The organism is Variovorax sp. BGA-UO-ETr-C22 (assembly GCF_059567965.1).
In genome coordinates this window covers 56,621-114,291 of the sequence record NZ_JCAQPA010000003.1, presented here as the reverse complement: position 1 = coordinate 114,291, position 57,671 = coordinate 56,621, and the positions used below count along the sequence as shown (strand labels likewise).

The window sequence follows — 57,671 nt, the reverse complement described above, 5'->3', positions numbered from 1 at the left end:
GATAGCCAGCCTCTCCGACGGTCGGAACCTCGGGCAAGGCGGAAAGCCTGGTCTTTCCGTTGATGGCGAGGGCACGCAGACGACCACCCTCCACATGCTGCAGCACGCTCTCCGCATAGCTGAAGGACAAATCCACGTTGCCCGCCAGCAGGTCGGTCATGGAGGACTGGTTGTTGTAAGGCACATGGGTGAAGTTCACCTTCGTGGCCTCCTGGAATTTGGCAGCTGCCAGGTGCGTCTGCGTTCCGACGCCGGACGACGCGTAGGTCAAGCGCCCCGGGGCGATGCGTGCGGCCTCCACCATTTCCTTCAACGTACGCCACGGCTTATTCGCCGGCGTCACCAGCACCGTCGATTGGCGGAACAGCGAATGAACCCCCCGCAGATCCTGGGCTGGATTGATGCGTCCGTTGGGATAAAGAGCAGAGTTGGCCGCCTGTGTTCCGTGAGTTCCGTACAGGAGCGTATAGCCGTCTGCGGGGGCTCGCGCCACCTGTTCCGTGCCGATGCTTCCTCCCGCCCCCGGCTTGTTTTCGACCACCACAGGCTGGCCCAGCACCGTCGCTAGATGGCGAGCGATCATTCGGGCTTGGTTGTCCGCGATATTGCCTGTGCCGAACGGGACCACCAAGATGATCGGCTTCTGTGGATACTGCTGTGCCTGCGCCGTGCCGACACAGAGAGTCAGAGCCGCAGCCCACCCGACAGCGCAATTGACAAGATTTCTGCGTTGCAATTCGGTCTCCTTGATTTTCAGTACGAATGGCGACCCGCCGTGGCACCTGCGTCCACGGGAAGAACCGAGCCGGTCACCCAGCCGGATTCGTCACTGGCAAGGTATCGAATCGCGTGCCCCACGTCCCAACCACTGCCCTCCGTCTGGAGGAAGGAGCGCTTGCGGCGAACCTCTCGCGTCTCTTCGCTCATGCCGCGGGCATAGACCATGGGGGTATGCACCATGCCTGGAGCGACACAATTGACGCGGATTCCTTGGGCACCGTGATGCGCGGCCATCGCCCGGGTCATGTTGACGACCGCCCCCTTCGAGGTGGGATACAGAAGACTGGGGTGACCGCCGATCAAGCCGGCGACTGAAGCGATGTTGACGATCGAGCCCTTCCCAGCTGAAATCATGTGGGGAATCGAATGGCGTGCCATCAGCATCATGGACGTGACGTTCACCCGCAGAGCCTGATCCCAAGCCTCCAGATCGAGATCGACAGCCGTGCCTTGCGGCCCACCGATGCCCACGTTGTTCACCAGAATATCGACACGCCCCCATTGCTCCACAGCCCGCGCCACCGCGGCCTGGCAGTCCTCGTTGCGGCTGACATCGCACGCGCAGACTGTCGCTTCGCCGCCCTCTTCGACGATCATCTCGCGGGTTTTTTGTGCCCAAGCCTCGACGGCATCGATGAGTAGCACCCGTGCCCCATCACGTGCCAGGAGAATGGCTGCGGCACGGCCATTTCCAATGCCTTCAGCGCGTGATCCCGCGCCGGTCACGATGGCAACGCGTCCCTTGAGGGAGCGGTCGAATGAACGTTGATTGGGTTGCATAGTTGGAATACTCAAAGTTGGAATACTCAAAGGCACTGTCTTTAGTGAATTGATCTGGCCAGGCCGCCCCAGTAGCGTTCGCGCAGCGCCTTCTTGTCGGGTTTCCCGAGCGTTGTCAGCGGCAGGGCCTCCACAAACTCCACGGTCTTGGGTGTGCACACGGCACCTTTTGCCTGGCGCACGAGCTCGCGGAGTTCTTCCGGGCTGACTCGTACGTCGGGCCGCACGACGACGACGGCTTTGACAGCTTCACCCCAGCGTTCGTCAGGTACGCCAATGACGGCCACCGCTGCGACTGATGGATGCTGGGCGATGACGTCCTCGACCTCCTTCGGATAGACGTTGAAGCCACCAGAAATAACCATGTCCTTGCGTCGATCTACAAGGTAGTAGTAGCCGTGGGCATCGCGACGGGCCATGTCGCCCGTGTGCAGCCAGCCATTGCGCAACGCGTCCGCCGTCAGTTCCGGCTGTTGCCAGTAGCCATCCATGACCAAGGGACTGCGCACGCAGAGCTCGCCCACCTCGCCAGGTTCGACAGGTTGATCGTTTGCGTCCAATAGCGCCACCGTGACACCTGGATAAGGCATACCTGCGGATGCGAGCGTATCCACATCCATTCGACAATGATCCTCGCTCGTCAGGTGCAGGATGTTGCTCGGGCACTCCGTCTGACCGTAACTTTGCGCCAAGACCGGTCCGATGCGGGAGATTGCTTCGCGAATGCGCGCCGGCGTCATGGGCGATGCGCCATACGACAACAGCTCCAATGACGAGAAATCGGCCGTACTGCATCTCGGGTGATCGAGCAGCTTGTAGATCATCGTCGGCACCAGAAACACCGACCCAATCCGATGCGTCTCGACTGCATCGATAAAGCGGTCTGGATCGAATCCGCGCTGCAGAACGAACGTACCCCCCAGCGACAGCGTCGGCACGATCATGGCGCCCGCACCATGCGAAATCGGTGTGGGACACAGGACGCGCGTTCCCGGCCGAAGGCCGCGTGCAGCCATGAGCAACACCGCCTGCATCCATACCGAGCGATTGGCGAGCATCACCCCCTTGGGCTTGCCTGTCGTACCGCCTGTATAGGCCAAGCGAATGATGTCGGTGCTTTTTGCATGCGAGATCAAAGGGGCTGGCTCCATGCTGTTTGCCAGGTCCCAAAAGTTGTCCAGGCCCTTGCATTCACCGTGCGCGAACCAGTGAAGCACACCAGAGCAACCCGCACGCAATGCCGCCGTGCGCTGCTGGTACGCCTCCTCCGAGATGAACACAGATGGGGCGGCGTCATGCACTATGTGGACGTGGTCGTCCAAGCCGCCCATGGCATGCAATGTGACAGAGCGCAGGCCGAGCAGGTACGCTGCAGCCATCACAATGAAGACCTCTACCCGGTTGCCGGACAGTTGCATGACGCCATCGCCGCGCTGCAAGCCCAATGACCTGAAGGCCGCCATGGCCTTGCCGATGAGCTGACCCAGTTCTGCATAGCTGATGGATCGATCACCATCGATGAAAGCCACTCGATTGGGATATCGACCGACGGCTGAGATGATCATCTCGCCGATGCTGCCCCCTTCGTGAGCCAGCGCTGCAACATTGGACTTCGACGTCGTTTCAAAGATATTCATTGCTTCGGCACTCCAGCTGCTGCCACGGCGAGCTTCCATGTCGCCAATTCTTGGCGGATGAAATCGCCAAATTCCTTCGGGGTTCCTCCCTTCAACTCACTCCCGGTTGCGGCCGCGCGCGAGACGACTTCGGGAGATCGGATCGCCTGATTCCCGGCGGAGTTGAGTGTGCGGATGATTGACGCTGGCGTGTCCTTGGGCACGAGGAACCCACCCCAGGCGGCAACGTTGTAGCCTGACACACCCGCAGCATCAATGGTCGGCAGGTCCGGGAGGACTGGAGAGCGCTCCAGTCCGCTGGTGGCAAGCCCGCGCAGCTTTCCGCCGCGAACGAAGGCCAAGGAGGCCGACAAGGTGTCGATCATGAAGTCCACTTGGCCAGACATGAGGTCGGTCAATGCCTGCGAGCTTCCCTTGTAGGGCACATGCAATGCGTCGACACCGGCTTTGCTGCAAAAGAGTGCCCCCGCCAGATGCTGCGTACTTCCCAGTCCAGCCGATGCATAGGTGAGCTTGCCCGGCTTTGATTTGGCCAGTTGGACCAGTTCTCGAGTGGACGTCACACCCAGGTCGCTGCGCACCAGCAACACCATGAGCGTACGGCTCACATTCAGCACCGGCTCGAAGTCCGCCACTGGATCGTAGGGAAGCTTGGCGAACACATTGGGGTTGATGCCGTGAATGGTGCTGGTCGTATAGAACAGCGTGTAGCCGTCCGGCGCACTGCGTGCGACAGCTTCCGCAGCAATGTTTCCCGAAGCACCGGGCCGGTTCTCAACAACGATCGGTTGCCCCAAGACATCGGCCATCTTCTGGGCAACCATGCGAGCCGAGTTGTCTGTGGCTCCGCCGGGAGGAAAGCCCAGGACCAAGCGTATTGGTCGCTGCGGGAATTCATTCCCCCGCGCCGCTGCCAGTGCGGGCGCACAGCCCAAGGCCGCGAGGAGGAGCGAGCGGCGCGAAAACTGCGAAGCCACGCAGAGATCGGGGACACCCAAGTTAGGAAGAGGATGCTTGGTGAATCGATTCATCATGGCCGCCATCGTAGAATATGAATCGATTCACCGAATCAGGGTTTTCACGGAATCGCGTACTCGACGGGCTGTCCCTCTGTGCTGAAATGGGCACTCCGGCGAAGAGGAAGGCGCCGTTTCTCGTATGAATGACAAGAAAATTCGAATTCAGGACGTCGCCGCAATGGCCGGCGTTTCCGTGGGCAGCGCTTCGCGGGTGCTCAACCAGGCACCCAATGTCTCGCCAGATGTGCGCAAGAAGGTCGAGCACGCGATGGCACAGCTGCAGTATCAGCCGAGCCATACCGCGCGGGCTTTGCGTTCAAAGAGCAGCAGGACGATCGGATGCATGTTCTCCGACATCACGAACCCTCTCTACGCGCGTGCCTTTCGCGCTCTTGAGGACGCTTTCCGCGCCGAGGGCTACATGCTGTTGCTGGCGCATGGATTGAACGATGTCCAGCGTGAACTCGAGAGTCTTCGCACTTTCCAGATGCGCGGCATGGATGGCGTGATTTGTGCGCCCGGGCATGAGCGCGACCCGCAGCTCGTGGCCTTGATGAACTCGATGTCGATGCCGATCGTCCTGTATGACCGCGAAATGCCCGGCACGCACGCGGACGCGCTCTTGTTCGACCATGTTCGTGGCATGAAAAGCGCTTGTGCTCAGTTGTTTGAGCTAGGGCACGAACGCATCGCGCTGGCGTTGTGGAATGCGGGAAGCCGGCCGGTTCGAAAACGTATCGAAGGCTACAGGGCAGCATATCGAACCGCCGGAATGGAGCCTCCAGATCTCATACTGCGCCAGCCGACTCCGACCAGCTCCGTCTACGAAGACCTGCTGCGCCTGCTCGAAGGTCCTGCACCACCGACTGCCCTGATCGCCCAGGGCACTCACATTCTCGTCAGCGCATTGAGAGCGGTCACACGAACGGGGCGCCGAATTCCACAAGATTTCTCAGTCGTGAGCATCGGCGACAGCGACTTCACTCAAACACACGAACCTCCCATCGGTGTGCTGCGCACCGACGCGGAGGTGGTTGCAGCTCACGCCAAAACATTGCTGCTGGACCGTCTCTCCGGACGCACACAGCTCACATACCCACCTCGCACAGTCGCAATCCCTTACGATCTGATTGAACGCGCTTCGTGGGCGCCGAAGCGGTGAGGACCGAGAACGTAAGCGACGTTGAGACTGGCTCGAACAGTGCAAATCGCGCCCATCGATAACCAGCGCACCGATATCGTCGTTGACCACGGTAGCGCTGGAAGTACCTACAGCAGGATCAGGGTGAACGCGAAGGGCTGCCGTACACTTCAATGACAGTCACCTCCGATGTACACGTCGGAGGAAACGACAAGCGACGGCTTTTTTGCAGAGCAGGCCAGCTCGCTTGGAATGGCTGCAAAATGTCTATCACCAACCGGCAAGCAGCCCTCATCGGGAAGCCGCCGGGTGCTCCGGGCACCATGGTGTAGATCTCCAGTGGGGCGAACTGCACACTTTTACTGTAGTTCTCAAGCGATGGGCTGGGTGCAGTAAGCCCCGCGAGCGCAAGGGCCAACGCTGGCAAGAAACGGATACACCGACTCAATGCTGGCGTTCCGTGCTGTTTCTTGGCGCTCTTGATTTTGGAGATTTGGAACAAGTTCTTGGATATGAATGCGCTGAATATGGTTGACGCCGACGGCGAACTCGCCACAAATGGCAACGCAAATCGTGGGAGTGAGGTCGAGCCTGCGTTGCATTGGTATTTCCATCCGATCACCAACAGCCGCGCTCACGAGGAAGTCGTGGAGCAGCTCGTCTACGCCATCCTGTCGGGCGCATATTTGGTGGGCGAACGCATGCCGAGCGTCGAACAATTGGCGCAGGCAATGAATGTCAGCAAGCCCGTCATCGGCGAGGCACTGAAGGTTTTGACCAAATCCAAGACGCTTCGCGTGCAGCGCGGCAGCAGCGGAGGCCTGTTTGTCCTGACCAACCGGATCAGGGAGAGTCTTGTCTCCCTAGGCGGACAGATGAACCGCCTCAGCTTGACTGAAATCGTCGAGGCGCGTCATCCGATTGAACTGCAACTCGCGCTGCTGGCTGGCGAACGCGCGACGGACGCCGATTTTGCAGCGATGCAATCGTGCATCGACAATCTACGCAAGCACCGCGACGGTGACCTGATGCTGCGCATGCGCTTCGACCACCTGTTCCACTACAGCATCGGGCGTGCGGCCCGCAGCCGCGCGCTGGCTCACTATCAATATCAGCTTCTTGAGCAGCTGTTTATCTTGATGCAGGATTATTTCTTGTATGGCGAAGATCCCAACTTGGTTGTCGATCTCCACGAGCGCACGCTGACGGCAATCCGCAGCCGCCAGCCGCATGCGATCCGGCAAATTATCGCGGAGCATATGCAGCCGCTTGAAGAAGCGGCTGCGGCCCTCGCATCCCGTCAGACAAACTTCATATCTGCCTGAGTCCACCCCTCTGCGAGCTACTTCGTAGCCGCAGCCAAGGCAGCGGCCAGCAAGATGTCAGCACCGGCGGCAATGTCCTCGTCCGTGGCAAATTCACTTTCGTTGTGGCTGATGCCCTTCAGACAGGGGATGAAGATCATCGCCGTTGGAGCCACCTTGGCGATATTGAGCGCGTCATGTCCGGCGCGACTGGGCAGATCCAGGCTGGAATAGCCGTGCAAGTTGGCGGCCGTGCGGATGTACTCACGTACCTTGGGATCGAAGACGATGGGCGCGTAGTTCCAATACGGCTCGAACTCCACCGACAGCCCATGCTCGGCCGCGATCTCTCGGAACCGGCCCTCCAGTTTCGCTTGCAATGCATCCAGACTGGCTGCGTCGGGATGGCGTACATCGAGCACCAGGTCCACCCTGCCCGGCACGATGCTGTGCGAATCTGAGGGCACCGACAGCCGGCCGACGGTCACGCGCGCATCGGGAGTATGTGCAAGGCCAATTTCCTGCGCCGCCAGCACCATCTTTGCAGCTCCCACCAGCGCATCCTTGCGCAGGTGCATTGGCAGCGGACCCGCATGCACATTCTCACCGAGCACACTGACACGCGTGTCGCGAATGCCGACGAAACCGCTGACCACGCCGATGGTGGTGTTGGCTTGCTCGAGCACGACGCCCTGCTCGATGTGCAGCTCAATGTAGCTGCTGATCGGGAAGCCCGCCGCATGCGTCCCGGCATAGCCGATCCGCTCGAGTTCGCTCGCGACACTCACACCCTCGCTGTCCTGCCGGGACAGGGCGTAATCGAGTTCATACGCCCCAGCAAAAACGCCGGAGGCAAGCAAGGGCGGCTGAAACCGTGCGCCCTCTTCATTGGTCCAGTTGACCAAGTCGATCGGACGATCCGTGGCAATACCGTGATCGTCCAGGGTCTTCATCACCTCGAGCGCGGCAATCACACCCACCGGCCCATCAAAACGCCCCGCCATGGGCTGACTGTCCAGATGGCTACCGATCAAGACGGGCAGTGCGCTCTCGTCACGGCCAGCGCGGCGAGCGTACATGTTGCCGATGCGATCCACCCGCATCGGGTAGCCCGCCTGCTCGCACCAGTCGCGCAGCATATCGCGTGCCTCCTTGTCCTTGTCGCCAAGCGCCAGCCGGTGAAGGCCGCCACGCGGGGTCGCGCCCACTGCGGAAATATTGTCCATGGCTTCTTTGAGGCGAGCACGATTGACTTTGATAGGCTGCATGGGATTTCTCTCGATGGTTGCTGAAATGGGGGCACTGACGGCTGACCAGCGCCTGTCGTTCGCCGCGTCTGCCTTCTTGGCCTGCATTGCGGACGTCACGCGCCGAGCAGATCGGCAATGTGAGGCATCAGGTCCGGCTTTTCTTCCAGCCCGAAACCGGGCGCCTGCGTAGGCGACACCGTCCCGCCGACAACTCGGCATCCAGGGGTATAGCCGCCGAATGGCGAAAATACGCCGGGGTAGGCCTCAGAGCCGCCCAACCCAAGTCCGACGACGATATGCAGGGCAAGCATGTGACCGCCGTGTGGATGGACTTCCTTGCGCGAGTAGCCGTGCTTTTCCATCACCGCGATCATTCGGGCAAATTCAGTCACCCCGTAACTCAGGCCTGGATCCATCTGGAAGTAATCCAATCCCTTGCGCATGCCACCGAAGCGCACCAGGTTTTCCACATCGGCGACAGAGAACAGGTTTTCTCCCGTCGCAAGGCGATGCGGATAGACGGCGCTGAGCTCGGCCATCAGCGCATAGTCGAGCGGATTTCCAGGCTCCTCGTACCAGCGCAATCCGAAATCCTGCATCGCGCGACCGTAGGCAACGGCCGTTTCTGTATCGAAGCGACCGTTGGCATCCACCGCCAGGTGTTGAGGTTCGCCCACCACCTTGAGGGCAGCCTCGATGCGGGCGATGTCTTCCTTCAGCGCGGCACCGCCGATCTTCATCTTGAAGCGCACATAGCCGAGATCCTGGTAGTGCCGCATCTCGTCCTGCAGACGACCGAGGTTGTCTTCGGGGTAGTAGTAGCCGCCAGCCGCGTAGACCGGCATGGCATCCACTGGCTGCACGCCGAAATGGTGCGCGATCAGTTTCCAGGCGGGGATACCTAGCAGCTTGGCATTGAGATCCCAGACTGCAAGCTCAATGGCCGCCGCTGCATGCGCCCGATCCCCATGCCCCCCCGGTTTCTCGTTGCGCAGGATGGTCGCCAACACCTTCTCGGGAGAAAACAAGGTGCCATCCTCCGTCAGCAGGCTGGCGGGATCGGCCGCCTGTAGGCGCGGGATGAAACGGCTTCTGAGCAGGCCGCTCTGGTCAAATCGGCCAATGGAGTCAAACGCAAGGCCGACCACCGGCTTGCCATCGCGGATGACATCAGTGACGAGGGCAACCAAGGAAACCGTATGTTCGGCGAAATTAACCACCGAATTCTTGATGTTGGCTTGCAGCGGGATGGCCCGCTCACGTACTTCGACGATGCGCATGTGGTGAGCTCTCTCGGTTAGATGGCCTTCAACGCCTGCTCCAGTGCCTTGACCCCGTCGACGATGTCGGCCTCGGTCACGACGAGCGCTGGGTAGAAATGGGCGGCGAGCAGATTGCCATCGCGAGAAAAGCGCGCAAGCAAACCGTGGTCGTAGGCCACCTTGCGCACCTTGCGCAGCGTGGCATCGGGATCGACCTGATCCGCGATGTCGGTCATCGTGCTGGACAGCAGGCCGATGACGGACACATGGCGCACGCGCGGCACGGCGGCCTTCACCCGCTCCAGTTCGCGACGCAGCACGGCCTCCATGTTGGCGGCATGCTCAACCATGCCCTCGCGCTCCATGATGTCGATGACCGCCATGGCCGATTCGCAAGCCACCGGATGGCCCGCATAAGTGTTCAGATGCAGCAGCGGTGCATCCTTGAAGACTTCCTCGACGCGTCGCGAAACCGCCACCGCGCCCATGGGCACATAGCCCGAGGTCAGCCCCTTGGCGAAGGTGACGATATCGCCACGCACGCCGAAATGCTCGGCGCCGAACATCTTGCCGGTACGACCGAAGCCGCACACCACCTCGTCGATGATGAGCAGGATGCCGTGGTGGTCGCAGAACTTGCGCAGCTTTGCGAAGTACTCCGGATGCGGCACCTTGACCGCCTGCGGGATGGCCACCGGCTCGGCGATGATCGCCGCCACCGTGTCGGGCCCCTCGTTTTCCACCGTGCGGGTGAAGTCGTCGAAGCAGGCCATGGAGCAGGCATCGCCAGCCCCGCAATGTCCGCAGCGCCCTGGCGAGGGCTGGGCCCCCTGGATGAAGCCCTCAGGCAGGGGACCGAAGCCCTCCTTGAAGGCGGCCACTCCGGTCGCGGCCGACGTCGCATAGGTGGAGCCATGGTAGGAGCCCACACGAGACAGGATCTTCATGCGCTCGGGCTGACCGCGGCGGCGATGGTACTGACGCGCGATCTTGAACGCGAGCTCGTTCGATTCGCTGCCGCTGCTGGTGAACGAGAAGACGGGGTCGTCGCACAGGACCATATCTGCCAGCCGTTCCGCCAGGGCCACGGCATAGGGGTGCGAGATGCCGGCATCGAGCGAAATGAACTCGAGCTGCTTGACCTGCGCGGCAATGCGCTCGGCCACTTCGGCGCTGCCGTGGCCGATCTGGCAGGCGCCCAGATGCGTGCCCGCGTCCAGCAGCTTGTGGCCGTCCTCGTCATACACATAGGCGCCATCGCCGCGGACGATGGCCTTCGGGTAGGTGTGCGGGTATTCGCGCTCCAGCTTGGTGAAGTCGGCCAAGAAATGCCGAAGGCGATGCTTGGCGCGGTCTTGGGAGCTGAGCTGGGAATCGGTTGCCGACGTTGTCATGGGGGTGTTCACTCTTGATCTTTCAAAGGTTGTAAGGAAGCGGCGCCAGCCACTACGAGCGCATGACGAAGGGATCCTGAACTTCTTCAGAGAGCTCGCACCAGACACTCTTGGTCTGCAGATAGGCGTCCATCGCTTCGATGCCGTTTTGACGACCAATGCCGCTCGCCTTGTAGCCGCCGAACGGCGAATTGAAGGTCATGGCGCGGTACATGTTCACCCAGACAGTGCCCGCTTCCAGGCGATGAGCGACGCGGTGCGCACGGCGAATATTCAGCGACCACACGCCGGCGGCGAGGCCAAATCCGGTGCCGTTGGCCAGTGCAATGACCTCTTCTTCGTCGTCGAAGGGGATCACCGACAGCACCGGGCCGAAAACCTCGTTTTGCGCAATGAAGCTCTGCGGCTTGACGTCGGTCAGGATGGTCGGCGTGTAGAAGTAACCGCCGGGCAAACCGGGCACCGAGGCGCGACAACCGCCGTGAACCAAGGAAGCGCCTTCATCCAGCGCGCGGCGCACCATGTACTCGTTTTTCTCCAACTGCGCCTTGGTCGCCACCGGGCCCATTTGCGTGCTTGCCTCCAGCGGATTGCCAATGCGAATGCCGCGAGCGCGCTCGGCCAACTCGTTGAGCATCCGGTCGTGCAGGCTGCGATGGATGAAAGCGCGCGAGCCTGCAACGCAGGTTTGACCGGCCGCGGCAAAAATGCCGGCCAGAAGGCCTGCCTTGGCCTGCTCCAGGTCGGCATCATCGAAGACGATATTGGCTGACTTGCCGCCCAGCTCAAGAGTGACATGAGCAAAGCGCTGTGCCGCACGAATGCCGACCGAACGCCCGGCCTCCACCCCACCAGTGAAGGAGATCTTGGCAATGTCGGGGTGATCGATCAGTGCTTCGGCGGTGGCGCGCTCGCCGGTGATCACATTGAGCACGCCCGGCGGGAAGCCGACCTCTTCGGCCAACCTGACCGCCTCGATGATCGACGCCGATGTCACCTCAGAGGGCTTGATCACCACGCAGTTGCCCGCAGCAAGGGCCGGGGCGACGGCCATGATGGTGAGGAACAACGGGGAGTTCCACGGCATGATCACCCCGACCACACCCAACGGCTCGCGCCGGGTGTAATTGAGGACGGAAGAGCGCTCAACGGGGATCACCCGGCCCTCAATCTTGTCAGCGAGCCCGCCGTAGTAGTACAGCCAGTCCGGCACGATGCGCGCCTGCAGCACCATTTCGTTGAGCAGCTTGCCGTTTTGCGCCGTCTCAAGCTGCCCGATTTTCTCGGCATTGTTCTTGATGGCGTCTGCCCACAGCATCATCAACCGCCCGCGCCGGGTCGGCGACAGACTGCGCCAAGCCTTCCCCTCGAAGGCATCCTTGGCGGCAGTGACGGCCTGTGCAACGGCGTCGGTGTCGCCGTTGGCAAACGTGGCCCATTCCTCACCAGTGGTCGGGTTGTAGGACGTGAACCTGGCACCCGACTGCACGCTCTGGCCGGCAATCCAGTGACCGTATTCAGTGATCTGATTGGTGTTCATGGCTAATAGATTAAAGATTAATGTATTTGATGATTTTATCCCGGCCAACCCACGCGGCAGACAAGTCATGTCGGGAAATACGCGCTCTCGTGGTTCGCGAATGCGCGGAAAACCGACTGCGAATCAGCAACCATGCGAGGTTGCCCGGGCCCGCTCACTCCTGGCGCAACGCAGAAAGATGGCCAGCTTTGGCGGATGGGGCCAAGAAGAGTGTGATAGCAGCGCCGGCGGCAGCCGCCATCAGATAGAAGCTGGGTGCCAGCGGATTGCCCGTACTGTCGATCAGGTAGGTGGCGATATAGGGCGCCGTGCCACCGAACATCATCACAGAGGCGTTGTAGCCGATGGAGATTGAACTGGCACGCACGGTCGTCGGGAACATCTCTGCCATATAAGCGAACAGCGGCGCGGCGCACGCTGCAATGATCGCTGAGAGCACTGCTCCACTGGCCATGGCCGTGCCAAGGCTGCCGCTTCCCGCAATCATGCGGAAGATCGGGTAGGTCAGAGCGACCAGCAAGAGGCTCGCGACGATGATGACGGGGCGACGGCCAACGCGGTCCGATACAGCCCCCCAAATCGGCAACGCGACGATGTGCGCAAGCAGGATGACCGCGGTCACGGAGAAGACTTGGTCAGGCTTGAATCCAACCACAGTCTTCAGGTACGAGGGCATGTAGCTCAGCACCGTGTAAAAACCCACGCCATACGACAGAGTGGCACCAAAGGCTACCGCGATCCATTTGAACTGCTTTTTCAGGCTCGACTTGAGCGGCGACGGATCCGCCCCCTTCTTTTCCAGGAGCTCGCGAAACAGCGGCGTGTCCTCCACTTTGGTGCGAAGGTACAACCCGACGATCCCCAGTGGCAAGGCAATAAAGAATGGAATCCGCCAGCCCCAGGTGCTCATGAATTCCTTGGAGTAATTCGAGCTCAGATACAGCATCAGCACGGAGCCGAACAGCAGTCCGACAGCGGAAGCTGCGGGTAGCAGGCTGGACAGCAGGCCCCGCTTGCCATCGGGCGCGTATTCATTGACGAACGAGGAAGCCCCGGCGATCTCGCCGCCGGCCGACAGCCCCTGGAGAACCCGACACAGAAGAAGCAGCACTGGAGCCAGCAGACCGACCTGCTCAAACGTCGGCAAGATTCCGATGATGAAAGTCGACAAGGACATCAGCACCACGACCGCTGCAAGGCAACGCTGTCGCCCGATGCGATCTCCGATGTAACCAAAGATCAGGCCGCCAAAGGGGCGCGCAAAGAACGCCACGGCAAAGGTAGCGAACACCGGCATCAGGCTCGAGCCATTGAAAAATGCAAGGGCGAGATAAGTCGCGACATAGGCATAAACGCCGTAGTCATACCACTCGACAAAATGGCCGATTACCCCGGCAGTGATGGCGCGCTTCAGAGTGGAAGTCTTCTCCACACTCGGAATCGACGAGACTAGTGCAGCGTCATGCATGAAATGGCCCTCGGATAGTTAGGGTATTGAACTCTTGTCTTGAAGGGCGTTCGCAGTTGCGTTTGCCGCCCGGATGCAAAAACCCCCTTGCGAGTCCTTGCTCACCCCTCAATTGATCAAAGTTTATGTTCTTTGTTTTTTGGACGCAAGGAGAACCACCGCTCCGGGGGTAAACCCCGAGAAATAGCGCACCGATGCCGCGCAGCGCATTGGCGCCTCCCCAAAGCCGAATCAGTGGCCAGACGTACCGGATGGCGTGAGAGTTTTGCAGAGGGCCCGAAGGAGACACCGGTGCCCCGAGCACTGGCACCGCCGGTATCTCAGCGTTCCGAACGGCTCCAAAGCAGAGGCGCTGTGGACAGTGTGGACTCGCTGCGCGTTCATCGAGCGCGAGATCGTCAAGGGGGTGTGCCGTGCATCAGTCAGCCAGCAACTTCGACGCCAGGAGCCTGACCCTTGACGCCACCAGGCGTGCCGCTTCGGACATCGGTCTTTGCCGGCTGAGGCTCAGCGCGATCGTCCTCCTGATCCCGGGGCTCGTTACCCGGCACGCACTGAGAACGCCAGCCCCCACCTCTTGGGCGACCGCAGTCATCGGTAGCAGCGTGAACGCATAGCCGCTTGCGGCCACGTCCTTCATCGAGGTCGCCGTATCGACCTCCATCACGATGTCGAGCGCTACGTTGTGCCGTCGAGAGAGCACGTCGAGCGTTGCACGCAGCCCGTTGGGAACCGCCGGCAGTACCAGCGGCAGACCGCTCAGCGCGCGAAACGGCATGGTCTCTGCCGAAAGCTCGATCAGGCCCGACTTTCCAATCAAAAAGGTGTCAACCTTGCCGAGCACATCCTCACCGCGCAAAGCGGACGAGCCGTAACGATTGACCACAATCATGTCGAGTCGACCCGACGCGAGTTGCTCATCGAGCGTGCCACTGAAACCTTCCAGCACGTGCAGGCGCAACGCTGGCGCTCTCTCACGCATATCGGCAAAGAGCGTCGGCAGCAATTGACGTGACAGTGAAGGGAGCACGCCGACGTGCACCGTGCCGGTCAACACACCGACCGTCTCGCGCGCCACGGCATCAAGCTGGGTTGCTTGATCAACCACACGCTTGACTTCGGGATACATGCGCTTGCCGAAATCAGACAACGTCATGCCGCGCCCTGTTCGATCGAAAAGCCGCCCGCCCCATGTCGCTTCCAGCATGGTGATTTGTCGACTGACCAACGACTGCGCCGTGTCCGACGCGAGGGCCGCGCGCGAGAGCGACTGCATGTCGGCCACGAGCAGGAATGTGCCGAGTTGCTTCAGGTTCATGCTTTCACTTTAATGGAAAGCAGAAATACATCAATTCCTCTTTCTGGAAATAACGAGGAGTCCTAACCTCGGCACCTGCAACCCAAAAAGGAGACATCCATGAAACTCATGCACCTGCTCTGTACGGCGCTAACCACACCCTTGTTGTTGATCTCGCCGCCGCTGCACGCACAGGAGGCGGGTTATCCCAAACACCCCGTCACCCTCGTGGTGCCGTTTCCAGCGGGAGGCCCCACGGATTCGATGGCGCGCCTGCTCGCACAGAAGCTCGGCGACAAGCTGGGCCAGCAAGTCATCATCGACAACCGTGCTGGCGCCGGTGGCGGTATTGCCGCTGAGCTTGTGGCGCGTGCACCGGCCGATGGGCAGATGCTCTTTTTCGGTACCACCGGCACGATGGCCATCAACCCCAGCCTGTACAAGAAGCTGCGCTATGACCCGCTGAAGGACTTCGTCCCCGTCAGCCTGATGGCGACGACGATGAATGTTCTTGTCACAAGTCCGCAGGTTCCGGCCAAGAACCTGACTGAACTGATCGCCCTAGCCAAGGCCAAGCCCGGCGAACTGACCTATGGATCTGCGGGCAATGGAAGCTCCAACCACCTGTCGGGCGAGTTGTTTCGAAGCACAGCCGGCATTCAGATCAATCACATTCCCTACAAGGGCTCAGCGCCAGCGCTCATCGACCTACTGGGCGGTCGCCTGTCGATGATGTTCGACACCATCGCGCAGCAGACGCAGAACCTCGCCACCGGCAAGGTGCATGCAGTGGCAGTGACAGGTGCCAAACGCTCCCCGCTCTTGCCCAACGTGCCCACCGCCCAGGAAGCAGGCCTCAAGGGCTACGACGTGACGATCTGGTACGGCGTGCTGGCGCCCAAGGGCACGCCGGTGTCTGTGGTCGACCGTTTGCAGCGCGAGATCGCTGCGGTCATGGCCACCGACGAGATGAAAAAGCGCATGGAAGCTGATGGGGCGGAGGCTCGCAGCACCACATCGGCCGAATTCGCAGCGCTGATCAAGAGCGACACCGCCAAATGGGCGCCGGTGATTAAGAACTCCGGTGCCAGCCTCGACTGAACCGGAAACCCTTATGGACTCCCTGCTCGATCCTCGCCTTCAGAAGGCTTTTGCACCGCAACGTATTGCTGTGGTTGGCGCCACCGAAGACCGCAACAAGGTCGGGGGGCGGCCGTTGCACTACCTGCAGCGCTTCGGTTTCCAGGGTGCGATATATCCGATCAATCCCAAGCGCGAAACCGTACAGGGCCTGCAAGCGTACCCGTCGCTCGATGCAGTCCCTGAAACACCCGATGCGGTGATCATTGCCGTTGGGCAGGACACGGTTGCCGGTGTGATCGACCAATGTGCCGCGCGTGGTGTAGCCACCGCCATCATCATGAGTTCCGGCTTCGGTGAAACCGGTAGCGCAGGCATGGCGATGCAGGATGCACTTGTCGCGCAGGCTCGACGTCTGGGCGTGCGTTTGATCGGCCCCAACGCGCAAGGCGTAGCCAACTTTCACACAGGCGCGGTGATGAACTTCAGCACGATGTTCATGGAAGTCGCGCCGCAGGACGGTCCTGTGGCCATCATCAGCCAAAGTGGCGCGGCCAGTGTCATGCCTTACGCAATGCTGCGCGAGCGCGGCGTGGGCGTGCGCTATTTGGTCGCGTCCGGCAACGACGCGGACGCTTCCGTGTGCGAGCTTGCACTGGCAGCTGCGGCGGACCCGGAGATCCGTGTGGTGCTGATGTACATCGAATCGCTGAGCGACCCGATGATGCTGGCGGAAGTGGCGCGCCTTGCCGCTGCGCGCGGCGCGGCGGTGATTGCCCTGAAGTCGGGTCGCAGTGCACAAGGTGCGAAGGCCGCCGCCTCGCACACTGGCGCCATCGTCAACGACGACGTCGTGGTCGACGCTTTCTTCGAGCGCCACGGAATCTGGCGCGCCAACGATGTGCACGGGTTGGTCAATGCCGTCGAACTCTATCTCGCAGCCCCACCGCGACCGGCGGATCGCTTGGTCGTCATGAGTCACAGCGGCGCAGTTGGCGTGCTCTGCGCGGACGCTGCCGAATCGTTGGGATTGCCTTTGGCGGATCTGGGTGAACCTGTTGTGAAGGCGCTGACAGCCATCATGCCCAGCTTCGCGACGGCACAGAACCCTGTCGACCTTACCGCGTCGCTCATGACCAAGGGCGGCATGTACGCGGACACACTCGGCGTCCTTGCAGGCGACCCGCAAGCCGATATGTTTCTCGTGGGCATACCCGTGGCCGGTGAAGGCTACGACGTGCCGGGCATGGCGCGCGATACGGCGCATTTCGCAACCTTGCGCAGCAAGCCGACCGCGGTATCGGCACCGCAGGCGTCGGTGCGGGAGGTTTTTCGTGAAGCAGGCGTTCCAGTGTTTTCGCATGAAACCGATGCCATCGACGCGTTGTACCAGTGGAGCCGCCATGGGGCCCTGCTGCTGCAGGCCGCAACGCGCAGCGCATCGAAATCGACTTTCGTGCCCATGCCCGAGTTGCCGGAGGGCATTTCGCCACTCCTGAGCGAGGCCGAAAGCCTGCAACTACTCACCGATGCGGGCATCCCCACCGTGCCATACCGCCTGTGTCGCAGCGCCGAGGAAGCTGTGGACGCTTGGCGCGCCCTGGGCCCGGAAGTGGTTGTCAAGGCATGCTCGGCACAGATTCCACACAAGAGTGAACATGGCTTGGTCTTCATGGATCTGCAGACTGCAGAGCAGGTCGCGCAAGCTTGGGCTACCTGCTTGCAACGTGTGGCCGCAATGGGCGTAGCGCTGGATGGCGTGATCGTCGCGCAGCGCGTCCGAGGCCGCCGCGAGTTCGCACTTGGCGTGCGCCAGGATCCGCTTTTCGGAACCGTCGTCATGGTGAGCGACGGTGGCAAGTATGTAGAGGCGCTGCGCGACTTCGTCGTGATGCTGCACCCATTCTCGGAGGCCGACGTTCTCGCCAAGTTGCGCACTCTGCGCGTCGCCCCCATCCTGGCGGGTGTTCGCGGTGAGCGGCCGATCGACTTGAACGTGGTGGCCCGTGCCGCGGTGGCCCTGGGCGCATTTTCCGCTGCGCATCCGAAGTCCATCGCTTCGATTGACCTGAATCCGCTGATCGCCTGCGACGAAGGCCAAGGCGGCTGGGCCGTCGATGCGGTGATCGAGCGTTCCGGAGGTATCCATGTCAACAAATGACGCCATTCTGATCGAGATGCGAGACGGCATCGCCGTGGTTCGGCTCAACCGCCCTACCGTAATGAACGCAGTGAATCCTGAACTGCGCCGGGGCCTCACTGAAGCACTGTACTCACTCGACGCGAAGCCTGACGTTCAAGCCATGGTCCTCACTGGCAGCGGCGAACGTGCCTTCTGCGGCGGTCAAGACCTGGATGAATCCGCGACCATTGACACGAACACGCTGGCCGGCTGGCTCAACCGTCAGCATGCGATGTACCAGGCGCTCCGTGACGTCACAAAACCGATCGTGGCAGCGCTCAACGGCACGGCCGTAGGTGCTGGCTTTCAGATGGCACTGATGTGTGACATGCGGGTGGCGCACGCGTCGATGCGCATGGGGCAGCCTGAAGTGAAGGCTGGACTCGCGAGCATCGTCGGTTCTTACCTGATGTCGCTGCAAATTGGTCATTCGCTGAATCAGCAGTTGTCGCTGACCGGCGATCTCATCACCGGCCAACGCGCCTACGAGCTCGGTTTGGTCAATGACATGGTTGCGCCCGAACAGGTGCTCGCGCGTGCGTTGGAGCGCGCTCGCACGATGGCCGGATTGCCAGGCGCGGCGCTACGCACGACCAAGCAGCGTTTCCGCGAACGCACGCAGCCGGGCTTTGAAGAAGCTTGTAGCGCAGGAATCCGCTATCAGCTCGAATGCTATTCAACCGGCGAGCCACAACGCGTAATGCGCGAATTTGTCGCCCGGCGCGACGCGCCCAAGACCTCGAAACCCACCAATGACTGATCGAATGACAAGCCCCACCGACATTTTTATTGATGGCGCCTTTACCCCTGCCCGGGGCGAACACGAATTACCCGTTGTAGACAGCTTTACAGAAGCGATCTTCGGGTCCTATCGCAGCGCTTCAGCGGCGGACGTCGACGCCGCGGTAACGGCCGCCCGGCGCGCCTTCGACGCCTGGGCGGCAACGCCCATTGCCGAGCGCATTGCCGCCGTCCGCCGAATCGCCGGTGCGCTGCGTGACCAGAGTGAAGCCCTGACCATCGCCATTTCTCGGGAAGTCGGCATGCCTCGCAAGCTCGCCGGTCGCATCCAGGTGGGAGCGCCGATTGCGGCCTGGGACATGTATGCCGATCTCGCCGCCGAGTTCGAGTGGGAATCGCGGATTGGCCATTCGCTGGTGCAGCAGGTACCCACCGGCGTCGTGGCCTGTATCACGCCCTGGAACTATCCATTGCATCAGATCACGGGGAAGGTCGCGCCTGCACTGCTGGCGGGTTGCACAGTGGTGCTCAAACCGTCCGAGCTGGCCCCCACCAGTGCCTTTTTGTTGGCCGATGCCGTTCGGCAAGCCGGATTACCACCAGGGGTCTTCAACCTCGTTCACGGCACCGGTCCAGACGTGGGGGAGGCGCTGGTCCGCCATCCGGGCGTTGACATGGTGTCCTTTACTGGATCGACCCGCGCCGGAAGCCATATTGCCTGCGTTGCTGGCAGTGACATCAAGCGTATTGCGCTGGAACTCGGTGGCAAGTCAGCGGCGCTCGTGCTGCCTGAGGCCGATCTCGCGTCGGCGGTCAAGGTGACGCTGGCTGGCTGCATGCTGAATTCGGGCCAGACCTGTTCGGCCACTACACGCCTGCTCTTGCCGCGCTCATCGCTCAAGGCTGCTGAAGATATCGCGCAAGAACTTCTCGCCGGCTACCGTATGGGCGACCCGGCGGACGGCGCGACACGCCTGGGACCACTGGTCTCGAAGGCACAGCAGAAGAAAGTTCTAGGGCTGATCGACGATGCATTGGCCGCTGGCGCACGGCGTCTTGGACCAGCCGCGGATCTGCCTGCACACGGCTTCTTCGTGCCGCCTACCGTGCTGACCGACGTGGAGTCTCAGATGTCCATTGCACAGGAAGAAGTGTTCGGCCCTGTTTTGGTGCTGATTGCCTATGACGATGTGAAGGCCGGAATCGCGTTGGCCAACAGCACCGACTACGGGCTGGCAGGCGCTGTGTGGGGACCCGCCACAGCGCAGACTTTGGCGGTCGCACGTTGCATGCGTGCCGGACAGATCGACATCAACGGCGCACCCTTCAACCCAGCCGCCCCTTTCGGCGGTTTCAAGAAGTCCGGCATCGGGCGAGAGAACGGCCGCTTTGGCATCGAGGAGTTTCTCGAGCCCGTGTCCATTCAGTTGCCCCAAGTTTTCCTTGCGCTGACCAACATCTAAATCGAGTCGATCATGACCTTCAAACAAATTCTTTATCAAGTCGACGGATCCGTCGCCACCATCACATTCAATCGACCTGAGCAGATGAATGCACTGACAAAGGTCCTTGAGGCGGAATTGCGTTCAGCTATCGAGCAGGCGGGGCGGGACCGCGCGGTGCGAGCGATCGTGCTGACCGGGGCGGGCCGCGCCTTCTGCGCGGGGATGGACATGGAAGAGCTTGCAGTATTGCCGCCCGAAGACATTCAAGCGGAGGAGTGGATGCGGCCCTACGACATGAACCGACGTAGCGACTACCAGTCGCGATACACCTACTTTCCGGCTACGCCCAAGCCCATCATTAGCGCCATCAACGGCGCAGCGGCTGGACTCGGCCTCATCATGGCGCTCTACAGCGACTTTCGTATCGCGTCGGAAAAGGCTGTCTTCGCCACCGCCTTCGCGAAACGGGGCCTGATCGCTGAACATGGCATCGCATGGGTATTGCCACGCATCGTCGGTCACGCGAATGCCACCGACCTTCTCCTGACATCCCGAAAAATCAATGCGGCTGAAGCCTTGTCTATGGGCCTCGTCAATCGTGTCGTGACAGCGGATGACCTCTTGCCTCAAGCTCAGAAGCTGGCTGTATCGCTCTCGACGGAGGTTTCGCCACGCTCCGTGCGCGTAATGAAGGCGCAACTCTGGGAAGCGCCTTATCAGACGTTGGGGGAGGCGGTCGCACTGGCCAATTCGGAGATGGTCGAAAGCATCCGCAGCGAGGACTTCACTGAGGGCATCAAACATTTTGTCGAGCGCCGGCCGGCGCAATTTTCAGGGCGCTAAGCGGACTCTGGATGAATTCGCAGTGGCCCGCTACCGTGCATAGCTTTGAGCGAATTAACTGAAAGTTGCAGGTGGCATTTGAGGGATTCATGTCTCTGGACGTGGATGAGCCAATCATCGCGCGGACACGTATTGCGGCGGACTTGTGAGTCGGAAGCTCGCTCAGCAAGGCATGGAAGATGTCGCCGTGCCTGCTCTCTCAATGGCGATGGCGCGCATGCTCATGCATCAGAACTGGGATCGGTACAAGTTCGAGATGGAACCGGAAGACATCCGGGTGAGACAGTTCACCCCGTGCATCTGCTGGCAGCTTGGCTCCTCCTTGTCCCGGAAGACCAGCACGCCGGATACATAGCGGTGCTTGTGTTGGGTGCCGTTGATGACGGCCATCGCTGTGGCGGGATGGCCTTCTCCAACCTCGAGAGCGACCTCGCGGGGCTGGCCCGTGTGGTCCTTCATGCTGAGCAGGTAGTTCACCGGGGCCTCGCCATTGGAGGTGCCCAACTTGAAGATACGGACGATCACGCAGCCTCCTCCTGGGTGATGCGCTTCAGGTTCTCTTCGGCCAGGTCCAGGACCTGCATCATGACCATCAGCATATCCTCGTCCAAGGGCTGCCGTGGCGACTCATGCAGTGACCGAGCGAGCTGGATCTGCGATCTGTCTCAGTGCAGGTCGTTCGCTGCTCCGCAGCACTTCTTGAACTTCTTGCCGCTGCCGCAGGGGCAAGGCTCATTGCGCCCCACCTTGGGTTGCATCGACTTCGCCACCTCGCGCTCATAGACAGCGCGTCTGAGCGGGAGCCAGTGGGCATGCATGTCCAGCACCGCTTGCGGAATCTGGAGTGCCAGCTCGGCCCTCATGGCAGGCGTCTTGGTGAGTTCGTCCTGATCAACGGAGAAGTCATCTTCGCCGAGCAGGCCGATCGGCCTGAACCAGGCTTGCCCTTGCGGCGTTGATAGCAACGGCTGCCAATCATTCCAGCAGAGCTTCATTCCCTCAACGAAGCCGTAGGCCCACGACTCGGCGTCGTCATATTCCCGTTTGTCGCCCTTGTAGGTCATTGTTGACCAGCCAGGACTGACCACTCGTGGCTCCTCCTCCAGCCCGGAAATGATGCTGTTGAAGTGACGCATGACCAATCCCAAAATGTGGTTCACCTGCTCGATTGACTCCATCGGCGGCATCATCTCCTTGGTGCCCCAGATCTGGGGCAGCCACCGCCTCGGCTGCACGGTGGTCGGACCGACCGCAAGGGCGTGCATGAACCCGTCCACCATGTCCAGCGTCATCACCTCTTCCGTGTCGACCTCATAGAGGAGGAACCAGTCAAGCTCGTCGTACTCGTCCTCGGACAATGGGGCAAATGGATTAGTCATCGATGGATCGAATGCGGAGGTATGACCGCGATTCTCGCCCCGACGCGCCGCCGAAGAAGTACCAACCGTCATCCCTTAGTCCAGCGCTCATGTGGCGACAAGGGCGTGGTCAAAAGAGCGCTTACGTGTCAGCGGCAACCGAGACACGTATAAGTGCATGGCCGGCCTGCCTGTGCAGCAAGACCACGTCGTCGAGAAAGTCGAATCTCGCGCCACCGCGGCTTTTTCTTGCACGACCCGCTCGACTCCCTTGCTCTCGCGCGTGCGCAAATTCCTTCGGCGAGTGCCAGCCCAAGGCACTGTGATCCCGGATCGGGATCGATGTCGCTCGGCGAAACCACAACTACATCATCAACAGAAGTGACCTTGCGGCTGAAGACCTTCGCGAGGCTGAACGGCGCGAACGCGCCGAATAGGTGCACGCAATGTCTTGTAACACCTTCATCTACGGGAACCTACCCATGTATCGCTTTGCCTGGAGATGCGTAATGTTGAAAACAAACGTGCTCATTTCTTTGATACTTGCAGCCCCCCAATACGACTGAGATCGAGTCCCTCTCAGTGCCTATTTCGGCGACGGTCTTTCTTGATCGCAACGAAGAACCAAAGCGGCCGAGGCCTTATTTCGCTTTCACGCTCAGGGATTCGCATGGGAACACTGCTCACGCCTTCATACAGCGTGCCGTTGGTCGCGCTGTCTTACTGCATGTCAGTCGCAGGCTCCTTCATCGCGCTGCTCGCAGCACGTCGGATCGTGGGGCCAGGAGGGCGAATCGGCCTCTATCACGCTGCAACTGCAGGGCTCGCCTTGGGCGGTGTTGGTGTGTGGGCCATGCACTTCATCGGCATGCTCGCGCTCCAACTACATGTCGGCGTTTCGTACTCCATGTTTGAAACGCTGATTTCACTGGTCGCTGCCGTCGTGACGACCGCCATTGCACTTGCTTATGTGGCTGCGGCGCCTCGCAGGGTCGTCCGCCTGCTCGTGCCCGGCTTCCTGCTGGGCATGGGCATCGTCGTGATGCACTACCTGGGCATGTTCAGCATGCGCTTCGGGGGTTTCATCGGCTGGTCGTATTTCATCATCGGCCTGTCCATGCTCATTGCGGTCGTTGTGGCGACCGTGGCGCTGTGGCTCTCATTCAATACCCGCACGCTTGCCGTTCGCGCGCTGGCCGCTTGCGTCATGGGCGGTGCCGTCTGCTCGATGCACTACACCGGCATGGCTGCCGCGAGTTTCATCTGCACAACTACGACACCACAGGCAATTCCTTCGGGCCCGACCATCGTCAGCGGTCTGCAATTGCACGGTTGGGTCTTGATGTTCACCATGGCCGCGTTGTTCCTCCTCGCGCTCGATCAGTTCGTGCGCTACACGGCAGACGTCTCTACCCGGCGCACGATAGAGCAACGGCCCATGAACTGCCTGTCCGGTGGGCACATCGACGAATTGTTCGCTCCTCTGCGCCTTTGGGCATACCACACCGTACAAAGCCATGAGAGCGAGGAACACTGGCTCACCATAGCCCAGTATCAGGCCGCGGCTATCAATGCTGGGTTCATCAAGCCCTTGCCATTCAAGGACGTCCGAGACACAGCGAAGGCAACAGCCCGCTGGGTCTGGAAACACCGCCATGAACTCGGCGGCAGGCACGAGGTGCTGGATGGCACCGACGACCACGCTGCCAAGCGCATGCAGTCTGGTGCAGCTTCCAAGAATCATCGGCGCCACAAACAATCAATGGGCCCCGGAGTGACAAGCCGGCCGCGATAGTGGCAATGCCCATTCACCAAGCCGTGTGCGCTGAAAGGCGATCATCTCGATCTTGGTGTCCTTGAACTTGATCTCGCCGTCCTGCTGGCGCAGGCGCTGAAGCATCTGCTGCGCGAGTGCGGTGATGGCCTCAGGGACCAAGCCCTGGAGGTCTTCGTCCTTGACGATCATGCAGTGGCTGCATGCCTGAGCAAGAACGCCAAACGTTGGGCGGATGCAAGGCTGAGGCGCAGGCAAGAAACGAGATCCCGAGAACGACAGGCAAGCTTGGTCGCTCAATCTGGAGGAAATGGAGCGGCTATCACCGTCGCAGCCTGGTACTGACCAAGACAGAGGCTTCAAGAGACTGGGCGAGCGCATGATGGCACGGGATGTCCAGAGACAGGTGACCGAGTTGCAGGTACGGGCATCGATCCTCAACAGGTTCATCGGTCTGGGAACGCCTGAGACTGTGCGCGTGGCATAGCTGCGTCTGGGGTAAGGGGAGGCCCGCCCTGAATTCGAGCATGCAACAGCGCTGATGAAACCCACGAAACAGACATCCCGACTCTCGCCCGCCATGCGGTTCTCCTGCATGACTTTGTCCACCTCAGCGACGCCGCACAGCACGACCACACCAAACAAGAATGCGCGCAGTGTTTCGTGACATACCACTCACTTTCCGCGATCGGCTGCTCACTTTTGAGTACTTTGTACGTAAGGGTAAACGATAATTTTCTCGTCGACTGACATTTGCAAGCAATCGGCAGGGTCAGTCGAATTCAAAGCTTTGATGGCAAGGACTTCAGTGTCGCGCGCATCGGGGGCGAAGCGGTAGCTGCAGGGCATTGTCCTGGCCGCTTTATTCCTTCTCAGTCGCAACAAAGAGCAACAAGCCGGCTGAAGCCTTATTTCGCTATCGCACGCTCAGGGATTCATATGGGAACACTACTCACGCCTTCATACAGCGTGTCGTTGGTCGCGCTGTCTTATTTCATTTCAGTCGCAGGCTCTTTCATCGCCCTCCTCTCCGCACACCGGATCGTGGGCCCGGGAGGCCGAATCAACTGGTATCACGCGGCCACCGCAGGGCTCGCCTTGGGCGGTGTTGGTGTGTGGGCCATGCACTTCATCGGCATGCTCGCTCTCCAACTTCATGTCGGCGTTTCGTACTCCATGTTTGAAACACTGATTTCACTGATTGCTGCTGCCGTGGCGACGGCCATCGCGCTTGCTTACGTCGCTGCGGCGCCTCGCAGCATCGTGCGTCTGGGCTTGGCCGGTTTTCTGCTCGGCATGGGCGTTGTCGTCATGCACTATCTGGGTATGTTCGGCATGCGTTTCGGAGGTTTCATCGACTGGTCGTACTCGATCATCGGCCTGTCCATGCTCATTGCCGTTGTAGTAGCAACCGTCGCGCTATGGCTGGCGTTCAATACGCGCACATCGGTCATGCGCGTGTTGGCGGCCGGTGTGATGGGGGCCGCTGTTTGTTCAATGCACTACACCGGCATGGCGGCGGCGAGCTTCATCTGCACCACCACAACCCCCCATAAGATTCCTTCCGGCTTGGCCGTCGTCAGCGCTCTGCAATTGCCCGGCTGGGTCTTGATGTTCAGCATGGCTGCGTTGTTCATCTTGGCGCTCGACCAGTTCGTGCGCTACACAGCGGAGTGAGAGCGCTGAAACGGGAAATTTTCTCGTGTGGGTGCATTCGTCGAACTCATGAATTCAACACAAATCACAGTTGATCTTCATGATGGTTGGTCGTGTCTTTTCCAGTTCAAAGAACGCCCAGCGGTCGTTACGCGGGCATCGCAGAGATAGCACTTTCCAGCCTCTCAATGGGTGTTTTAGTGATCATGCCGCACCCTTCAAGGCAGGCCATACTCGCGCACGTCAAACTGCGAGCCAGCCAGTTTTCCAGTGCGCGAACCCCTACCTTGGATGCAAGGAACTGGCAAAGCGGGGCCATAGGACTGCGAAGAATTTTCTTCACGCCAAGCGTCGTTGACTCTGGATTGAGTCCATTCAGTTCACTACTACATGATCGCGGCGATCACCTCGAACGAGAGTGCTAAAGGGCCTCTTTCCATGCCCAATTCACGAAGATCACTTGGTTCTGACTTTTGAAAAAACCGATGTACTGGTTGCAGTCATGGACATGGCACGAGCGGGTCATGGTTTCACACCGGCAGACGCGTTGGCCCATCTTGTGGACTTGGTCCAGAAAGAGGACGCTGAGAATGCATCCCATGACACCAATGTCGAAAATCTACTTCGCGTAGGTGCGTGCATCTGGAGCCTGCGGCGAGAAATCTTGAGCTAGTCAAACGATTAACCGCCATGGTGAATTCAGCAGCAGGCTTCGACAGCCAGAAACCGTATCGTGCATGCCCGCGTGAACGATCCCCGTCCTGTTCAGGCTGCGATGCAAATTGGTCCAACGTCTTTTCATCTCGAACAGCGGTCAGCACCTTCGCTTGCTTGAACAGCGCTTGGCCAACTTGGCTGATTGGACGACATCCCAACCCGATGCGCTGCTGCACTCAGCACTGATACCGATCCCGGATGTTCGTAGTCACGAGCCTTCCACCCAACAGCCCGATCTCAGAATCTTGTGGAAGATCTCGATCTTCCAGCACATGGCATACCAGTTGATCTCCCCCATGACGTCGGCCTTCGAACGAAGCGACAGATTCGTGAGGATCTTCCACTCCAGTGCAGCGCGACCCGATGGCGCGTCGCGCTCCTGCGCGTGAATGACTGTCAGATCGAGCGCAGGGTATTGCTTCCGCTTACCGATCGAACGGCGCACTCTGATGCGACGATGCCTGATCTCGAGAAGCGCATCACAACTTTGGCCCTTCACATCCCTGAACTCGACGCGATACACCCTTGCACTCGGACATCAGCCATCTCGTCGGCGACTGTGGATCACCACCGCCCACAAGACGGTCAACGCACGTTCTGACGAGGAATCCCGTGCTCAACTCTGCCGCGGTGAAGAACAACTCGTAGATGTCGCTTTCCCGGTCACCGATGTGTACACAGCGCTCGAGCTGGGCCGTCCGCGAGAGTTTTCTCGCGCCGCGCGAAAGCCCGCCCCCATGGGCCGACGGGGGTGGTCTCTTCGGCTTTTTCCGGTCGACGCCAACACACGAAACCGGAAGCAGCCCACTTGCAGATGCCTAGTGGTTAACGCTAACCCTGCGCGATTCCGTTGACCTTGCAAAAAGCTCGCACTTAGAATCTGCGTACAGGTTCAGATTTAAAGACCATCTGTGAGATGGCTTTGTCGCGCCTGCATGGTTTGCATCGTCCTCTTGCGGATTATTCCAATGGAGACAACTGTGCAACCCAACGCGATCAAGATCCGCGGCATCGACGATGTCATCGCCTACCTGGATTCACGCCAGGGCATCGTCGGCCGGGCCGCTGTCATTTGGTGGCTCGCACTTGGCGGACTGTTCCTCGACGCTTTTTCCAATTCCGCATTGAGCGCGGGCCTCGGCCCGATGACGCGCAACCTCTCACTCACCGCCGCGCAAGTCGCACTGATGACTTCGATGGCCTCGTGGGTCGCCATTGCGTTCAACCCCATCGGCGGCTGGATGGCCGACCGCTGGGGCCGCATCCGCCCGCTCGTCCTCGCTAAATTCTTGGCCGTGATTGGCGCGGTACTGGTGGTGTTTGCGCCCGGCTTCGAGATGATCCTGGTCGGCCGTTTCTTTGTGGGCGCGGCCTACGGCATCGACTTCGCCATCGCGATGGCGGTGCTCGCTGAGTTCACGCCGACCAAGCTCAAGAGCCGGCTCAACACCTGGCAGGGCATGTGGTATGCGGCGGTGTGCACCAACCTGTTGCTAGCACTGATGTTCTATTCGTGGGACGTGGGCGACGCGATCTGGCGCTACTCTGTGGCGGCCACCGCAGTTTTCGGCGTGACCATCCTCGTGCTGCAGTTCACGTTGCTGGTCGAGAGTCCCGTCTGGCTGGCCCGCAAGGAGCGGCTCGACGAAGCCGCCCGCGCCATGAGCCGCATCTACGGGCAACGCTTCGTGGCAGCACCCCATCGCGAACGGCTGCCGGTGCTCAACCAGGCGCGCCGCGGCGCAGCCAACGTGCTGCTTATCTTTCGTGGCGTGTACCTGCAGCGCACCATCCTTGCTGCTACCGTGCAGATCGGCCAATCGATTCAGTACTTCGCGGTGGGCTGGTATCTGCCGCTGATCAGCGCTACGCTGTTCGGCAAGGACTTCGCGCAGGCCACTCTGGGCGCGCTGGCCTTCAACGTGTTCGGCATCTTCGGCGGCTTTCTCTCGCCGTGGATCGGTCGCAAGCTCGGGCTGCGCCGCGCCTCGGCCTTCGGCTTCGCGATGGTGTTCCTCATGCTTCTCACGCTGGGGTTGTTCCACGGCCGCATGCCGCTGTGGCTGGCGGTGATCGTGCCATCGCTGTTCATCCTGTTCCATTCGGGCGGGCCCGGCGCGAACGGCAAGAGCCTGTCGTCGCTGTCGTTTCGCAGCGAACTGCGCGCAGGCGCCAACGGCATCATCGGTGCGCTGGGCTCCATCGGCGCAGCGCTGGGGCTGCTGGTATTTCCGCTGTTCCGCGAGAAGTACGGGCTGGAGCACACCTTCCTGATCCTGTCGGTGGTGCCACTCATTGCGAGCGCGATCTGCTTTGCGATCCGCTGGGACCCGACCCGCACCGCCATCAGCCCCGACAACGAAGCCGACGCGCCGCAGTTCAAGGACGACACGCGCGCGCTGTCCGAACCTCCGCATCCAGCCGTGGGAAAAATGAACTGATGAATTCCACCACTGAGGACGTGATCCTCTCCATCGATGAAGGCACCTCCGGAACCCGGGCGGCCGTCGTCGGTCGCGACGGGCACGTGTCGTGCCTTGAGTATGCGGCGCTGCAGGTCGACACGCCGTACCCGGGCGTGGTCGAGCAGGACGCAAACGCGATCCTCGAGAAGACCTTGGCCGTGTGCCGCGCGACCATCGCGCGCGCCCGAGCCGAGCACAAGCACATCGCCGCATTGGCCATCGCCACCCAGCGCTGCTCGGCCGTGCTGTGGGACACCCAGACCGGCCGCGCGTTGGCGCCCGTGATGGTGTGGCAGGACACCCGCTACGTCGACGAACTGAGCCGGCTCGCACCCGCATGGGACCCGGTGCTTGTGAAGCAGATGGGCCGCCCGGTGGGCGTGCGCTCGCCCTATCTCTGGGCTGCGCACCAACTGCGTGAAACGCCGGCCACGGCCCGCGCCTTCGACGAAGGTCGCCTGGCTTTCGGGACCATCGACAGCTGGCTGCTGTGGCACCTGTCGGACCAGCGCGCCTGCGTGACCACGCCCACCAACGTGACTTCGGGCAGCGCCTACGTGCTGGCAGAACACCGCTATCAGCTTGACTGGATCGACGCGCTCGGTTTCCCGCGCGAACTGTTGCCCGTATTGCGCGAGGACGCCGACCAGTTTGGCCGCACGCGCACCGACGTGCTGGGCATCGACGTGCCGATCCTGGCCTGCGCGGGCGACCAGCATGCGGGCGCCATCGGCCTGGGTTGCCTCGACCGTGAACAGGCGATGTGCGTGCACGGCACCGGCAGTTTCGTCGACGTGATCGTCGGTCCGGTGCAGCCCGTCAATGGGGGGCTGCACGACGGCACGCTCACCATGATGGCGCGCCGCGCGCAGGGCGTTTCGCACTTCGCGGTGGAGACCTTCGTCGCCACCACCGGCTCGGCGCTGAACTGGGTCTGCGAAAAGCTGCAGTGGTTCGACGACGCGAAGCAGATCAGTCAGCTCGCAGCCACCGCCGGCACATCGCGCAACGTCACATTCATTCCCGCGTTGACCGGCTTGCGCGTACCCGCAATGGAGCCCGCCGCACGCGCGTCGCTCACCGGCATTTCGATGGCCACCACACGCGCCGAGGTGGCGCGCGCCGTGCTCGAAGGCATCGCCCACTCAGTGGCCTCGTGCATCCGGGCGAACGAGGACGTGTCGGACGTGCACGTGTCCGAGCTGGTGGTCGGCGGCGGGCTGGCGAGCAGCTCCACGCTGTTGCAGATCCAGGCCGACCTCACGGGCATACCGGTGCGACGCTTGGCGGAAACCGACCGAGCCAGTCTGCGCGGCATCGCCTTTCTGGCCGGCTCGTCCGGGCTGCTATGGGACTCGCTGCAGCAGGCCCGCGCCACGCTGACCACCGACGCGGTGTTCGAGCCCTCAATCGATGCCGCCGAGCGTCAGGCGCGGCGTGCCCTGTGGCACGCCCGGGTCGAAGCCGAGCTCGCGCAGGCGCGCCACTTCAAGAATGTTTCAACAGGAGAGCTCCCGCGATGATGGTTCTGCCATTCCTGCAACCGTCCAAGGACCGCGCCGCGATGACGGCCACCGAGCCGCTGCGGCTGAACCGGCAGGATCAGCTCGCTCGCCTGGCCGACGAGCACTTCGACATGCTGATCGTCGGCGGTGGTGTCACCGGCGCCTACGCCGCGCTCGACGCCAGCCTGCGCGGCTACCGCGTGGCGCTGGTGGAGAAGGACGACTTCGCCTTCGGCACGTCGTCCAAGTCATCCAAGATGGTCCACGGCGGGCTGCGATACATCGAGCAGGGCAACCTCGGGCTGGTGCGCCACTCGCTGCTGGAGCGCCAGCGGCTGCGCCGCAATGCCCGCCACCTGGTGCAACGCCTGCCTTTCCTGTTTCCCGTCATGGAACGCGAGGGCGTGTTCGACAAGCGCCTGGCCAAGGCTTTCGAAAGCCTGCTCTGGACCTACGACATCGCGGGGGGCTGGCGCGAGGGCATCCTGCACCAGAAGCTGACCAAGTCCGAGGTGCTGTCGCATTGCCCGACCTTTCGTGAAGAGCATCTGACCGGCGGCTTCATGTACTTCGACGCGCGCGTCGATGATGCTCGGCTCACGCTCAACATCGCGCGCACTGCCGCCTTCCATGGCGCGGCGCTCGTCAACCACGCGAAGGCGGTCGAGATCACGCGCAATGCGCACGGCAAGGTTGACGGCGCTGTCGTCCAGGCCGATGGCCGAGAGATCCACGCACGCGCCAGTGTCGTCATCATGGCGACCGGCGTGTGGCTGCGTGACTGGGATGGCCGCAAGAAAGGCGACGAGAAGGCGCTGAACGTGCGCCCCGCCAAAGGCGTGCACGTGGCCATCCCATGGCTCAAGATCCGCAACGACTGCACCGTGACCATCCCGGTACCAGGCCGCAATCGGCGCGCGACCATCACACGCTGGGGCGATGTCTCCTACCTAGGCACCACCGATGAGGACTACACCGGCGACCTCGACGACGTGTGCTGCACGCGCGAAGAACTCGACTTCTTGCTCGATGGCGCACGCTCCGCGCTCAAGACCGATCTACGGGCCGAAGATGTGGTTGGCAGCATTGCAGGCTGTCGCCCACTGGTAGCGCCACCGGGCGGCAAGACGTTGGAGATCAAGCGCAACCACGAAATCCGCATCGCCTCCGATGGGCTGCTCACCATCGTCGGCGGCAAGCTGACGACGTCGCGCCACATGGCCGAACAGACCATCGACGCCGCGCAGAAGGTGCTGGGCCAGCGCAACCGCTGCAAGACCAAATCAGCCTTCCTGCTGGGCGCCGCCGGCTACGACGCGCAGGCCATCACCGCCTCAGGCGGCATGGCAGCACACCTGGGCGAGCGCTACGGCACCGAAGCGCGCTTCGTCACCGACATCCTGCACGCGAACCCCGGCCTGCAAAGGCCGATCGTCGAAGGCCTGCCACACAGCGAAGCCGAGATCGTCTATGCGGTGCGCCACGAACTCGCCTGCACCGTTGACGACGTGCTGTCACGGCGCATCCGCGCGCGCCTGATGGCGCGCGACGCCTCGGGCCGCGCGGCGGCACGCGTGGGCGAAATCCTCCAGGCCGAACTCGGTCTGCCCCCCTCGGAAACGGCGCAGCAGGTCAGCAGCTACCGCGCCGCCATCGAGCATGAAAAATCCATCCTTATGGGAGTGAAGTAGATGATCAGCAAAGACGCCATCCAGCGCGGCTACAACCGCCGCAACTACATCGTGGGCGCACATACGCCGCCGGCCTACGCCAAGACGATCACCAACGCCGACGGCCCGGCGGGCCTGCAACGCGCGCCGGTGCCTATCCCGGCCGCGCACATCGAGGCGCTGCGCAAGGTGGCCGACGAGGTGCTGACCGCCACCGCTGACGTCGTGGCATGGACACGCGACTGGTGGGCCGGCTCCATGGTCAGCGAAACCGGTGGCAGACCCGCCACGCCGCAGGCCGTGATCGTTCGTGCCTCCACCGTCGAACAGATCCAGGCCGTGATGCGCATCGCGCACGCCGCCTCGATCCCCGTGACTGTGTCGGCCGGCCGCAGCAACGTGACCGGCGCGGCGCTACCAGTACGCGGTGGCATCGTGCTCGATGTGTGCGAACTCAACAGGTTCATCGGCTTCGACGCCGACAGCCAGATCGTCGAAGTCGAAGCTGGCATGTTCGGCGATGTATTCGAGGAAATCATCCAGCGCGACCACCGGATGACCATGGGCCACTGGCCGTCATCCTTCGGCATCAGCACCGTCGGCGGCTGGGTCGCATGCCGCGGCGCGGGCCAATTGTCCACGCGCTACGGAAAGATCGAGGACATGGTGTTCGGCATGGACGTGGTGCTGGCCGACGGCAGCCTGGTGACCGTGGGCGGCTACTCGCGCGCGGCCGTGGGCTCCGACCTGCTGCAGCTTTTCATCGGCTCCGAGGGCACGCTCGGTGTGATCGTGCGTGTGCGGCTGAAGCTGCACCGCCTGCCCGACCATGGCCGCGCAATCGCCTACGGGTTCGACAGCTTCGCCACCGGCCTGCAAGCCTGTCGAGAGATCATGCAGCGCGGCGCTAACCCGGCCGCCCTGAGGCTGTACGACGCGCTTGAAAGCAAGGTGCAGTTCGAGCTGGCTGACACGCACGTGCTGCTGATCGCCGACGAAGGCGCACCCGAGATGGTGGATGCCGTCATGGTCATCAGCGAGCGCGTCTGCAAGGAACTCGGACGGGAGCTCGACGGCCCGGTCATCTTCGAGCGCTGGCTCGACACGCGCTATCTCACCGGCAAGAGCGCCGAAGGCTTCAAACGCAGCCCCGGCTTCGTAGCCGACACGCTGGAGATGAGCGGCCGCTGGAGCGACCTGCCCGTCATCTACGACGAGGTGGTGGCTGCTATCAACGCGGTGCCAGGCACGCTGGCCGGCTCGGCCCACCAGTCGCACGCCTACGTGGACGGTGCCTGCCTGTACTTCTCGCTGCGCGGCGAAGTCGAGGTAGCGGACCGCGCGCGTTGGTACCGCGCCGCCTGGGATGCGGCCAATGCGGTGCTGGTACGCCACAATGCCGCTCTGAGCCATCACCATGGCGTGGGGTTGCTGCGTGCGCCCTACATGGCCGATTCTCTGGGTAGCGCCTTTGCTGTGCTGCAGGCCATCAAGCGCACGCTGGACCCGAAAAATATCCTGAACCCTGGCAAGCTCGGCCTGAGTGACGAGCTGCCCGCCCAAGCAGACTGAGTTTCATCGAATGGACCGCTCCCTCGGCGCGCGCCTTGCGCGGCACCCGATCATTGCGACGCTCTATGGGACGGAGCAGATTGACGCCTTCCTCGACAGCCCAAGCGAGATCGCCATCGTCGCGAACGTGGAACTGCGCAAGCTGCATGCCGTGGTGGGGATCATCACGCGCGCCGACAAGATCGTGATCGTCAACATCGACAGTTGCGAGGGCATCTCACCAGACAAGGGCGGCGTCGAATATCTGGCCGAGATCGGCGCGACCAGCCTGGTGTCTACCCGCGTGGCCACCATCCAACGCGCAAACCGGGCTGGCCTGATGACCATACAGAAGGTGTTCGTGACCGACCGCTCGACCTGGCCGCGCAGTGTGAAGGCAGTGGAGCAGAGCGATCCCAATCTGGTTCAGCTGATGCCTGCGCCCATGCTCCCACACATCGCCATCAAGGAGCGCAACGCCTTGCCACCCATCATTGCCTCGGGTTTCGTGAGCACGCAAAACGACGTGCGCGGCGCACTGGCGGCCGGTGCAGTGGCAGTGTCGACGAGTGACGCTGTCATTTGGAGTCTCGACACAAAGCAGCTAAAAAACTGCCCCTGAAAGGGCATTGGTTTCGGTTTAGTTATCGTGGCACGCGCCTGACACAAGCTCTCACCTTCATGAAAATCTTCTTCTCCCCCGCGTCTCCCTTCGTGCGCAAGTGCATGGTCGTGGCCCACGAACTGGGCGTGGCCGATCGCATCGAGAAGCTGCCCAGCGCGGCCGGCCCGGTGAAGCGCGACGCGAGCATCCTCCCGAACAACCCGCTGGGCCAGGTGCCAACCTTCCTCACCGACGACGGCCAGGTGCTGTTCGACAGTCGCGTGATCTGCGAGTACCTCGACACGACACACGGCGGCAGCCTGTTCCCGGCCACCGGGCCTGCGCGCTGGGAGCGCCTGACCGAGCTGTCGCTGGCCGACGGCATGACCGGCGCCGCGCTGCTCGCACGCTACGAGACCATGCTGCGCCCCGAGGCGCTGCGCTGGAGCGACTGGACCGACGGCCAACTCGACAAGGTGCGCACCGGCCTCGAATGGCTCGAAGCGGCGGCGCCGTCGTTCGGCGAGCGCGTCGACATCGGCACCATCGCCTTCGGTTGCGCGCTGGGCTACATGGACTTCCGCTTTCCCTCGGTGGACTGGCGCGCCCAGGCACCGAACAGCGCGAAGTGGTTTGACGCCTTCAACCAACGGGTATCGATGCAGACCACCTTGCCGATGGCATAGGCCAGGAAGACCAGAAGGCCCGCATCGGGGCAATGGAGGAGCTCCGGTCCCAGTGTGGCGAGTTGGAAGTTTGTTGAACTATTCTTGAGGGAGTGCGGATAAGAACCTGGATTGGTTTCATGTCGCAAGTCCGAGACTTTTTCGGTATTCGATCGGGCTGAGAGAGAGAACCAAGGGAGATCTTGATCCGCTTCTCGTTGTAGCGGTGGATGTAGGAATCAACTTCTTTGATGAACTGCTCGACCGGGGCGATCCTCCAGTCTCGAGCGTCGAACAGTTCCATTTTCAGCCGGCAGAAGAAGCTTTCGCACGCCGTGTTGTCAGGCGAGCACGTGTGTTCAGTGCAACACAAATGCTGCCGAGCAACACGACCTGAGCCGTGAACGGCGCTGACGGTGAGACCAACTGTGGCAAGAGGGCAAGGAAGAAGAGCGTGGTCTTCACATTCAAAGCCTCGACCGCAATCCCTTCAGCGAGCGCTCTTCGAACGCCCTTCGACTTCACGCACACGGCACTCGAATCCTGCGTCTTGCTGGTCAGCATGCGGACTCCGAGACAGACAAGGTAGGCGACGCCAATGTACTTGACCATGCCGAAAGCCACGGTCGACTGCGCGATCAGGACGGACAAACCGAAGGCAGCCGCAAGAACGTGGAACGGGCGGCCGATGCCTGTTCCCAGGCATAAGGCCAGCCCCTCGGCACGTCCACCGCCAACGGTTCGCGCCACGGCGTAGGCTATGTGCCCGGCCCGGGCGTGAGGGCGAGCACCGTGGCCGTGCCAAGAAAAGCGAGGAAGAACATTTGCATTCGGTCGCGGCCGGTTCATGAGTGATTCGGCCGCATGAGCGCAGCCAGATCGACATGCCCTCGTGCCTCCAGCGCATCGGAAGCTCCAGCACGATCGCGCGGCTCCTTGTTCTGGCTCAGCTTGAACTTGCCGACGAGTGAGGTGATGGCGATCTCGATGCCCACGATGCTCTGGAGCAGGACGTCGAGGAATTCGGGAGCCGAGTCGCTCATCTTCCAAGGCTTCGCTTCATCCGCCTCGTGCCGCCGGGTCAATCGCGCAACCATCCGACGCACGAAGCGCTCATTGTCCTGAACGGTCAGGACGCCGTGCGCGTGGACCACCTCGTAGTTCCAGGTCGGCACCTGACGGTGCGCCTCATGTTTTGTCGGATACCAGTTAGGCGAGATGTATGCCTGTGCACCTCGGAAGACCACCATGACCTGGCTTCCGGTCGGGTTGCATTGCCACACGGGGTTCGCGCGCGCCACATGCGCCAGCAGCAAGCCATGCGGGCCTACCTCCGGATCGAGTTCGAAGGGCACATGGTCCGCGTCCAGGCCCGAAGGCCCGTGCGTCACGAGCGTGCCGAGCGGGTTGTCTCGAATGAGCCGGTGGAGCGGCTCCTGGCTGATCACGGCGAAGTGCGGAGGGATGTACATCGGTATCTGGCAGCAAAGGTGGGTCCTCTACTGTCGTTCCGAAGCGGCACAATGAGAAGAACCAGTTTTATAACTTTTCGATGGACCAGTTTTTTTCTTTGCGCTCCAAGCAAACCACTGAGGCACCTGGCAGCGGGCGTCGTGTCTACGGCACGCTGCGCGGGCAGATGGCCGACGGATCGCTGCCCGCTGGCGCGAAATTGCCCTCCACGAGGGCTCTGGCGGCCGAGCTGTGCGTGTCCCGCACGACCGTGACTGCGGCGTTCGAGCAGCTTGCTGCCGAGGGATATCTGGTGACCGCGGTCGGGCGAGCAGCACGTGTGGCGAGCCACGTGGCGCCGACGGTTCACGGTCGCCCGATCCCGGACGCCGGCACCAAAGACATCGCTTTGTCTGCGTTTGGAAGACGTGTCGCCGACATCGACGTGCCGGCGCCTCCTGATGCGCCTTCAGCCCGCATCGATTTTCTCTATGGCGCGATCGCTGCACGCGACTTCCCTGCGCAAGCATGGCGTCGTGCATACCAAGCCGAACTGCTGCGCCCACAGCACAGCCTGCGCTACATCCCGGCGGAGGGCGAGGAGTCCTTGCGTACGTCGCTGCGCGGCTACCTGCAACGTGCACGCGGCCTCAGCTGCGACGCCGACCAGATCGTGATCGTGCATGGCTCGCAGCAGGGCATCGACCTTTGCGCCCGGTTGCTGCTCGACGCCGGGGATACGTTCGTCTTCGAGGAACCCGGCTACCTGATGGCGCGACGCTGCTTCGAGGCGACCGGGGCGAAGGCGCTGCTCGTGCCCGTGGATGCTCAGGGACTGCAGACCGCATGCCTGCCCGAGACGGGCCGGCCACGCCTTGCCTACGTGACGCCGTCGCATCAGTTCCCGCTTGGCGGCGTACTCCCCGCAGGCCGACGACTGGAGCTGCTCGCATGGGCGAAACGGTGCCTGGCGTGGATCGTCGAAGACGACTACGACGGCGAGTTCCGCTACCGGCAGCGGCCCATCGACGCACTGCAGTCCATCGACAACGAGGGCCGGGTGATCTACATCGGCACCTTCTCCAAGGCGCTCTCGCCACAGCTTCGGCTGGGCTATCTGATCTTGCCGCGGGCGCTGGTGCCGGTGTTCAGGCAAGCCAAACGGCTTGCAGATCGCCACGCGCCCGTGCTCGAGCAACGGGTGCTCTCAGCGCTGATCGATAGTGGCGCCTACGAACGGCACATCCGCAGGATCCGGCGTACCAACGAGCGCAGACTGGTCGCGCTCCTCGCGGCGATCGAGCACTGCTTGCCAGGCGATGCCGTTGTCACGGGAAGCGCCGCAGGACTGCACGTGGTGATCTGGATTCCATCCTTGCGTCCCGATCAGGAGACGCCGCTGGTGCTGCTTGCGAAGCAGCGCGGTGTCGGCATCTATCCGATTTCTCCGCTCTTCGCGCAGGGCGAACAGCGACCGCCACGACCCGCGGGTTTCGTGGTCGGTTATGCGAGCCTGACCGAGGTGGAAATCAGTGAAGGAATGCAGATCTTCGGGAGCGCGATCACTGAGTTTCTTTACCGAAAGTGACTTCGAAGATAAACGTTAGCTTGAGACTGAGGCTGTGTGAGAACGCGTCGGCAAACCGGCACCAACAAATGGAATTGAGACCCCTGTTCTCAGCGGGGTAGCTCATGAAGAGATTCATCGAAGGCGAGAGTCGCAGCCAGGTCGCGCTGCTGCCTTAGTGCCTTGACGACTACATTGCCGAGGAAAATCCAGTGCGTGTCGTCGACGTCTTCGTCGATGAGCTAAGGCTGCAGGAACCTGGCTTTGACGGTGCACAGCCGGCTGTCATTGGTCGACCTTCATAGCACCCAGCAGTGCTGCTGAAGATCTACATCTATGGCTATCTGACGCGAGTGCACTCGAGCCGGCGTCTGGAGCGTGAGCCGCAACGCCAAGCTCGGATTCACCGTCTTTGGCCGTATCAGAATTACCGCGGCAACTTTTTTCCCCAAGGGCTGTCAGCATCGACCGGCGCTCGGACGCACCAAACAGCAACTGAAATACCTCTTGCCATTGCCCCATCGACGCGACGGCAGCGATCTGCCGTGCCAGAACGCTTTCAACGATACCCCGCATCTCGCCCAGGGGTGTCGAACTTCGCGTTAGGGCTTCGCCTCCGCGCCAAACTGACGCCATAGCGCGAGCAGGCTATCGGACTCAAGCAACGTCCAAAGTGCGCGTGAATCGGATGGCAGTTTGCTCCAACTTTTTGAGCTACTTTCATCGTTATTCATGATGTGAACCGGACTACCCGCCTCGATGGACCGATTGTCGTAGTTGACTGCCTGAAGGCGTCCACTTTCTTGTTGAACGAAAGCCTGTCCTCGATCTTGTAGTTGGCACGCCCCAAGCGTGATGGCGCTGTACCATCCGCCGTCAGTTCGCAAACAGAGGTCTGGACGAGCCGCATTGTGGATTCGCCCTTGACCGTCCATCCACCATTGCTGTTGTGCAGAGCTTTTGCAGGTTTGTGCGGACTCGCTCAGCAATTTCGGCATGTCCGATCCGGGATCGTCGATGGACAGGCACGAGCCGTTACTCTGCAGTCTGAGTGCTGCCGAAGTCGGTTTTAGCAGAGTCCCTTGGTTGTCGATCAAACCCAACGCGACAGCTTGCTTTCGCAACTGTGCGACACCCGTTGCGCTCGCAGTGGGCTGCAAAAGGCCTCGCTCAGTGCGAACATGGGCATTGAGCAAGAGCGTCTTTTCGCGTACCTCCAGCCAGTCTTTGATCCAAGCTTGAGAAGCCACCGACATCGAATTGAGTTGATTGCGCCATTGGAGCAATATTTCCTGCTGATCGGCGTTGAGCACGCTGCCCACAGTCTTCTTTTCGAGAAGACTGTTCAGTTGTGCGAGCTCCATATCGCGCAGCGCCGTCATTCCGTGCTCCATGCCCACATCGACCGTTGCGGGAAAGGGAGCGACCGGCGCACCCAGTGCTTGTTGAGCGAGGGTCGTCTCTCCGACAGCGGTGCGACATTTGATTGCTGCTTCGCGCGGCTGCCGGCTTGCAGCCACGTTCAAATGAAACTTTCGAGGCGGCTCCGACGCAGACTTGCTGGGGGTTAACGCAACGCGCAGGGGAGTGCCACTGGCCAAAGAGACCTCGAGCCAGCAAGCGCCCTCTTCCGATGACGGCTGCGCCAAGTTGTCGTATACAACACCCCAGCTTCCAAAGAAGCCTGGGTACACCAGGTTCAGCCCTGGATTGACTGTCTGGTAGCCCCCAAGGATCGTCACAACGGAAACACCCGCCGCGCTGGGCTTGGGGGCAGAAAAGGCGGGAGACAGTCTGCTTCTGTCCACCCATTCGCCTGACGCAGAGTCCCACGCCCGCCATCCGCTGGGGTAGGTTGGATCCGGTATGGCGCGGGCGCCACCCGATCGCGCGGTGGATAGATAGGACTGGATGCGCCGCGCTGAGTATCCCGTATGGTGGGTGTATTGCGAAAAGGCCGATTGCGTTGAGCCTCCCGACATCGCATCGGCGCCGTAATTGAAGACACCATCAAAGTTTCCGCTGTAGTAGCTGCTCCCACTGTTATCTGTTCCGCGGGGATCGAACGCGCTGTTCCATTTGAGATTGCCTCGCAGGCGCTGGCGCCAACCGATATAGCCCCATCCGCTGTCAGCATGGTGGACAGGATTCTTGGCGTCTGCAGACAGCCCCGGGTAATGCCCCAACCCGTAGCTGTGCCCCATTTCATGGGAGAACTCATTGCCGATGGAGTTGTAGAGCGTGATCATTCCATTGCCACCCGACAGGCCGTGGTCCACGACCCCGTTGGCGTACAGACCACGTGCATGATGCACGACGCGCTGACTGAATGTCTCAGGAGAGGTCTCGTTGATCAGCGAGTCGACGAGTCCATAGTTCGCGAGATTGATGCCTTGTGCTACCTGGACCTTGGCCACGTCCTCGCGCATGTCGCCATCGTAAACGCCGCCGTTTTGAGGGCTGGGGTTGCTCGTTGTGTAGATGGCGCCGCCTCCGGTCGATACGATGACCCTGTCGAGTTGCACATCTTGGTACTGGGCAACGGTGAGACGCGAGATCGGGAGCGTTTGGAAATAGTCCGTACCTGCGCGTTCGGGTTGCTGCATTAGATAACCCGTCTTGGCATTCGGCGGCGTGAGCATGCCCAGGCGAATGTTTTGCACCACCAACTCGGTGGGCGCGCCGAATTCAATACTGTTGGCAGCAAGCTTGCCTGACGACGAGTCGCCGGAAGCTGCAACGAACGAAAACTCAAGCTCGAGGCCCGGCCGCATCCATTCATAAGGCAGGACGGAGGACCAAGCTCGCTTGGAATAGCCAACGTCTCCTCTGCCGTCCATGGCGCCGTTGTCGCTGCGCGGCAAGAGCACAGGCGGACGCATCCGTTGAGTGCCCAGAACCACCCCATTGCGGCGAGCTGTCACGAGCATCTTGTCCTTGACCGGGTCGGCGCCAGCCGGCTTGCCGTCCGTCAGCAACAACACAAGCGCTTCACGCAGCGCTACCGGCCGTGGCAACTCACGCGCATCGTTGCCTGCAGGCGCAGCGGCGTGACTCTGGACAAACTGCACCTCCCCCACCAGCGCACCGCTGAGGTCGTTGCGCAACCCCCGCGCCGTGCTCGCGGCCGTGATGTCGTAGAACCAACGCGCCGGAGGCGTGGCCAAGGCGTATGCCAGTTCGCCCTCACTCCAAGGCAAGGCACTGGCTTCTTTCGGAGGAACGACGGGGGCGGGCGAATCCTCTCCATCTATAGAGGTTACTGGCCCGGCAGGGCCCGTCACGGAAGGAGGAAATCCGCCCGAAGGGCCTCCGGATGATCCACCTCCGCATGCGGACAAGACCAGTGCGCAGATCGCGAATAAAAGTGAAGGGGTCGTTCGTCGATTCAAAGATCTCATCGGAATTACTCTTGGGTGCTACGCAGCCGTTTGGCCAAGTAGAAGGAAGCCGTATAAAAACCACCGCCCCTCGGGGAGGGTCTTGCATGCGATGACCGGCGCGAACGTGGACAGAGACGCCCACGCGCACCAACCGGCTCAGGGACACGCCGACGCGGTCGCGCCTATCGCGAACGCGTTTCCCGGGTGGTATTGACGCCGTCAGACAAGCCGAACTCGTATTGCCCTCCGGTGGGGACGCCTAATAGCTCCAGATCCAGGCGTCCGCCCTGTGCGTCAAGAGCGAGTGTGGTGCGTTTAGTCCCCACGTGTGTCAATGTGAGGAACGGATAGCGCGAGGCATCCCAGTTCACGCGCAGACGTCCGCCGGACTCACTGAACGTCAGCATCGCAACCACGGCCTTTTCCTGTGTACTGGAAGCGCCCGAAACAGCAGCAGATGAGGCCTGACGCGCCAGCACCCGGCCATTGAGAACAACCTCCAGCGCCGAGATCAATCCCGGGTTGGGGATTGCAATAGCAAACCGCTCGGCGCCCGGCACATGGTCCAGCTCCTGCGTAGCGAACGGATATTCGAACGTCTTCCCCTGAGCCGTCGTGATACGCAGACGATAGGGCCCTTCGTCGGGCTCATTTTTTGTACCTTCAAAGGCCTTCACCGGGTTGAGCGTGGCTTGATCGCCCATGACGGATCCGCTCACGAGAAGAAGCTCTTGAGGCAAGCTGGTCTTTGTAATTTTCAGGTCGCTCGACTGCTGGACGAACGCATCCGCGGGAGTCAGATAGACCTGCATGAGGCGGTAGTTATAGTCCGAGAACCACGCCCCACTGCAGTAACTCATGATGTCGTGCTCGCTGGGGGCGGTGGCATCAATGAATGAATTCTTCAGGCTGTTGTAGCCCCAGATAAAACGAGATCCAGCCCCCATGGCGGCATTGGCGTATGGGTACTGCGGGTCCGGGCTCGCCGGGCCTCCACAAGGCGCGTGCCGCAGGCTCAGGTTGTGTCCGACTTCGTGCACCATCGTCTCCAGACCGATGGTCGGGTTCCGTACAAAGTCCAATCCGACCGCCGCCTTTCCAGGCCTATAACCCAGTCCTGCCAGGCCCAGCACCTCCTTCGGAATCCATCCGTAGTAGTAGCTATTGGTGCCGGCGCCCTCCAAGATACGCAACTGATTGATCTCATCCAGCAGGAGGTCATACGCTGTACTCCATTCAGCGTCGGTTGTCGGCATCGTCAGCACTTTTTGGGACCGGTATGGCGCGTGATTGGACTGTGCGAAATCAGCGACGGGCATCGCGGCCTTCAATTCCCTGGCAGAACTCACCGGCGGTACCGCCACCGTTTGACCAATACGGATCGGAACGGAAACGTGCGTGAGCTTGCGTCCGCCACCCACGCGAGGTGCGATGACTGCTTCCGTAATGGCTGCAGGTTGGAACTGCGCCTTGAGCTGCAGCCCGCTGCCTACGAGCTCCGCGGGAACTGTGACGCTGAAGCTGTCCGCAAAGCTTGGTCGGGTTGGTGCAATAGTTGGCACTGCCGCTGTTGGCGTTTTCAACGGCAGCTCGCGCAGAAGCTTGCCGGCACCATCCATAACGAGCAGCTTCCCTGTCGGCTTGCTATTCGATGACTTGTCTGCAACCAAGTTCACCTTAACGAGCACGTCGCGATCAGAGACTAGTACGAGTGCGGCATCGCTTGATGCAAACACCATGGACTGTGCAAGCTCCATCTTGTCGATTCGATAGCTCACGCCGGGTGCTGGTGCCGGTGCTGGTGCTGGTGCTGGTGCTGGTGCTGGTGCTGGTGCTGGTGCTGGTGCTGGTGCTGGTGCTGGTGCTGGTGCTGGTGCTGGTTCTGGTGCCGGTGCTGGTGCTGGTGCTGGTGCTGGTGCTCCTGCCGATGGAAGACCTGCTATGCCGCCGCCACTGCTTCCACCGCCACCACCACCACCACATGCAGCCAATGTAAGACTCGTACCAAGAATCAGAATAGATGGCGTGCGCCTGCAGACCTCAGAAATTTCGCTCAGCTTTATACGGTTCATATTATTTAATTAAATAGCATTACATGAAACTTATTCATTAATTCAATGCATTCATTTAATTAAACAACATGCGATTTGATTGCACCCCCCCTGAGTAGGGGGGGGCGAAATCAAATCAACGCAAGTGAGCCTTCCCGAGAATCCCCGGAAGTTGCGAGTCGTCTTCTCGAGCGCCTTCTCCCATTTCTCGAATTACCCGAACACGATGTGCATGCTTAAGAAGAGGCAGTCGAAGAAGCGTCGTGGGACGCGACCGCTGGACTGCGGCAACGCGCCAGACGCGAAATCCAGGGAATGAGAGAACGTTGCCTTTGCCAACGGCGGCCAACGCATCATGGAGTTGGACTTGGCCAAAAGAAGCACAGGAGAGCATCAAGCCCGGCGCCCAGGTGCGCACCGATGGTTCGGGTGCCTACAGCAGGCCGCAGAAAGATTTGGGCTACGACCACCAGCGCACTGTGATGCTCGGCTCGGAAGTGCCGGCGCATGTATCGATGGCCGGCGTCCGCCGCGTGGCGGCGCTGGTCAAGCAGCGGATTCTGGGGACACGCCACGGATCGATGCAGCCTGAACACTTGGAGGCCTACCTCGACGCGTTCGTCTTCCGCTTCAACCGTCGAACCTCGGACTCGCGCGGCATACTGTTCTACCGACCGCTCCAGCAGGCCGTGGTCGCTGCCCCTGTCACCTATGCGGATGTGATCCAGGCGAGCGACTCATAGGCGCCTAGCCAGCCACGAACTTGCAAATCTCGCTCGAGTACTCTCGCAGAAACTCGTGCTTGTTGGGCAGTGGCTCCGTTGCGTGTGGCGGAGGAATGTCCATAAACGAGAAATGGCCGGCTCCTTCTGTGACGCGGACATCCACGGTGCTCCAATCGCGCATGGCACGCGCCAGCCATTCGGTTTGCGCTGGAGGGGTGATGCTATCCGCCGAGCCCACCCACGCCAAAACTGGAATTCGCACCGCATCAAGTGCTGCCGGAGCCTGGAAGAATCCGGTTGGTGGCGCTAAGAGGGCTAGACGAGCCAAGCGACTGTCTGGTGCGATGTTGACGCGCCGACCCGGCCCCAACCACATTTGAGCTCCTGCCATTGCGAGGAGGGTGGTCGCACCAATCGAATGCCCCACTCCTATCGCTTTTGCGGAGGGCTCAACGAATGCGTCGAGTGCGAGGGAGAGGCGCCTTGCCCGGAGGATTAGCTCTTCCTCTCGTGGCGTAGTCGAGCCCAGCCGCTCGAAATGCGGTGCAACGACCGTGCAACCAGACTCAGCCAAGGCGTCCAGGAGCGTGCAAAGACGTTCTGGTTGCCCCCCCGATCCCACGGCGAAAAGAACGACCGGAGAACCTGTGGCGGTTCCGTGCACCGAGACCTCGAATGAATCCACCCCGTCTTGCAGTGTTTGCGGCGGCATTAGAAATTGCTCCTTGCGGCAGTGATTTCGATGAAGAATTGTGCATGGGGTTGGCCGTTGGGCCGCAGGGTAGCGCTCCCCAGTGAACAGCGCCAATGCCTGTACGTCTACTCAGACCTGCCAATCAGGGAAATCGAACGTGCACGGCGCAAAGCGGACCTTCGCGCTTTGTCCGTCGACTTCAAAGTCGGCGACATGCGCGCGGCCCACGAGGACCACGGTACAGGATATGACCTCGTCATTTCGTGCGACAACTCAGTCCCTCACCTGCTCACCGACGAGGACCTGCTGCTTGCGTTGCGCCAATTCCACGCGTGCTTGCGCCCCGGCGGCAGATGCGTCATCACGGTCAGGAACTATGACAAAGAGGAGCGTGGGACGAACCTGGTCAAGCACCATGGAGCGCGGGTTAGGGACGGCAAGCGGTACGTGCTGTTCCAAGTCTGGGATTTCGACAGCGACCACCACGACCTGTCCTTCTTCGTCGTCGAAGACGAACTGGCCACCGGCCTGGTGAAGACCCATTCCATGCGTTCCAGGTACTACGCAGTCTCGGTCGAACGTCTTTTCGCGCTTTTGCGAAAGGCTGACTTCGAGAATTTGAAGCGACTCGACGCTGCGTTCTATCAGCCTGTCTTGGTGGGTACCAAGCCCGCAACCGGGTTGCTTGCATCCCAGGGCTGCGGCCAGGAGCGGAACTTCGAGGTGACCTCCCCGTAATCGCTTCGGCACCTCTCGGTCGGTGCTGGGCTTTGGTTGGGGAATGTTTGTTCCCTATAATGCACCCTTGGCTCCTGTACCCACCGTCTCCCCTCATCTTCCTCGAGGTCGTGGTCGCCCGCGCGAGTTCGACATGGAAGAAGCACTGGACAAGGCCGTGCGGGTGTTCTGCGAGCGGGGCTATCACGCCACATCCATCGCTGACCTCACGGCCGCGATGGAATTGGCCTCGGGCAGCGTCTATAAGGCTTTCAAGGACAAGCGCGCGGTGTTTCTCGCCGCGTTCGACCGCTACAAGGCGGTGCGCGACGCGCAACTGCGGGAGGCCATCGACAAAGGCCATGATGGCCGCGACCAACTGCGCCGTACTTTGGACTTTTTTGCGGCGTCTTCCTATGGTGCTGAAGGACAACGTGGTTGCCTGGTGGTCAGCGGGGCGTCTGAACTGGCCACCTTCGATGCGGAAATCGCCCGGAGGGTGACCGGTTCATTGGAACGGAGCGAGGCACTGCTAGGCGAACTGATTCGCCAGGGGCAAAAGGATGGCTCGATTGCACCGAGGGTCGATGGCGAGACCACGGCACGCCTGATGCTTTGCCTGCTGCAAGGCATGCGCGTGGTCGGCAAAGCGGGACGCAGCAAGAAAGACATGCAAGCCGTAGCTGATGCCGCGGTGAAGCTGCTTGACTGATTTTTTTTGCCTATTTTGGACATAAACATTCCCTTAATGAAGGAAAGCAATGAATTCCCCCGTATCCGTGACCACCACCGCGCCTGAACACGCGGCCGTTTCTCGCTGGCTGACCTTCTTGCTGGCCGCTGGCTGTGGCTTGATCGCCGCCAATATCTACTACGCGCAGCCGCTGGCCGGACCGATCAGTGCAGCACTTGGCCTCTCCGCCCACGCGGCCGGATTGATCGTGACATTGACGCAGATCGGCTACGGCATGGGCTTGTTGCTGATCGTGCCGCTGGGCGACCTGATCGAGAACCGTCGGCTCACACTGGTGCTGCTGGGCATCGCCGCGCTGGCGCTCATGGGAGCGGGACTGTCCATGCATCCCTTGCCATTTCTGCTGTCGGCCTTCGGGATCGGCATCGGAACGGTAGCCGTGCAGGTCCTGGTGCCCTACGCCGCACACATGGCGCCGGAGGCAGTGCGCGGGCGCGTGGTGGGAAACGTAATGAGCGGGCTGATGTTAGGCATCATGCTGGCGCGCCCGATAGCCAGCGCGATCGCTCAGATGTCTTCCTGGCATGTCGTGTTCTTTGCTTCGGCCGCCGCCATGTTGCTCTTTGCCGCTGTGCTTGCAATAACGCTGCCAGCACGGATACCGGCCGGTCGTCTGCGTTATGGCGAGTTGCTGGCGTCCATGGCTCAACTCGTCCGCAGCACGCCAATGTTGCGGCGGCGCGCGCTGTACCATGCCGCGCTGTTTGCGGCTTTCAGTCTGTTCTGGACGACAACGCCTCTTCTGTTGGCCGGTCCCGAATTCCGGCTGTCGCAAGGTGAAATCGCCCTGTTCGCATTGGCGGGTGTCGCCGGCGCGATTGCTGCGCCGATAGCTGGTCGGATAGCCGACCGTGGCTGGAGCCGTCCTGCCACGGGCGTGGCCATGCTGGCGGTCTCTGTGGCTTTCCTGATGACACATATCGCGCCGTCGGGATCGCACTGGGCGCTGGGCTTGCTTGTGGCGGCCGCCATCGTTCTCGATTTCGGCGTGTCGGCCAACATGACACTGGGCCAGCGCGCGATCTTCGGACTGAGTGCCGAGTTCCGATCCCGACTCAATGGCCTGTACATGACCACGTTTTTCCTCGGCGGTGCTGTTGGTTCAGCACTCGGCGGCTGGGCCTACGCGCACGGCGGATGGACATTCACGTCGTGGATTGGATTTGCGCTGCCGGTGCTCGCATTGGGGTATTTTGCAACGGATCGTTGACACGAGCAGCCGATGGTGGAACGAGGCGATGGCCTGCGGCTATCACCGCGGCAGCCTTGTGGAGACCAAGATGAGGGTGCTTCAAGAGATTGGCGAGCGCGTGATGGCACGAGACTTCCAGAGGCAGGCGCTGAGCTACAGGCACAGAGCCCCGTCGCAAACTGCAAAAACCTACCGTTCATGTTGGTTCGATACTTTGCAATCGCGGCACCTCGGCCACGATGACCTCGACACCAAGGACCGAGAGCTTTTCCGCCAAGGCGCCTTCCGGCGGTGAATTAACGACAAGGCGTGAAACTCGCTCCAGTCCACAGACAGAGAAAAGCGCGGAGCGTCCGAGCTTCGACGCATCGGCAACGACTGTGACGCGCTCGGCGCTCGCGATCATGGCTCTCGCGATTTCCGCTTCCTCAAGCGCATAGTCTTGCAGCAAGCCATTCACGCTGATCGCACCGACCGTGATGACTGCATCTCGGGCATTGAACTGCGCGACCTGCGCGACCGCCAAGGGCCCGACGTTCTCGGACGCATCCGCACGGTACTCACCGCCGATCAGAAAAACTCGGTTGCTGCCCGGACCACGCGCCAGGCACTGGGTGATCGATACCGAGTTGGTCACGATCGTCATTCCGCTCGTATTGGCCAGTTCCTGCGCAAAGGCCAGCGTCGTTGTACCCGTGTCGATGAACAGAGTATCGCCCTCACCAAAGAGCGCCGCCGCGCGGCGACCGATGGCGCGCTTCTCGCGTGCGAATTCGTGCACGCGCGTATTGAACGCACCTTCCGTCAAAACCTCGGATACCGTGGCCCCGCCGTGGTACTTGCGCAGGCGCCCGTCGGCCGCCAACTGCGTCAGGTCGCGCCGAATGGTTTCGTGTGACGCTTCGAAACGCTCGGCGAGGAACTCGACGGAGACGTCCTTGTGCTCATGAACCATTTCGAGAATGGACGCACGTCTTTCGCTTGGGCGCATGGTGTGATTTCTTCGGTTGTCGGGGAAGGCCTCGAGCGCATGGCACGCCGAGGCCTCGCCAACACGCCTGCGTGTGGCTGCGACTAGGACGTTTCGGGCGGCTCTCGCTTCCAGCCCATTGTCTTTGAAACTGCGTCGGCAAAGCGAAGATGCCAGACGCCCGCGGCGGCTGGCGTGATGCGTGGTTCGAACACACGCGCCGTGTTCATATCGTCGTCAGGCGCCGGCAGCGCCTGTCCAGCGCCCCGAGCGGCCAAGGCCGCACAGCCGAGCGCCGTCAGTTCGTCGAAGCGACGCACGACGATGGTCCTTCCCAAGGCGTCCGCAAGAAACTGGCAGAAATAGGGATTGCGGGCGAGACCGCCGTCGATCGTCAGGCGCGTCGCCACCTGGACATGACCAGCCATCGCCCGAACCACTTCCGCCGCGCGCAGCGCGACACCTTCCAGCAGTGCCTGACACAGGTCCTGACGGGTCGTGGAGGCATTCATGCCGACCCACATGGCGGCGGCGCTACGATCCCAGTGCGGGCATGCAAGGCCCGACAGGGCCGGGACAAAGGCCAGTCCCCGCGAGATGGCCGGCGCTGCGTCGAATGCCGCGATCTCCGCAAGGTCCGCGTACAAGCCGAGGCGTCCAGCCCATTCGACTGCCGAGCCGGCGTCGTAGACCCCGCCGTCGAGCGCATAGGTCATCTGGTCGCCGATCTGCCAGGCGACCGTTGGCAGCAACCCGAGGGAACGCGTGCGCACGATCTCCGAGCCCGTCACCGCCAGGGCGAACGCGCCGGTGCCGAATGTGATCTTGGCGTCTCCCGCGGTGCGACAGCCGTGTCCGTAGAGTGCGGCCTGTTGGTCTACGATCGACGCGGTCACGGGAATGCCACGGTACGTACCGAAATCGCTCACGGTGGGCCGGATCCGGGGCAGACACTCCATCGGGACGCCGAACAGTTCGCACAGGGCCGGATCCCATTGGCCGGTGACAAGGTCCATGAGCGAGGTGCGCGACGCCGTGGTGGCATCGGTCGCAAACTGCCCGGTCAACCGATCCAGCAGAAAAGCATCTGTGGTACCAAGCCGCAGGCGCCCCGCCCTGCGGGCCCGCGCGACGGCCCTGTCATGCCGCAACAGCCAGCCGAGCTTGGAAGCCGAGAAGTAGCTGTCCAAAGGCAGGCCGGCGCGCTCCAGCGTCAGCGCTTCAGCGCCTGCCGCACGCAGATCTGCGACGTGCTGCGTCGTGCGGTTGTCCTGCCAGACGATCACCGGCGACAGCGGCTCGCCTGTGGCCGAATCCCAGGCTAGACAGCTTTCTCCCTGGTTGGCAATCGCGATCGCCCGGACCTCGCCCGCGGCGCGCAGGCAGGCCTCGACGTTGGCCAGAAGCTCCAGCGGCGCATGCTCCACCCAGCCGGGATGGGGATAGTGCTGCTCGTGCCGCAACGCAAGGCGGATCTGTGCCGCCACTCCTGCGCCGGCCACTAGCACACGAGTGCTGGTGGTTCCCTGGTCGATGGCAGCGAAAAGACTCATGATGTGGGGAGACTGCACTCGCCCGCGGAGGCGTCCGACAACGAGATGGTGAGTCTGGACGCACCATCAGGCACAGTCAATTTTCGCAGCGGCACCAAGATCCGTCGCTCCGGCAAGCTTCGCAGAGATTGGCGCCAGATCATCTGGCCAAGGGCGCTGACGGTCAGCACGCCACGGGCCTTGCGGTTCACGCGAAGTTGCAGGTCCGCCAGGCCATGGCCACTCAACGGCAGGCTGATTCGCTGCGGCATGACGAACCGGATACCCTCCGAGCATTCGATCTCAAGCTGGCGCTCCACGGCCGGCAATCTGTGCTCCAAGTCCTCAGCAACGGCGTTGCCGATGCGGGCACCCTCGCGAAAGGACCAGCCGGCGGTTTCGAGCGGACGCAGCACATTGCCGGTCGCGAAGAAGGAGGGGTCCGAGCAGCGCCCGAGTTGATCCACACGCGGCCCGCCGGTGGCAGGATCGAGCGCAAGGTGACTCGCCCGCACCAGCGCAGCCTCGGGCACAAAACGCCCGGTGAAAAGTACGCCATCGCAAGCGATATCTTTTCGGCCACCGTCGGCGAGCCGCAACAAGACGGATTCGACGCGCTGGCGGCCACGGATCTCCAGGAGCTCCGCGCCATAGTGCATCGGAATTCCCTGCAGGCGCGGAAAAAGAGCCAATGGCCAACGCGTGGTTGGACGACTGGCCGATTCGACCATCGCGACCGGATGGATATCGGCATTGCGACAGGTCAGCACCGCAGAGATCGAGACAAGCTCCGTCCCCACGATGACCGGGCGCTTGAATGGCGCGAGGCCGCGCAGATAGACGAACGACTGCAGGGCGCCGGTGTTCATGACCCCGATGGGCCGGTCACCTGACACCAATCGGGCCGATCGCGGCGCCTCCCTGGCGCCGGTGGCCAGAATGACGCGGCGCGCGCGGAGCCGGTCGCGTCCCGCCGGCGAGACAATGTCGAGCACGCCGTCGCGCTGCACGGCCACCACGGTCGTGCGCATGCGGATGTCAACGCCCGCTTCGTGTGCCAGGTCCGTCAGTCGCCTGGCGTATGCCGGGCCCGTGAAGATCCGACCGAACTCCCTCATGCCGAAAGGAGGATGTCCGCAATGACGAGGCACGCCACCCGCAACGTCTTCACGCTCGAGGATCACAACCCGCCGCACGCCTTGGCGACGCAGCGCCACGGCGGCCGCGATACCCGAAGGGCCACTACCTATCACCACCACGTCGATCGCCTCAGTCATGCGAATCCAGTACGGCCGCGGCCAGTGGGTGGCGAAACCGCCCGGCGGTCAGCTCGGCCACACGGGCACTGCAGTAGAAGCCCTGGCATCGCCCCATACAGACACGGGTGCGGCGCTTGAGACCGCCCAGGTCCAGCGCCGGCACGGAGCCCGACAGCGCCGCCTCGATTTCCCGCCGAGTCACGAGTTCGCAGTGACAGACGATTTCGTTGTCCCCCGGCTTCTCCCAGTCGCGCACGCAATGCTCGGCCAAATTGGGTACCTGCGGCCAAAGCGCGTGCCCGAGCGGCACCAAGCCGTGGAACCACGGTGCGAGCATTTCGAACACATGGGCCGCGAGACCAAGCGACGACGTCAGCCCCGTTGAGCGAATCCCGCCCACCACGAGATAGCCGGCATCGGCATCCAGGCGCACGCGATATTCCTTCTTTTCGGTGGCGGGCCGCAAGCCGGCGTAGACGGCTGTCACGGGAACACCGCGCAGCGCCGGCACCAACTGCCCCGCCTTCTCGATGAGCATCTGCATCGCGGAGCGCTCGACCGTGGCGTGGACGCGGTCTTCCTGCTCCTCGGCCGTCGGTCCCACCAGCACATTGCCGAACGCAGTGCGCGTCAGGACAATGCCTTTCGTGCGTTCGCTCGGCACCGGCAACAGGATGGTGCGAAGAAACGCCGACGCCGATTTGTCGAACACGACGAACTGCCCCTTGCGCGGCTTGATCTGGAAGCTTGCGTGTCCCAGGAGCAGCGCCTCCAGGCGGTCGCCCCAGAGGCCGGCGCAATTGATCACGCAGGTGGCGCGAAAGCAGCCCCGCGAAGTGCGCAGCTGCCATTGCGAGCCCACTCGATCCCCACCCATTACCTCTGCATCGAAGACCGCCTGAGCGCCGTTCTCGACAGCCTGGCGCAAATAGGCCAGCGGCGCACTCCAGGGATCGATCACATGCTCTCTAGGCACCAGCAGCGCTCCTCGCACCGAGGGGTCGATATGCGGTTCGCGAGCGAGGATTTCCGGCCGGTCGAGACGCTGCACATCACCGATGCCGTTGTCCCTGGCCTGCGCCTCAACCTGCACCAGCCGGTCAAGCTCTTCATCGTTCCACGCTGCCACCAGCGCGCCGGTCTCGAGGATCGGAAGATTCAAAGCGTGCGCGATTTCGAGGTATTCGGCGTAGCCCCGCTGCATACAGGCAAGCTCGAGGCTGCCAGTAGGCGCATCAAAGCCCGTGTGCAAAATCGCGCTGTTGGCCTTGCTGGCACCAGAAAGAAGATCGTTTCCCTTCTCCAGCAGCAGCACTCGCGCGCCGCCGAGCACGAACCTGCGCGCGACAGCGCAACCCACGACGCCGGCCCCCACGATCGCGACATCGAACAATTCGCTGCTGCTGATCTCAGACATGGGCTTGCCTGTTCGCTAAGGCGCGCATTGCATGGAAGCCGCGATCGCCGAGCAGGATCAGGACGATGATCAGTCCCTTGTACAGATCCAGGCTCGATGGCTCGACGCCGAGCACGCGAAGCGCCGCGGTCAGCAAGCAGATAGTGATGGCGCCGCATATCACACCGCTCACCGTGCCCCGCCCCCCGAGCAGGCTGGTCCCGCCGATGACGGCAGCCGCGATCGCATCCAGGAGCAGGCTGACGCCTCCCACTCCCGGATTGACCACTGGCACTCGCGCAATGATGATCGTTGCGGCCAGGAAGACATACACGGACGACAGAAGGAAGACACCGAGCTTCTGGAAACCCACAGACATGCCCGCCAGTTCAGCGCGCGCAGCGTGCGAGCCGATCGCAAAGGTCTTCAGGCCGAAGCTCGTATGCCGGGACAGCCACCAGGAAATGAGGGCAACGGCGACGGTGAAAATGATTGTGGGTGGAATGCTCCCCCCAGCGGGGCCGCCGAACGCGCGCAGCGTCGGGTCCAGAACGAGGATGGTGCCCGTGGTCGCCACGATCAGCGTGGCGCCCTGCACCATCAGCATGGTCGCCAGCGTTGCAATGAACGAGGGGATGCGCATCGTTGCCACAAGCAGGCCATTGAGGCACCCCACCGCCACGCAGCTTGCGAGTCCGACGCAGAGCGCCGTCGGCAGCGCCACGCCGGAGGAAATCAGCGTCCCCATGATGACTGCGCTCAACGTGACGGAGTGGCCTGCGGAGAGATCGATCTCCCCCGTCAACAGAATCCAGAAGACGGCCATGCCGAGCATCGCGACCGGTGTGGCCTGCAGCAAAACGACCAACAGGTTGTCGCGCGAGACGATCCGCTCGTCGACCACGCCAAAGGCGGCGAGCAACAACAGCAGTACCAGCCAGGGCGCGAGGTCCAGCATCGCGTTCAGGAGTTTCTTGGGCGTGGGCATGATGAAAGACGTCTCTCTACGCATACTTGAATGCCAGGCCAGTGACCTGTTCCTCGGTCGCCCCCCGCCCGAGCTCGCCGGCCACACGGCCTCCGCTCAGCACCACGATGCGATCCGCCACACCCAGCACCTCGGGCAACTCACTGGAGACCATCAGGATCGCGACGCCCTGCCCTTTCAGGTCGGCGATCAGCTTGTGGATCTCGAACTTGGCACCCACATCGACGCCGTTGGTAGGCTCATCGAGCAAAAGAAGCTTCGGCTCGGTGGCCAGCCATTTGCCCAGAACGATCTTCTGCTGATTTCCGCCCGAGAGATTGCCCACCAGGTTGTCGGCGCTTGACGGACGCACACCGAGCTGGGCGATGAGTTTTTCGGCCAGCCGGCCCAGCCTTCCGGCCTGCAGGAAGCCCGCGAGACTGTTCGCACTGATCCAGCGCATGCCCAGGTTGTCCTTCAGCGACATGCTGCCGACGAAGCCCTCCTTGTGCCGGTCTTCAGGCACATAGGCGACGCCGAGGCGGGATGCGTGCGACGCGCTGCCTGTGCGCAGTCCGTCTCCACCAATCACGACGGCACCCTCGACAAATCTGGAAAGTCCCGCAATGCATCGCATCAGCTCGGTTCTGCCGCTGCCCATCAACCCGGTCAGCGCAACGAGCTCGCCGCTGCGAACCTGCAGGTCGATATCCCTGAGTAGCGTCCGGTCGGACAGCTGCCTCACATCCAGCACCACATCCCCCTCGCGCGCGGGGCGGAACGGGAAGACGTCCTGGATGTCCCTGCCGACCATCATCCGGATCAGCGAGGGTTCATCCGTTCGCGTCAAGTCAGCCTCTCCCGCAACGCGGCCGTCCCGCAGCACGATGGCGCGTTTCGCGAGCGTGTACAACTCCTCCATCTTGTGGGAGATGTAGAGCACGCAGCATCCGCGCTGCAGCAGCCGGTCGACCAGGCGGTAGAGAAGATCGCGCTCGTGGTTGGTCAGCGCACTGGTCGGTTCGTCCATGACGATGAGCCAGGCATCAGCCATCGTGGCCTTGGCGATCTCGACCATCTGGCACTGTCCGATCGTCAGGCGCGAGACGACCTCGTCCGGATCGACTGGCAGTTGCAGTTCGCGCAACACTTCCAGCGCCTTGCGCCGCATGGCGGTGCGGTTCAGTGTGAAGCCGAAGCGCGTCGGCAGCTGCCCGAGTCCAAGCGCCAGATTCTCCGCGACCGTGAGATCCGGAATCAGGCTGAAATGCTGGTGAATCACCGCGATGCCTGCGGCGCGGCTGTCCTGGGTGCTGGACAGTTCGAGCACCCGGCCATCGAGCACGATGTCCCCCTGCTCGGGTTGATGGATGCCCGAAAGGACCTTCACCAGCGTCGACTTGCCGGCGCCGTTTTCACCGACCAGCGCGAGAACCTCCGCGCCCCGGATCCGCATCGAAACATCCGCAAGCGCTTGGACATTGCCGAAGCGCTTGCCGATGCCGCGCAGCTCCAAAGTCCGGTGCTGCGCCCGGTCGTTCATGCCGTCAACGTACCGGTTCGCACTCGCCGCTTCCGGCATGAGTCGGTGACGGCGAAAAAAGCCCAAGCCTAGACGCGGCAGCGCATCTTTCTGGCTCGCCAGGACCGCCGCGATCACAAATCCACCCGTCACGAAATAGTTGACCTGCTGCGACACCTGCAGGAACGACAACCCCGTGTTGACCGCACCGAGCAACAAGGCGCCGAGTGCCGTTCCGATGATCGAGCCATGACCACCAGACAGTCTGGTGCCGCCGATGATGGCAGCGGTGATGGCCGCGAATTCGAGTCCGGCCCCCGAAAGCGGCTGAGCAGAGCCGACCCGACCGGTGGTCAACATAGCGCCAATGCCTGCACTGGCCCCTGCGAGTACATAGGTCATGAGACGAACGGCGCGCACCGGAATCAGCGACGCCCTGGCGGCATCCTCGTTGCCTCCAGTCGCATAAACCCAGCGCCCGAACACCGTACGCTGCAGCAGAACGAACCACAGCACGGCCAGCACGATCGCAACAAGGAAGCTGACGGGGACACCGCCCAGCGTCTCGCGGCCGAACCAGAGATAGAGTTCGCTGTCGACCGCAACCGACTGGGAGCCAGAAAGACTCAAGGCCGTACCGCGTGCCAAGGCGTAGACCGCAAGCGTCGTCACCAGCGGGCTGATGCCTGCGTAGCTGATCAGCATCCCGTTGAGCAGCCCGAAACCGGCGCCCACGGCGATCACCAATACGACCCCGAGCCAACCCGGGAGACCGGCCGACTGCATCGCCAAGGCGGCGATCACGCTGCTCGCCGCCAGCGTGCTGCCCACGGAGATGTCGACGCCCTTGCAGATGATGACCGCCGTCATGGCATAAGCCACGGTTGCGATCACCGCCGTTTGCTGCCCGATGTTCAGCAGATTGGACAGAGACAGGTACTGAGGCGCGATCGCACCGAAGGCAGCGACCACAAGCAGGACAATGACGAACAACGACAGTTCGCGCCGCATCCGGAGCGGGGGAAGTGCCGTGGTTCTCTCGACGACGTCGACCATGGGAGAGCTCTCGTGGAAGCGCCATTGCAGCAGGGCAATGGCGGATGCAGTGCGACGTTTACTTGGCGTTCACCGACAGCGCCGAGTCAGGCTGCTTCGGCCCCATCTGCGCGCGATAGTTCATCGCCTCGGCCTTTGCCTTTTCAGGGGTGATGAAGGGCACATCGAGACCCTTCGCCTTCAGCGCGCCCGCCGTCTTCTCGGACATCACGAAATACGTGGGCATGAAGAGATCCGTGCCGTACTTCGCGCCGCGCACGATGCGCGCGGCAGCGGCGATGTTCCAGTAGCCCACGCGATAGGCGCCGTTCAGTACGTCGATGACCGTAGAGCCGTCGGCCACGCTCGGGAACATTTCCGGATCACCTTCATAGCTCGCAAAGGCCAGCTTGCGACCACTTGAATCCGCGATCGCCTTTGCCGCAACACAGATCGAATCGGCGAAGCAGCCAATGCCCTTGAGGTTCGGGTACGTCGACAGCCACGTCTGCACCGCGTTAGCGGAGCGGGAGCTGTCCCAGTTGGTCGGCTCGACGCCAACGAGCTTGATGTTGGGGAACTCCTTTTTCATCACGTCGCGAAAGGCCTGCTCGCGCGTGTCGGAAACGTAGTTGCCCTTGCCGCCGATCAGCAGCGCCACCTCTCCTTTGCCGTCCAGTTGCTTGCCCAGCGCGCGTGCCACCGTGCTCATGTTCGAGTAGTCGGGATAAAGCGTGTTGTAGTTCCAGTTGCCGTCGACCTTGTTGCCCATGGCGATGACCGGAATGCCCTTGGCTTTGGCCTTCTGGACAGCCGTGGCGATGGCGGCGCGATCCAGCGGGTCGACCAAGATGATGTCGACACCCTGATTGACGAAGTTCTCGATGTTCGAGACCTCTTTTTCCAGACTGCCTTCCGAGCCCTGCCAAATCGTCTTGACGCCGTAGTCCTTGGCCGCCTCATCCCCGGCCTGGCGCATGCGAACGAAGAAGGAATTCTGGAGATCGATGGCCACGATGCCCACAACCGGGACTTTCTCTCCGGCCGCGAACGAGGGCGCACCCATCAACGACGACGCGGCCGCCAGCAGGGCCAACAACGGGAGTTTTCGGTATCCGAACATAGCTTTTCCTGTGAAGAGATGAAGGGTTGAGACGAGCCATACGCCGGCCTTTCGGAATCGTCTCTGCCGTCGGCGTCGATGACTACTGCATGACCAATGTATGACCGAATGGTATTTATATTTGCCCGAAAGGGCAACACCAAACGGAAGCGCCCAACTGGTATTTACCCTGAACATGAGTGACTCTCCTCGAAATTCAGTGCT

Annotated in this window: 45 protein-coding genes and 5 pseudogenes (1 of these 50 cut by a window edge); 24 read left to right on the top strand and 26 right to left on the bottom strand. The window is 61.8% G+C overall.

The genetic code is table 11. From position 1 onward, the window contains the following. The 4 genes in view from AC57B8_RS00540 to AC57B8_RS00525 are tightly spaced (at most 41 nt apart) and all read right to left on the bottom strand, a layout consistent with a single transcriptional unit that may run on beyond the window. Positions 1-736, bottom strand: partial view of a Bug family tripartite tricarboxylate transporter substrate binding protein gene (locus tag AC57B8_RS00540; protein WP_496478319.1) — the 5' portion only. It extends 242 nt beyond the left edge of the window; the window shows 736 of its 978 coding nt (coding positions 1-736); its start codon is at positions 734-736; its stop codon lies off the left edge, out of view. A 17-nt stretch (positions 737-753) separates the two neighbouring features. Then, positions 754-1,560: an SDR family NAD(P)-dependent oxidoreductase gene (locus tag AC57B8_RS00535; RefSeq protein ID WP_496478318.1), complete on the bottom strand. Its 807-nt coding sequence runs from the start codon at positions 1,558-1,560 to the stop codon at positions 754-756. 41 nt (positions 1,561-1,601) lie between these two features. Beyond that, entirely contained in the window at positions 1,602-3,236 is a 1,635-nt protein-coding gene (locus tag AC57B8_RS00530; protein ID WP_496478317.1) for an AMP-binding protein, read from the bottom strand. Beyond that, a complete protein-coding gene (locus tag AC57B8_RS00525; RefSeq protein ID WP_496478316.1) occupies positions 3,194-4,021 on the bottom strand; it encodes a Bug family tripartite tricarboxylate transporter substrate binding protein in 828 nt (275 codons plus the stop codon). The genes AC57B8_RS00530 and AC57B8_RS00525 overlap by 43 nt, the downstream gene beginning before the upstream one ends. A gap of 334 nt (positions 4,022-4,355) precedes the next feature. On the opposite strand from AC57B8_RS00525, the gene AC57B8_RS00520 reads away from it, so the two are divergent. Together AC57B8_RS00520 and AC57B8_RS00515 are read left to right on the top strand one after the other, a co-directional pair. Continuing rightward, positions 4,356-5,378 (top strand): LacI family DNA-binding transcriptional regulator, encoded by a 1,023-nt coding sequence (locus AC57B8_RS00520; protein ID WP_496478315.1) that lies wholly within the window; start codon positions 4,356-4,358, stop codon positions 5,376-5,378. Between the two features lie 491 nt (positions 5,379-5,869). Next, complete coding sequence (locus AC57B8_RS00515; RefSeq protein WP_496478314.1) at positions 5,870-6,682, top strand: FadR/GntR family transcriptional regulator; 813 nt, start codon at positions 5,870-5,872, stop codon at positions 6,680-6,682. Positions 6,683-6,699: 17 nt separating this feature from the next. Here the strand turns inward: AC57B8_RS00515 and AC57B8_RS00510 are convergent, their stop codons facing one another. From AC57B8_RS00510 to AC57B8_RS00485, 6 genes are all read right to left on the bottom strand, one after another. After that, complete coding sequence (locus AC57B8_RS00510; protein WP_496478313.1) at positions 6,700-7,929, bottom strand: Zn-dependent hydrolase; 1,230 nt, start codon at positions 7,927-7,929, stop codon at positions 6,700-6,702. 95 nt (positions 7,930-8,024) lie between these two features. Next, positions 8,025-9,191 carry an enolase C-terminal domain-like protein gene (locus AC57B8_RS00505; RefSeq protein ID WP_496478312.1) on the bottom strand — a complete coding sequence of 389 codons (1,167 nt, stop codon included), beginning with the start codon at positions 9,189-9,191 and terminating at the stop codon, positions 8,025-8,027. Between the two features lie 17 nt (positions 9,192-9,208). Continuing rightward, positions 9,209-10,567, bottom strand: a complete 1,359-nt coding sequence (locus tag AC57B8_RS00500; RefSeq protein ID WP_496478311.1) for an aminotransferase family protein — start codon at positions 10,565-10,567, stop codon at positions 9,209-9,211. A 52-nt stretch (positions 10,568-10,619) separates the two neighbouring features. Then, a complete protein-coding gene (locus AC57B8_RS00495; protein WP_496478310.1) occupies positions 10,620-12,107 on the bottom strand; it encodes an aldehyde dehydrogenase in 1,488 nt (495 codons plus the stop codon). A 154-nt stretch (positions 12,108-12,261) separates the two neighbouring features. Continuing rightward, positions 12,262-13,575 (bottom strand): MFS transporter, encoded by a 1,314-nt coding sequence (locus AC57B8_RS00490; protein WP_496478309.1) that lies wholly within the window; start codon positions 13,573-13,575, stop codon positions 12,262-12,264. Positions 13,576-13,993: 418 nt separating this feature from the next. Further along, on the bottom strand, positions 13,994-14,893 hold the full coding sequence (locus AC57B8_RS00485) for a LysR substrate-binding domain-containing protein (RefSeq protein WP_496478308.1): 900 nt from the start codon (positions 14,891-14,893) through the stop codon (positions 13,994-13,996). Positions 14,894-14,992: 99 nt separating this feature from the next. On the opposite strand from AC57B8_RS00485, the gene AC57B8_RS00480 reads away from it, so the two are divergent. Genes AC57B8_RS00480 through AC57B8_RS00460 form a run of 5 tightly spaced genes read left to right on the top strand, consistent with a single transcriptional unit; the run spans position 14,993 to position 21,163 of the window. After that, on the top strand, positions 14,993-15,973 hold the full coding sequence (locus tag AC57B8_RS00480; protein WP_496478307.1) for a Bug family tripartite tricarboxylate transporter substrate binding protein: 981 nt from the start codon (positions 14,993-14,995) through the stop codon (positions 15,971-15,973). Between the two features lie 13 nt (positions 15,974-15,986). Beyond that, positions 15,987-18,113, top strand: coding sequence for an acetate--CoA ligase family protein (locus AC57B8_RS00475; protein ID WP_496478306.1), 2,127 nt, complete (start codon positions 15,987-15,989; stop codon positions 18,111-18,113). Then, the gene (locus AC57B8_RS00470) at positions 18,100-18,894 is read left to right on the top strand and encodes an enoyl-CoA hydratase/isomerase family protein (protein WP_496478305.1); all 795 of its coding nucleotides are present in this window, start codon (positions 18,100-18,102) and stop codon (positions 18,892-18,894) included. Before AC57B8_RS00475 ends, AC57B8_RS00470 begins: the two co-directional genes overlap by 14 nt. Before the next feature lie 4 nt (positions 18,895-18,898). Beyond that, complete coding sequence (locus tag AC57B8_RS00465) at positions 18,899-20,338, top strand: aldehyde dehydrogenase family protein (protein ID WP_496478304.1); 1,440 nt, start codon at positions 18,899-18,901, stop codon at positions 20,336-20,338. Between the two features lie 12 nt (positions 20,339-20,350). Beyond that, a complete protein-coding gene (locus AC57B8_RS00460) occupies positions 20,351-21,163 on the top strand; it encodes an enoyl-CoA hydratase (protein WP_496478303.1) in 813 nt (270 codons plus the stop codon). A 228-nt stretch (positions 21,164-21,391) separates the two neighbouring features. Here the strand turns inward: AC57B8_RS00460 and AC57B8_RS00455 are convergent, their stop codons facing one another. Beyond that, a complete protein-coding gene (locus AC57B8_RS00455; RefSeq protein WP_496478302.1) occupies positions 21,392-21,688 on the bottom strand; it encodes a hypothetical protein in 297 nt (98 codons plus the stop codon). Between the two features lie 140 nt (positions 21,689-21,828). Next, positions 21,829-22,614: a UPF0149 family protein gene (locus AC57B8_RS00450; protein ID WP_496478301.1), complete on the bottom strand. Its 786-nt coding sequence runs from the start codon at positions 22,612-22,614 to the stop codon at positions 21,829-21,831. A gap of 577 nt (positions 22,615-23,191) precedes the next feature. Here AC57B8_RS00450 and AC57B8_RS00445 point away from each other — a divergent pair. Next, positions 23,192-24,316 (top strand): MHYT domain-containing protein, encoded by a 1,125-nt coding sequence (locus tag AC57B8_RS00445; protein WP_496478300.1) that lies wholly within the window; start codon positions 23,192-23,194, stop codon positions 24,314-24,316. Here the strand turns inward: AC57B8_RS00445 and AC57B8_RS00440 are convergent. After that, on the bottom strand, positions 24,281-24,487 hold the full coding sequence (locus tag AC57B8_RS00440) for a hypothetical protein (protein WP_496478299.1): 207 nt from the start codon (positions 24,485-24,487) through the stop codon (positions 24,281-24,283). The genes AC57B8_RS00445 and AC57B8_RS00440 overlap by 36 nt on opposite strands. Positions 24,488-24,508: 21 nt before the next feature. On the opposite strand from AC57B8_RS00440, the pseudogene AC57B8_RS00435 reads away from it, so the two are divergent. After that, positions 24,509-24,782, top strand: a pseudogene (locus AC57B8_RS00435) (IS5/IS1182 family transposase); the annotation flags it as partial. Between the two features lie 266 nt (positions 24,783-25,048). Then, positions 25,049-25,972: an MHYT domain-containing protein gene (locus tag AC57B8_RS00430; RefSeq protein WP_496478298.1), complete on the top strand. Its 924-nt coding sequence runs from the start codon at positions 25,049-25,051 to the stop codon at positions 25,970-25,972. A 904-nt stretch (positions 25,973-26,876) separates the two neighbouring features. Here the strand turns inward: AC57B8_RS00430 and AC57B8_RS00425 are convergent. After that, complete coding sequence (locus tag AC57B8_RS00425) at positions 26,877-27,191, bottom strand: hypothetical protein (protein ID WP_496478297.1); 315 nt, start codon at positions 27,189-27,191, stop codon at positions 26,877-26,879. Positions 27,192-27,648: 457 nt separating this feature from the next. Here AC57B8_RS00425 and AC57B8_RS00420 point away from each other — a divergent pair, with 457 nt between their 5' ends. The 6 genes from AC57B8_RS00420 to AC57B8_RS00395 are packed head-to-tail and all read left to right on the top strand — an operon-like array spanning position 27,649 to position 35,149. Further along, entirely contained in the window at positions 27,649-29,109 is a 1,461-nt protein-coding gene (locus AC57B8_RS00420) for an MFS transporter (RefSeq protein ID WP_496478296.1), read from the top strand. After that, positions 29,109-30,656, top strand: a complete 1,548-nt coding sequence (locus tag AC57B8_RS00415) for an FGGY family carbohydrate kinase (protein WP_496478295.1) — start codon at positions 29,109-29,111, stop codon at positions 30,654-30,656. Before AC57B8_RS00420 ends, AC57B8_RS00415 begins: the two co-directional genes overlap by 1 nt. Next, positions 30,653-32,329, top strand: a complete 1,677-nt coding sequence (locus tag AC57B8_RS00410; protein WP_496478294.1) for a glycerol-3-phosphate dehydrogenase/oxidase — start codon at positions 30,653-30,655, stop codon at positions 32,327-32,329. Before AC57B8_RS00415 ends, AC57B8_RS00410 begins: the two co-directional genes overlap by 4 nt. After that, positions 32,330-33,880, top strand: a complete 1,551-nt coding sequence (locus AC57B8_RS00405; RefSeq protein WP_496478293.1) for an FAD-binding oxidoreductase — start codon at positions 32,330-32,332, stop codon at positions 33,878-33,880. Between the two features lie 10 nt (positions 33,881-33,890). Next, positions 33,891-34,481: a glycerol-3-phosphate responsive antiterminator gene (locus AC57B8_RS00400; protein WP_496478292.1), complete on the top strand. Its 591-nt coding sequence runs from the start codon at positions 33,891-33,893 to the stop codon at positions 34,479-34,481. A 59-nt stretch (positions 34,482-34,540) separates the two neighbouring features. Beyond that, positions 34,541-35,149, top strand: a complete 609-nt coding sequence (locus tag AC57B8_RS00395; protein WP_496478291.1) for a glutathione S-transferase — start codon at positions 34,541-34,543, stop codon at positions 35,147-35,149. 117 nt (positions 35,150-35,266) lie between these two features. Here the strand turns inward: AC57B8_RS00395 and AC57B8_RS00390 are convergent. The 3 genes and pseudogenes from AC57B8_RS00390 to AC57B8_RS00380 form a co-directional block, all read right to left on the bottom strand. Continuing rightward, positions 35,267-35,480: pseudogene (locus AC57B8_RS00390) on the bottom strand (IS3 family transposase); the annotation flags it as partial. Positions 35,481-35,482: 2 nt separating this feature from the next. Further along, positions 35,483-35,952: pseudogene (locus AC57B8_RS00385) on the bottom strand (LysE family translocator); the annotation flags it as partial. A gap of 21 nt (positions 35,953-35,973) precedes the next feature. After that, positions 35,974-36,600, bottom strand: a complete 627-nt coding sequence (locus AC57B8_RS00380; RefSeq protein WP_496478290.1) for an FMN-binding negative transcriptional regulator — start codon at positions 36,598-36,600, stop codon at positions 35,974-35,976. A gap of 80 nt (positions 36,601-36,680) precedes the next feature. Between AC57B8_RS00380 and pdxR the strand changes: the two genes are divergently transcribed. The 3 genes and pseudogenes from pdxR to AC57B8_RS00365 all read left to right on the top strand — a co-directional run bounded on the left by pdxR (position 36,681) and on the right by AC57B8_RS00365 (position 38,753). Next, entirely contained in the window at positions 36,681-38,168 is a 1,488-nt protein-coding gene (gene pdxR, locus AC57B8_RS00375; protein ID WP_496478289.1) for a MocR-like pyridoxine biosynthesis transcription factor PdxR, read from the top strand. Positions 38,169-38,272: 104 nt separating this feature from the next. Then, a pseudogene (locus AC57B8_RS00370) lies at positions 38,273-38,551 on the top strand (transposase); the annotation flags it as partial. Further along, positions 38,526-38,753 (top strand): hypothetical protein, encoded by a 228-nt coding sequence (locus tag AC57B8_RS00365; RefSeq protein WP_496478328.1) that lies wholly within the window; start codon positions 38,526-38,528, stop codon positions 38,751-38,753. The pseudogene AC57B8_RS00370 and the gene AC57B8_RS00365, both read left to right, overlap by 26 nt. On the opposite strand, the gene AC57B8_RS00360 is transcribed toward AC57B8_RS00365, so the two are convergent. Both AC57B8_RS00360 and AC57B8_RS00355 read right to left on the bottom strand, forming a co-directional pair. After that, positions 38,750-41,314 (bottom strand): M66 family metalloprotease, encoded by a 2,565-nt coding sequence (locus AC57B8_RS00360; protein ID WP_496478288.1) that lies wholly within the window; start codon positions 41,312-41,314, stop codon positions 38,750-38,752. The genes AC57B8_RS00365 and AC57B8_RS00360 overlap by 4 nt on opposite strands. Positions 41,315-41,712: 398 nt before the next feature. Beyond that, positions 41,713-43,308: a M66 family metalloprotease gene (locus AC57B8_RS00355; RefSeq protein ID WP_496478287.1), complete on the bottom strand. Its 1,596-nt coding sequence runs from the start codon at positions 43,306-43,308 to the stop codon at positions 41,713-41,715. A gap of 5 nt (positions 43,309-43,313) precedes the next feature. Here AC57B8_RS00355 and AC57B8_RS00350 point away from each other — a divergent pair, with 5 nt between their 5' ends. From AC57B8_RS00350 to AC57B8_RS00330, 5 genes and pseudogenes are all read left to right on the top strand, one after another. After that, positions 43,314-43,526 carry a hypothetical protein gene (locus tag AC57B8_RS00350; protein ID WP_496478286.1) on the top strand — a complete coding sequence of 71 codons (213 nt, stop codon included), beginning with the start codon at positions 43,314-43,316 and terminating at the stop codon, positions 43,524-43,526. 438 nt (positions 43,527-43,964) lie between these two features. Continuing rightward, positions 43,965-44,324 (top strand): annotated as a pseudogene (locus AC57B8_RS00345) (transposase); the annotation flags it as partial. Positions 44,325-45,048: 724 nt separating this feature from the next. After that, positions 45,049-45,738 carry a class I SAM-dependent methyltransferase gene (locus AC57B8_RS00340; RefSeq protein ID WP_496478327.1) on the top strand — a complete coding sequence of 230 codons (690 nt, stop codon included), beginning with the start codon at positions 45,049-45,051 and terminating at the stop codon, positions 45,736-45,738. A 133-nt stretch (positions 45,739-45,871) separates the two neighbouring features. Continuing rightward, positions 45,872-46,429, top strand: coding sequence for a TetR/AcrR family transcriptional regulator (locus AC57B8_RS00335; RefSeq protein ID WP_496478285.1), 558 nt, complete (start codon positions 45,872-45,874; stop codon positions 46,427-46,429). 49 nt (positions 46,430-46,478) lie between these two features. Beyond that, positions 46,479-47,681 (top strand): MFS transporter, encoded by a 1,203-nt coding sequence (locus tag AC57B8_RS00330; protein ID WP_496478284.1) that lies wholly within the window; start codon positions 46,479-46,481, stop codon positions 47,679-47,681. Between the two features lie 178 nt (positions 47,682-47,859). Here the strand turns inward: AC57B8_RS00330 and AC57B8_RS00325 are convergent, their stop codons facing one another. The 7 genes from AC57B8_RS00325 to AC57B8_RS00295 form a co-directional block, all read right to left on the bottom strand. Next, positions 47,860-48,654 carry a DeoR/GlpR family DNA-binding transcription regulator gene (locus AC57B8_RS00325; RefSeq protein WP_496478283.1) on the bottom strand — a complete coding sequence of 265 codons (795 nt, stop codon included), beginning with the start codon at positions 48,652-48,654 and terminating at the stop codon, positions 47,860-47,862. Between the two features lie 83 nt (positions 48,655-48,737). Next, positions 48,738-50,186, bottom strand: a complete 1,449-nt coding sequence (locus tag AC57B8_RS00320; RefSeq protein ID WP_496478282.1) for an FGGY family carbohydrate kinase — start codon at positions 50,184-50,186, stop codon at positions 48,738-48,740. Continuing rightward, the gene (locus AC57B8_RS00315; protein ID WP_496478281.1) at positions 50,183-51,442 is read right to left on the bottom strand and encodes an NAD(P)/FAD-dependent oxidoreductase; all 1,260 of its coding nucleotides are present in this window, start codon (positions 51,440-51,442) and stop codon (positions 50,183-50,185) included. Before AC57B8_RS00315 ends, AC57B8_RS00320 begins: the two co-directional genes overlap by 4 nt. Next, on the bottom strand, positions 51,435-52,841 hold the full coding sequence (locus AC57B8_RS00310; protein ID WP_496478280.1) for an NAD(P)/FAD-dependent oxidoreductase: 1,407 nt from the start codon (positions 52,839-52,841) through the stop codon (positions 51,435-51,437). Before AC57B8_RS00310 ends, AC57B8_RS00315 begins: the two co-directional genes overlap by 8 nt. After that, the gene (locus AC57B8_RS00305; protein ID WP_496478279.1) at positions 52,834-53,808 is read right to left on the bottom strand and encodes an ABC transporter permease; all 975 of its coding nucleotides are present in this window, start codon (positions 53,806-53,808) and stop codon (positions 52,834-52,836) included. Before AC57B8_RS00305 ends, AC57B8_RS00310 begins: the two co-directional genes overlap by 8 nt. 16 nt (positions 53,809-53,824) lie before the next feature. After that, positions 53,825-56,365 carry an ATP-binding cassette domain-containing protein gene (locus AC57B8_RS00300; RefSeq protein ID WP_496478278.1) on the bottom strand — a complete coding sequence of 847 codons (2,541 nt, stop codon included), beginning with the start codon at positions 56,363-56,365 and terminating at the stop codon, positions 53,825-53,827. 58 nt (positions 56,366-56,423) lie between these two features. Continuing rightward, positions 56,424-57,467, bottom strand: coding sequence for a sugar ABC transporter substrate-binding protein (locus AC57B8_RS00295; RefSeq protein ID WP_496478277.1), 1,044 nt, complete (start codon positions 57,465-57,467; stop codon positions 56,424-56,426). Between the last annotated feature and the right edge of the window lie 204 nt (positions 57,468-57,671).

Coding starts and splice junctions, on each gene's coding strand:
- AC57B8_RS00295 (WP_496478277.1), bottom strand. CDS start 57,467: ATGTTCGGATACCGAAAACTCCCGTTGTTGGCCCTGCTGGCGGCCGCG.
- AC57B8_RS00500 (WP_496478311.1), bottom strand. CDS start 10,567: ATGACAACGTCGGCAACCGATTCCCAGCTCAGCTCCCAAGACCGCGCC.
- AC57B8_RS00475 (WP_496478306.1), top strand. CDS start 15,987: ATGGACTCCCTGCTCGATCCTCGCCTTCAGAAGGCTTTTGCACCGCAA.
- AC57B8_RS00330 (WP_496478284.1), top strand. CDS start 46,479: ATGAATTCCCCCGTATCCGTGACCACCACCGCGCCTGAACACGCGGCC.
- AC57B8_RS00525 (WP_496478316.1), bottom strand. CDS start 4,021: ATGGTTGCCCAGAAGATGGCCGATGTCTTGGGGCAACCGATCGTTGTT.
- AC57B8_RS00445 (WP_496478300.1), top strand. CDS start 23,192: ATGGGAACACTGCTCACGCCTTCATACAGCGTGCCGTTGGTCGCGCTG.
- AC57B8_RS00405 (WP_496478293.1), top strand. CDS start 32,330: ATGATCAGCAAAGACGCCATCCAGCGCGGCTACAACCGCCGCAACTAC.
- AC57B8_RS00325 (WP_496478283.1), bottom strand. CDS start 48,654: ATGCGCCCAAGCGAAAGACGTGCGTCCATTCTCGAAATGGTTCATGAG.
- AC57B8_RS00300 (WP_496478278.1), bottom strand. CDS start 56,365: ATGGTCGACGTCGTCGAGAGAACCACGGCACTTCCCCCGCTCCGGATG.
- AC57B8_RS00310 (WP_496478280.1), bottom strand. CDS start 52,841: ATGTCTGAGATCAGCAGCAGCGAATTGTTCGATGTCGCGATCGTGGGG.
- AC57B8_RS00530 (WP_496478317.1), bottom strand. CDS start 3,236: ATGGAAGCTCGCCGTGGCAGCAGCTGGAGTGCCGAAGCAATGAATATC.
- pdxR (WP_496478289.1), top strand. CDS start 36,681: ATGGACCAGTTTTTTTCTTTGCGCTCCAAGCAAACCACTGAGGCACCT.
- AC57B8_RS00465 (WP_496478304.1), top strand. CDS start 18,899: ATGACAAGCCCCACCGACATTTTTATTGATGGCGCCTTTACCCCTGCC.
- AC57B8_RS00315 (WP_496478281.1), bottom strand. CDS start 51,442: ATGACTGAGGCGATCGACGTGGTGGTGATAGGTAGTGGCCCTTCGGGT.
- AC57B8_RS00410 (WP_496478294.1), top strand. CDS start 30,653: ATGATGGTTCTGCCATTCCTGCAACCGTCCAAGGACCGCGCCGCGATG.
- AC57B8_RS00480 (WP_496478307.1), top strand. CDS start 14,993: ATGAAACTCATGCACCTGCTCTGTACGGCGCTAACCACACCCTTGTTG.
- AC57B8_RS00520 (WP_496478315.1), top strand. CDS start 4,356: ATGAATGACAAGAAAATTCGAATTCAGGACGTCGCCGCAATGGCCGGC.
- AC57B8_RS00335 (WP_496478285.1), top strand. CDS start 45,872: ATGGAAGAAGCACTGGACAAGGCCGTGCGGGTGTTCTGCGAGCGGGGC.
- AC57B8_RS00380 (WP_496478290.1), bottom strand. CDS start 36,600: ATGTACATCCCTCCGCACTTCGCCGTGATCAGCCAGGAGCCGCTCCAC.
- AC57B8_RS00340 (WP_496478327.1), top strand. CDS start 45,049: ATGAAGAATTGTGCATGGGGTTGGCCGTTGGGCCGCAGGGTAGCGCTC.
- AC57B8_RS00495 (WP_496478310.1), bottom strand. CDS start 12,107: ATGAACACCAATCAGATCACTGAATACGGTCACTGGATTGCCGGCCAG.
- AC57B8_RS00320 (WP_496478282.1), bottom strand. CDS start 50,186: ATGAGTCTTTTCGCTGCCATCGACCAGGGAACCACCAGCACTCGTGTG.
- AC57B8_RS00510 (WP_496478313.1), bottom strand. CDS start 7,929: ATGCAGCCTATCAAAGTCAATCGTGCTCGCCTCAAAGAAGCCATGGAC.
- AC57B8_RS00440 (WP_496478299.1), bottom strand. CDS start 24,487: ATGATCGTCAAGGACGAAGACCTCCAGGGCTTGGTCCCTGAGGCCATC.
- AC57B8_RS00485 (WP_496478308.1), bottom strand. CDS start 14,893: ATGAACCTGAAGCAACTCGGCACATTCCTGCTCGTGGCCGACATGCAG.
- AC57B8_RS00415 (WP_496478295.1), top strand. CDS start 29,109: ATGAATTCCACCACTGAGGACGTGATCCTCTCCATCGATGAAGGCACC.
- AC57B8_RS00515 (WP_496478314.1), top strand. CDS start 5,870: ATGAATGCGCTGAATATGGTTGACGCCGACGGCGAACTCGCCACAAAT.
- AC57B8_RS00450 (WP_496478301.1), bottom strand. CDS start 22,614: ATGACGGTTGGTACTTCTTCGGCGGCGCGTCGGGGCGAGAATCGCGGT.
- AC57B8_RS00460 (WP_496478303.1), top strand. CDS start 20,351: ATGACCTTCAAACAAATTCTTTATCAAGTCGACGGATCCGTCGCCACC.
- AC57B8_RS00470 (WP_496478305.1), top strand. CDS start 18,100: ATGTCAACAAATGACGCCATTCTGATCGAGATGCGAGACGGCATCGCC.
- AC57B8_RS00505 (WP_496478312.1), bottom strand. CDS start 9,191: ATGCGCATCGTCGAAGTACGTGAGCGGGCCATCCCGCTGCAAGCCAAC.
- AC57B8_RS00400 (WP_496478292.1), top strand. CDS start 33,891: ATGGACCGCTCCCTCGGCGCGCGCCTTGCGCGGCACCCGATCATTGCG.
- AC57B8_RS00305 (WP_496478279.1), bottom strand. CDS start 53,808: ATGCCCACGCCCAAGAAACTCCTGAACGCGATGCTGGACCTCGCGCCC.
- AC57B8_RS00535 (WP_496478318.1), bottom strand. CDS start 1,560: ATGCAACCCAATCAACGTTCATTCGACCGCTCCCTCAAGGGACGCGTT.
- AC57B8_RS00395 (WP_496478291.1), top strand. CDS start 34,541: ATGAAAATCTTCTTCTCCCCCGCGTCTCCCTTCGTGCGCAAGTGCATG.
- AC57B8_RS00490 (WP_496478309.1), bottom strand. CDS start 13,575: ATGCATGACGCTGCACTAGTCTCGTCGATTCCGAGTGTGGAGAAGACT.